We start from the raw sequence: 42570 nt of genomic DNA on the forward strand, positions 1-42570 counted from the left end.
CGACATGCCCGTCGTACCAAAAATAGCCCTTCGGATAAAATCCGAGGGGCTAGAAACGTTGTTAAATCAACGGCCGAACTTTTGAATTTCAAGGTTCGGGATAAAATAGTTTACTGAACTACTTTATTTTTTCAAGTTGTAGAATGATTTCAATCCACGGTATTCTGCTACTTCACCAAGTTGGTCTTCGATGCGAAGCAATTGGTTGTATTTAGCGATACGGTCTGTACGTGAAAGTGAACCAGTCTTGATTTGTCCTGCGTTAGTTGCAACTGCGATGTCAGCGATTGTTGAATCTTCAGTTTCACCTGAACGGTGTGATACAACGGCAGTGTAACCAGCTTCTTTAGCCATTTCGATAGCTTCAAAAGTTTCAGTAAGAGTACCGATTTGGTTAACTTTGATAAGGATTGAGTTAGCAGCACCTTCTTGGATACCACGTGCAAGGTAGTCAGTGTTTGTTACGAAGAAGTCGTCACCAACAAGTTGTACTTTCTTACCAAGACGTTCAGTAAGAGCTTTCCAACCATCCCAGTCGTTTTCATCCATACCATCTTCAATAGTGATGATTGGGTATTTGTTAACCAATTCTTCAAGGTAGTCGATTTGTTCTGCAGATGTACGAACAGCAGCACCTTCACCTTCAAATTTAGTGTAGTCGTAAACTTTACGTTCTTTATCGTAGAATTCTGATGAAGCACAGTCAAATCCGATAAATACGTCTTTACCTGGTACATATCCAGCAGCTTCAATCGCAGCAAGGATAGTTTCAACACCATCTTCAGTTCCTTCGAAACGAGGAGCGAACCCACCTTCGTCACCTACGGCAGTTTCCAAACCACGTGATTTAAGGATTTTCTTAAGAGCGTGGAAGATTTCAGCACCGTAACGAAGGGCTTCTTTAAATGTTGGCGCACCAACTGGCAAGATCATGAACTCTTGGAAAGCGATTGGAGCGTCAGAGTGAGAACCACCGTTGATGATGTTCATCATTGGAGTTGGAAGAACTTTAGTGTTGAATCCACCAAGGTAGCTGTAAAGTGGGATTTCAAGGTAGTCAGCAGCAGCACGAGCTACAGCGATAGACACACCAAGGATTGCGTTTGCACCCAATTTACCTTTGTTAGGAGTACCGTCAAGAGCGATCATAGCACGGTCGATAGCTTGTTGATCACGTACATCGTAGCCAATGATAGCTTCAGCAATGATGTTGTTTACGTTGTCAACAGCTTTTTGTGTACCAAGACCACCGTAACGAGATTTGTCACCGTCGCGAAGTTCAACTGCTTCGTGTTCACCAGTAGAAGCTCCTGATGGAACCATACCACGTCCGAAAGCACCTGATTCAGTGTAAACTTCTACTTCAAGTGTTGGGTTACCGCGTGAGTCTAGGACTTCGCGAGCGTAAACATCAGTAATAATTGACATTTTTTACTCTCCTTATGAGTTAAATTTTTTACACCTCTATAATACCTTAAAACCCCTTCTTTTTCAAGAAAAAACGTTATCTTTGTGCAACTTTTCCTTAACTTTATAAAGTAATCGCTTTCTTTTGTCTGTTTTATTCTAACTTTTATGATATACTGTTTTCATGACAGATTTATCAAAACAATTACTTGAACAAGCTCATGGTGGAGCAAAATTAAATCCGGATGAGCAAAGACGCTATCTTGGTACTTTTGAGGAAAGAGTTCTTGGATATGCAGATATTGATACAGCAAATAGCCCTCAGTTAGAAAAAGGATTTTTATCTATTTTAGAAAACCTTCAGGAAAAAGCAGAGCCACTATTTGTGAAGATTTCACCAACTATCGAATTTGACAAGCAAGTTTTCTACTTAAAAGAAGCAAAAGAAACTGATAGTCAAGCTACCATAGTATCTGAAGAGCATATTACTTCTCCCTTCGGTCTGGTTATCCATAGCAATGCACCCGTTCAAGTAGAAGAAAAGGATCTTCGACTTGCTTTTCCAAAACTTTGGGAAGTTAAAAAGGAAGAACCTGCCAAAACATCCTTATGGAAAAAATGGTTTGGCTAAATATTGCGCATAGTTAATAAGTGCCCAATATTGGCAGCCGTGTGCTCCAGATAGAGACTGGCATTTTTCAAACTATCTTCCAAAGGTTCATTTTTCTCCAAAATAGAAAAGGTGGCTTGGATATTTTCAAATGGTAAGGGAGGTAAATCTTCAGCAAGACTACCGCAAATAGCAATAACAGGAACTCCGACAGGGGTTCTTTTTGCAACACCTATAGGCGCTTTCCCAGCAAAGCTTTGACTGTCCAGTCTACCTTCTCCAACAATCACCAAGTCAGCATCTGAAACTTTCTTATCAAAGTTGATTAAGTTCAAGCAGGTATCAATTCCCGACACGATATTTTCCTGAGCAAAGGCACACAAACCACCAGCAAGGCCTCCACCAGCTCCTGATCCTTTAATTTGCAATATTGCAGGTGAGACTTTTTCATAAAAGTCTTGGATTGCTTGATCTAGGACTGGAAACATAGTAAGATTTAGGCCTTTTTGCTTGCCAAAAGTGTAAGTCGCACCTTGATGACCACATAAGGGACTCACGACATCTGATAAAATATGAATTTGAACACCTTCAGGAATTTTATAGCGATTTTCTGTTGAAACAGAAGCTAAGTTTAATAAGGATTGACCGGAAGCAGGCAAGACATTTCCGTCCCTATCATAAAATTGATAACCTAAACCAGCAGCAATCCCCAGTCCTCCATCATTACTGGCCGTACCACCAACGCCAATATAGATTTCTTTAATCCCTTGATCGATGAGGTGGCGAATCAACTCTCCAATACCACAAGTTTGGATTTGCAGTGGCTTTCGTTGCTCTAGCGGAATTTTTCCAAGGCCAACCAAATCAGCAACTTCGAATAGGGCTAGTTGTTCGTTTTGAAAATAGCGCATGGCTTCTTTTTGACCAAAAGGTCCTGTCACTTTGATCCATTTTTCTTCAAGGTCAAGAGAATGTCTAATAGCATTTACAGTACCTTCCCCACCATCACCAACAGGGCAGAGGAGACACTCTACATCTGCTATCGATTGTTGGAAGCCTCTTTTTATTGTTTCAGCTACCTGTTGAGCTGTCAAGCTTTCCTTAAATGAATCTGGTGCAATTACAATCTTCATATTTTCCCTCATTCTAAACAGTCAATCAAAGGAAGAACTTCTAAAAAATCCCTCTTGTCAACATGATGTGGTATTTCCTGTTTCAGCACTTCTTTGGCACAAAAGGCGATTCCCAGTCCTGATGACTTCAACATTAATAGGTCATTGGCCCCATCACCGATTGCAACTGTTCTTTCTCTAGGAAGTTTGAGTTCCTCTCTCCATTTTTCCAGAATCTCTTTTTTGACCTCAGGACTTATAATTTGTCCAACTAATTTTCCTGTTAGAAGACCATCTTTGACTTCAAGCTGGTTGGCAGTGAAATAGGCAATACCAAGGGATTTTGCTAATCTCTCCAACTATTGGTGTAAATCCACCAGACACCAGAGCAACTAGGATGCCATTCTTTTGGAGAATAGAGATGAACTCTGGGACATTTAGCGATAGATGATTTGAGTTGAAGACGTTATCAAAGACCAAAATAGGAAGACCTTCCAACAAGGACACTCTTTTTCTTAAACTGCTTTCAAAGACCAACTCTCCTCGCATTGCCCGACTTGTAAGCTGCGCAATTTCCGCCTCACGATCTGCCTCTCTTCCCAACAAATCAATCACTTCTTCTAGGATTAAGGTTCCATCTACATCCATAACACACAAGCCTTTTACTTGAGACATTAGTTCTCCTCTCTAAACAGCCCAAAAATCGTATGAAGTCATCATACGATTTTATCTATTAATTAACTAAACTATGGTACAAGTCAAGGTATGACTTGCAGGCTGTATCCCATGAGAAATCACACTCCATAGCTTGTTTTTGTAGGTTTCTCCAAACGTCAGGATGATTTCTATACAAGTCCAAAGCTGTTTGGAAAGTCCAATTTAACCAATAAGGTGATAGATTGTCAAAGCTAAAGCCAGTACCGCTTCCTTCGATTGGATTAAATGCTTTAACGGTATCTCGCAAGCCTCCAACTTCATGGACCAATGGCAAGGTTCCGTAACGCATAGCCATCATTTGAGACAAGCCACATGGTTCAAAACGACTTGGCATGAGGAAGAGGTCACAAGCAGCGTAGATTTCTTGAGCAAGTTTGACATCAAAAGTGATATTTGCTGATAGCTTGTCTGGGTATATCTGAGCAAACCATGAGAAAGCTCCTTCAAAGCCTGGATCTCCAGTTCCCAAAAGAACAATCTGAACATCATTTTGCAAGATATGGTGAAGACTTTCGACCACCACATCAAAACCTTTTTGACGTGTCAAACGAGAAACAATTCCCACCAGTGGAACGTCAGCTCTAACTGGCAAGCCAACTCTTTCTTGCAATTTTGCCTTGTTTTTGGCTTTCCCAGACAAATCTTCCTGATTGAAATGATAGTCTAAAAGAGCATCCGTCTGAGGATTATAAAGATCAGCATCAATCCCATTCACGATACCAGATACTTTACCAGACTCCATTCTAAGAATCTGATCCAAGTTACATCCGAATTTACTGGTCATAATTTCCTGAGCATAACTAGGTGAGACGGTTGAAACACGATCCGCATAGAGAATACCTGCCTTCATCCAGTTCAGACAGTTGTTCCAGCGAAGGGTACCGTCAGCATAACGTTCAAAGCCAACTCCAAACAAGTCCCATAACATTCCTTCTGAAAATTGTCCTTGGAATTCCAAATTATGAATGGTTAAAACAGTTTTTATTCCTTGATAGGCTTGAATCCAACGGTATTTTTCCTTTAACAAGAAAGGAATCATGGCTGTATGGTAATCATGAACATGGAGAAGGTCAGGAATAAAGTCAATCCTTTCCATAGCCTCAATGGCAGCAAGTTGGAAAAAGGCAAAGCGCTCTCCGTCGTCAAAATCACCGTAAACATGACCACGGAAGAAATAATATTGGCTGTCAACAAAGTAGAAGGTTACACCATTTAATACTGTTTTCTTAATTCCACAATACTGTCTGCGCCAACCGACGCTCACCTCAAAATGAAGAACATCTTCAATCTGATTTCCAAATTTAGCCTCTACCATGTCATAGTAGGGTAAAATCACTGCAACTTCATGTCCCGCTTTTACAAGTGATTTAGGAAGAGCGCCAATGACGTCTCCCAAACCACCTGTTTTTGAAAAGGGTGCACCCTCTGCTGCTACAAATAAAATTTTCATGAATGAATATCCTCTGTTACTTTGCTACCTTTCTTAACGACAACTGGATGTTCTGCAGTTCCTCGAATCACAACACCAGGCTCAACTTCAACACCCTTGTCCAAGATAGCATATTCTACCTGAGCTCCTTCTCCAATCACAACACGAGGGAAGAGTAGGCTATCTTTAACCAGGCTATCCTTATGGATATGAATATTACGTGATAGAACAGAATTAGCCACTTGACCTTCAATGATACTACCAGACGCAAACTGAGAAGTACTTACCTTAGATGTATTAGCATAGTAAGTTGGTTCTTCGTTCTTAACCTTTGTATAAATCTTTTGGTTTGGTGAGAAGAGAGAATAGAATTTCTGTGATTCAAGCATATCTTTATTAGCTTGGTAATAAGACTCTACAGAGTGAATATTGGCTAGGTAGCCTGTGTACTCGTAGGCGAAAGCTCCCTCTTTTGCAGCCAAATCACGTAAAACATAACGCAATTTCTCTGGATGTTCTTTTTTAGCTTCTTCTTCCAAGCGTTCAATCAACCACGGTGTATCAACGACAAAGATATCTGTAGACATATTGAACGTTTCAGCTGTTGACTTGCTATCAAAGAGTTTATGAGAAAGAACATGGTCTGTTTCATCCACTTCTAAGATTGCATTTACTTCTGAAATATCTTTCTTAGCTAGTTTTTTATAAACTACAGTGATAGGCCCTTTTGTTGTACTATGTAGATGGAAAACTTGGTTCAAATCAATGTTAATCAAGACATCGCAGTTGAGGGCAACCGTTTGGTTTGATCCAGAGCGTTTTAAATAAGTAAGAAGCTGTTGGTAGTATTCTTTTCCTACTGTGCTACTCTCCACACGAGTATTGTAAATACCTAGATAATAGTGACTGAGAAGGGTTGATAAGCCCCACTCGCGTCCTGAACGGATATGGTCAAAGACTGAGCTGATATTATCCTGCTGGAAAATACCAAAGACACTACGAACACCTGCATTAGCAAGACTAGAAAGCGGGAAGTCAATCAAACGATATTTCCCACCAAATGGCAAACTTGCTACTGGACGGTGGTCCGTCAATGTCGACATATCATGAAAACCAACTGTATTTCCTAAAATGGCAGAATATTTATCAATCTTCATCTGTTGCTACCCCCACTACTTCATTATATCCTACAACTTGTACTTCATCTGTTCCATCAATTTCGACACCGTCAGAAATAATCGCACCTTCACCAATAATGGCACGTTTAATCTTAGCTCCTTGACCAATGATAGCTCCACTCATGATAACTGAATCAACAACTTCCGCTCCTTCGCGAACTTGCGCGCCTGTTGAAAGGATAGAATGTTTAACAGTTCCATCAACGAAACATCCGTCTACAACTAATGAGTCTTCCACATCAGCATTTGCTCCGAGGAAGTTTGGTGGTGAAATCAAGTTTCTTGAGTAAATCTTCCATTGACGGTTACGACTATCCAAGGCATTCTCTGGAGAAATGTACTCCATGTTCGCTTCCCAAAGAGACTCAATCGTACCAACATCTTTCCAGTAACCGCTAAATTCGTAAGCATAAACACTTTCACCTGACTCAAGGTAATTTGGAATGACATTTTTACCAAAATCTGACATATCTACATTGCTCTTTTCAGCAGCAACGAGCATATTGCGGAGACGTTGCCAATCAAAGATGTAAATACCCATAGAAGCCTTTGTAGATTTAGGTTGAGCTGGTTTTTCTTCAAATTCAACAATGCGATTATTGGCATCTGTGTTCATAATACCAAAACGGCTAGCTTCCTTTAGGGGAACATCAAGAACTGCGACTGTCAAACTAGCATTATTATCCTTGTGAGACTGGAGCATATCATCATAATCCATTTTGTAGATATGGTCCCCAGACAGAATCAAGACATACTCAGGATTGACACTGTCGATATAGTCGATATTTTGGTAAATAGCATGACTAGTCCCTTCGAACCAACGATTTCCTTCACTTGCAGAATAAGGTTGAAGAATAGAGACACCAGAATTGATACCGTCTAGTCCCCAGCTTGAACCATTCCCAATATGGTTATTGAGAGCAAGAGGTTGGTACTGTGTAATGACTCCAACATTGTGAATCCCTGAGTTGGCACAGTTTGAAAGAGCAAAGTCAATGATACGGTAGCGCCCACCAAATTGCACAGCTGGTTTTGCGATGCTTTGAGTGAGTTTACCGAGACGAGTTCCTTGCCCACCAGCAAGAATCAAAGCTAACATTTCATTCTTCATTTTCTACTCCTTTTTGGTTTTTACTTGTGACGGTTTTTGCAGATTTCAAGCGGCGTTTGATTTTCCAAACACTTGCTCCCATAGCCGGTAGGGTAAAGGTCAAGGTCTGCTCATAATCTTTCCATAGTCCTTCTTGCGTTTGAACAGTTTGATTATGTTCTTTCCAAACGCCTCCCCACTCTTCTAACTCAGTATTCCAGACTTCTTCATAAATCCCTGCAACAGGCAGACCGATTGTAAAATCTTTTCGTTCAACAGGTGCCATATTAAAGACGCAGACTAGCATGTCGCCCTTCTTACCCTTACGGATGAAGGAAAGAACACTCTGGTCTCGATTATCCGCATCAATGATTTCAATACCATCATAGCTGGTATCGATTTCCCACAGACAGCGATGATCTTTGTAAAACTGGTTTAGCTGAGAAGTGAAATACTTCATCTTAGCATTCATAGGGTCTTCTAGATTAGACCATTCCAACTGCTCTTCAGATCTCCATTCTAGGAATTGGCCGTATTCACTACCCATGAAGAGCAATTTCTTACCAGGGTGACAAATTTGGTACGTATAGAGATTGCGCAAGCCTGCGAATTGATTATAGCGATCTCCCCACATCTTGTGCATCATACTCTTCTTGCCATGAACAACTTCATCGTGTGAGAATGGTAGGAGATAATTCTCCTTGAAGACATACATAAAGCTGAAAGTCACTAGGTTAAAGTCGTATGTACGATAAATCGGATCTTCTTCATAGAAACGGAGAATATCATTCATCCAGCCCATATTCCATTTGTAGTCAAAGCCAAGACCATCTGAATCCTTTGTATCAGTAATCTGAGTAGCTGATGAACTTTCCTCAGCTATCATCATCACATCTGGATGAGCTAGTTTAATGACATCATTCAAGCGTTGAAGGAAATAATATCCTTCATAGTTGAGATTACCGCCATCTTTATTCGGTGTCCATGGGGCATCATCGTAATCTAGATAGAGCATGTTGCTAACCGCATCCACACGAATACCGTCCAAATGGTAAAAGTCAATCCAAAACTTAATGCTAGAAATCAAGAAGGACTGGACTTCATTCTTCCCAAGGTCGAAATTGAGTGCTCCCCAACCATAGTTATGAGCCTTATTATGGTCCTGATACTCAAAAGTCGGTGTCCCATCGTAATAGGCTAAGGCATCATCATTAATAGTGAAGTGACCAGGTACCCAGTCCACAATAATCCCAATATTGTTTAAGTGACATTCCTCAACAAAATCTTGAAACTCTTCAGGACGACCATAGGCATGCTCTAAAGCAAAGTAACCCATAAGCTGATAGCCCCAACTCAAACCGAGAGGGTGAGACATCAAGGGCATAAACTCAATGTGAGTATAGTTCATCTCAACTAGGTAAGGAATGAGTTCATCTTTCAATTGAGCAAAACTATAGGGACTACCGTCTGGATTTCTCTTCCAAGAGCCAGCATGAACCTCGTAAATATTGACAGGACGCTCTTCAAAGCTTAAGCGTTTTCTACGGGCTAGCCAGAGTCTATCCTTCCATTTTTTCTCTGGAATCTCTGTTAAAATCGCTCCAGTACCAGGTCGTGCCTCATACCGTACAGCCAAAGGATCAATCTTCATAAGCTGATGACCATTTGCACGTGTGATATGGTACTTGTAAATTTGGCCTTCTTGAGCAAAACTGGTAAAGACTTCCCAGACTCCAAATTCATTCCGTTCCATCGGAATTTGATTTTCAACCCAATTGGTGAAATCCCCTACCAAGTGAACTGCCTGAGCATTGGGTGCCCAAACTCGGAAAGTATAGCCAGACTCACCATCTTTTTCTTCCCTATGCGCTCCCAGATAATGCTGGAGGTGAAAATTCTCACCTGTCATAAAGGTGCGCAATGCTTCTCTTCTATCCATATACTCCCTTTCTGCTGTAAGCGTTTTCTGTGTTTTTATTATACTACTTTTTTAGAGAAGATTCAAGTAAATTACTATACTTCTTTAAAATTATTTTGAAAATCTACAAAAAGTTCACTTAGTTGTTCAATTGTAAATTAATATTTTTTCAAAAAAATTGCGAAAATGCATTTCTTTTTCTACTACAATACCAAAAAGTTCGTATTTTTTCTATGATTATTATTATTTTATAGCAAAAAAATAAAACCAGGAAAACAATTTCCTGATTTTACACGTTTGATGAAAATATATATCAAATTTTCTATACGAGTGAGTTATCAACTAAGTTCTTTCTATTCGTTCACTTCCAATGATCTGTTAGAATAGCGAGATAGATGGTCTTTATAAAACACTCAAGACAGCTAGACTAATATCATCTAACACATTGTCTTCTTTTGAGCGACTGTTGGTTACCAACATAGCTAAATTTCCTGCATTTTCAAATGGATAGGGTTCTGATTTAGCATTCACAACAACCAAGAGGTGTTCTTTCCCATGAACTTCATAGATAAGGCAGCCGCTATGTTCAATCGCAGAATGCACAAAGACATGATGGTAAATTTCATCATAGCTAGAGTAAGAAAAGGCATCAGTTTTTGTCTTCAATCGGATGACTTGACGAATAAATTCAATACTGTCTTGACGCTCATTAATCGAGTCCCAGTTCACTTGGTTCACACTGTCTGGAGCATTATAGCTATTCATAGCACGCTCTCTATCATCATGGGTCAACTCACCATTTTCACCAGTCGCAACTAGTTTGGTCCGACCAAATTCTTGACCGATTTCCATAAAGGCCATCCCTTGCATGAGTAGGTTCATAGCTGTGGCTGTCTCAACCTTACGCATGATTTGTTCTGAACTTTGGTCTGGATGAAGAGTTGCCAATAAATCGTGAAGATTGTAATTGTCATGGGCTTCCACATAGTTAAGTACTTGATTTGGATGTGTATAGGTTCCTAATTCACGACTGCCTAGGATTGCTTTAGCAAGAATTGGCTCTGTCGCAGCACCGCTGACAAAACCTGACTTGATAGCACCATAAACTTCTCCACCTTTGACAGCATCACGCTGATTGTCATTAAAGAAACCAATATTTGGCATTTCGTAGGCGTTGTCTTTCTTAGCCTTATCATAAGGTGCAAGACCTGTTCCCATGTCCCAACCTTCTCCATAGAGGATAATGTTAGGGTCGATTTCATCTAAGCTTTGACGAATCATCTGCATAGTCTTGACATCATGAATCCCCATTAAGTCAAAACGGAAGCCGTCAATATTGTATTCCTGAACCCAGTATAGAAGAGAATCAATCATATACTTGCGGAACATTTCGTGTTCACTGGCTGTTTCATTTCCAACGCCTGTTCCATTCTGGAAGGTACCGTCTGGATTCATACGATAATAGTAATCAGGGACAGTTGTTTGGAAAGGTGCATCAACAACTGAGAAGGTATGGTTATAGACCACATCCATAATAACACCAATACCCGCATCGTGGTAAGCTTGAACCATGGTCTTCAAATCACGAATAACCTGAGCTGGGTCGTCTGGATTAGTTGAAAAACTAGTTTCTGGCGCGTTATAGTTTTGTGGGTCATAACCCCAGTTGTAGGTTACATTCCCATCCTCATCGTATTCTTTGTGACGGTCTGCAATTGGTTGCAACTGAACATAATTGTAGCCCAGCTTCTTGATGTAATCAAAAGCAGTTGCTTGGCCGTACTGGTTAACTGTTCCAGTCTGTGCAGCACCTAAGAAAGTTCCTCGAAGATGTTCATCCACACCTGAGGTCGGTGATTTGGTCAAATCACGAATGTGCATTTCACAAATAACTGCCTTACATGGATTTGCCAAGCGCCAAGTAGCCTCTGAACCGTGCTTGACCTCGAAGTTTGCAACTTGCTTTTCTTCATGGCTCAGGATAGCTGAACGTTTGCCATCAGGACTGGTCGCGATGGTATAGGGATCGCGTGTCACTGTTTGGTGGTGAGGGAATTGGACTTGATACTGATAAGCCTTACCAGTCAAATCTTCCTCAACATCCAAACTCCAGACACCGATTGTATTGTCCTTGTGATTATAAGAGTAGCTATTGCCTCTCTCCATCTCAAAGGTCTTCCAAACAGGAGCATCATTAGCAGCTGATTCATAAACGACAACCTGCACTTCTGTCGCTGTTGGAGCCCAGAGAGCAAAACGAGCCTGATTGTCCTCTACACGGCAACCCAATTCCCCTTGGTAGCCCCAGTGGTGGTCGAAACTAGCGCTATTGATAGCCTTGTCAAAAGCAAAAGGATTTTGATTTTTATAGAAAGGACTTGCAATTGCAGGATTTTCAGAATAATAAATTCTATCATCGCCTTCCAAAATCCAGACCTCTGTTAAGAGGGGATAGTGATTAAAACGGATAGCATATTCTTTACTAGTTTGGCCTGTGTGAACCACAAAATTCAAGCTTTCTAAGGGATGAGCACTTGGGTGTTCAAAGCTAAATAAGGCTCCAAAATAATCTTCTTGGTAAGTTAGTAAATCAATTCGTTGATCCTTACTCTTTACAAAAGAGCAAGTGTCGTATTCACCATTCTTGCGATGGTAATGAATGCGCATAGGGTAGTTATACATTTTTATTTTTCCTTTTTACTTTTTAATTCGTTTCTATTTCACTAATAAATTCTTGACTAATCTCGTCTCGATTGACAAAAAATTCGATGTGATGATGGCAGACTTGAAGTTCAACTGGGGTATCTCCTCCATATTCCCCATCTAGGTTCAGCATAAATCGTTCTTGGTCATCTAAAACTTCTAAACGTAGTTTGCTAGTTTTAAGGTATTCGATATTGACGTCTGAGACATGCTGACCACCATTAATGGCCTGTATCAATAAGCCCAACATATCAAATAGCTTGTCTGTCTTGACCAAAATCAGAGTAAAATTACCATCGTCTAACTTGGTATCAGGCGCTAACTGCTCAAACCCTCCAATGGAATTGGTCAAGGCAACAAAAATCAAGGACACCTCTCCTTCAAAGACCCCCTGATCGTGTGTGATTCTCACTGGACGAACCTTGGTCTTAGGAAACATTTCAATGCCTTTAGCAACATAGGCAAAATAACCAAGACGCGTCTTGACTTCACTTGGAACACTGTAAGTCAATTCGGTTAAGGTTCCAGCAGCGGCAATATTAATAAAATATTTGTCGCCAAAAGCTCGTCCAATATCCATATGAATGGTCTCATTTTTAGCAATAATCTGAGCAGCCGCAACAGGATCACCCATTGGAATTTTTAGGGCACGCGCATAATCATTAGTCGTACCTGTTGGGATGATAGCAAGCCGAGGTCTCTTATCGAGCGAGGCAACCCCATTGACTACCTCATTAATTGTTCCATCACCACCTGCAGCAATAATCAAATCAAAACCAGCTTTGGCTGCTCTCTCAGCTTCTTTTTGTGCCGAAAGAGGTTCTGGAGTCGTTTGAAAGGCACTGGTTTCATAGCCAATATTTTCCAAAACATCCAGCACTTCTGCTATATTTTTCTTGATAATTTCCTGCCCTGAGGTTGGGTTATAAATTAAACGCGCACGTTTTCTTTCTTCTGTCATTGTTACAAACTTTCTAGCCAAGTTTCATCTCGAACTTCGATGCCAAGTTCTTGTGCTTTTTGCAGTTTACTTCCAGCATCTGCTCCTGCAACGACGAGGTCGGTCTTTTTAGAAACACTGCCTGTCACTTTGGCACCTAGACTTTCGAGTTTACTTTTAGCTTCTGAGCGCTTGAGTCGTTCCAATTTTCCGGTCAATACCACTGTCAAACCTGACAAGGCTGCGTCTGCTACTACAGTCTGACCTTTATAGTCCAGATTAACCCCAGCTTCTTTCAATTCTCTGAGGAGAATTTCAGAGCCTTCTGTCGCAAAGTAAGTCTGAAGACTCTTGGAAATCACGCCACCTAAACTTTCAATACTAGCCACTTCCTCTGGATCTGCCTGAGCCAGATTTTCAATCGAGAGAAAATGTTGAAGTAAAAGCTGACTGGCCTTACTGCCGACATGGCGAATTCCCAAACCAAACAAGAGTTTCTCAGCTGAGTTTTCCTTAGATGCTTGGATGGCCTGATACAGTTTAGTAGCAGACTTTTCCTTAACCCCCTCTAAAAGGAGAAAATCTTCCTCTTTCAAACGATAAATATCCGCCACGTCCTTAACCAAATTGGCAGCAAAGAGTTTTTCAACTACTGATGGACCAAGGCCTGTAATATTCATGGCATCTCGAGAGGCAAAGTGGATCAAACCTTCCATGATTTGGGCAGGGCAACGTGGATTGATACAACGGAGAGCCACTTCATCTTCAAAATGCAACAAATCAGAGTCACAACTTGGGCAGTTTGTAGGGATATCTAGTTTCTCTTCAGAAATCCGTTTGGACTCTACCACACGTAAAACGGCAGGAATGATATCTCCAGCCTTATAAACGATAACCGTATCGTCTTTGCGGATCTCTTTTTCAGCAATATAATCCACATTGTGTAGGGTAGCACGACTAACAGTTGTACCAGCAAGCTGAACAGGTGTCAGATTGGCAGTCGGAGTTACAACACCCGTACGGCCAACTGTCCAATCAACTGATAAGAGTTGAGCTTCTTTTTCTTCAGCTGGGAACTTGTAAGCCACTGCCCACTTTGGAGCCTTAACAGTAAAGCCGAGTTCTTCTTGGCTTGCTAGGTCATTGATCTTGATTACAACTCCATCAATATCATAAAGCAGATTTTCCCGTTCCTGTCCTACTTCTTGAATAAAATCCCAGATTTCATCTATGTTTTCAGCCAAGATTCGCTTAGGATTGACCACAAAACCTAGTTGTTCTAGGTGCTTCAAAACCTTTTCTTGACTATCACGAGTTGAAGGGCTGGCTTCTTGATAAAGGAAAGTGGCAAGATTACGCTTGGCAACTACTGCTGTATCCAGCTGACGCAGTGTTCCTGCCGCTGCATTACGAGGATTAGCAAATTCGGGCTCTCCATTTTCTTGGCGAGCTTGGTTAACCTGGTCAAAAGAAGCGCGTGGCATATAACATTCCCCACGAACTGTGATATCTAGTTCTTCTGGCAAGGTCAAAGGAATGTCCTTAACACGTTTGAGATTTTCTGTTATATTTTCACCAATAGAACCATCTCCACGCGTTGCCCCAGCAACTAAAATCCCCTTTTCATAAGTCAGCGAGATAGACAAGCCATCGATTTTCAGCTCACAAATATAGGTTGGGTGGGCCACTTCCTTACGAACACGCACATCAAAAGCTTCAAGCTCCTCACGTGAAAAAGCATCCTGCAAACTATAAAGAGGATACTGATGACTGTATTTTTCAAAACCATCTAAGACTTTGCCACCAACACGATGGGTCGGACTGTCTGCTAGCACTTGATCTGGATAGGCAGTTTCTAACTCAACCAACTCTCGGTAAAGGCGATCATACTCACTGTCTGAAACCGAGGGATTATCGCTGGTATAGTACTCAGCCGCATAGCGATTGAGCAAGGCGACTAACTCATTCATTCTTTTATTCATAAAACCATTTTACCATAAAACAAGCCCTCCTCACAAACGAGAAGGGCGGAAAAAACACTTAGATTGGAATTATTTTTAAAACTCAAGCAACCTTATATAAATTTTTCAAAATGAGTTCGAACATAAATAAACGATATACAAGACAAGATGATAACACCACTTCCAATTATCAGGAAAGAAGAGAGATGTACACTTGGCAGGACTGTCATAAATCCTTTTGCAATAGGCATAAATAGAATAGCTAAGGTAAAAATTGTACTTAGTACTCTCCCAAGAAATTCGCTCTCAACCTTGGTTTGTACTTGAGTAAAAAAGTGAATATTAAAAATCGTCATAAACAATTCACAAACTAAATTTCCAGAAAAGGAAAGAAAAGTTGGCAGTGGTAATCCCATCATAAAAACTCCGACACCTGTCAAAGCCAGTAAAATCAAAAGATTATAAACATTAGCTTTAATTTTACTAGCTAGAAGAGCCCCAATGATGGAACCAATAGCCCCCATAGTTAAAATACTTGCATAGGCTCCTTCTGACCCGTAAAGCTGATTCGAAAAGGGGAGGAGAAATTCAAAAGCTGCAAAAAAGAAATTAACGCTGGAAGCTACCAGCAAAAGGAAGAAAATTTCTTGCTGATGCCAGATATAGTGTAACCCATCCTTGATATCTACAAACATATCTCTCCCAGTAAAAGCCTTTTTCTCTCGAACTTTTGCTTCCTCTTTTGGAAGGAAAGCCACTAGAACAAAAGCAATGAAAAAAGTCAGCGAGTCTAGCAGTAGCGTCATATGGAGACTTGCAAACTGTAAAACAAGGAAGGAAAGAACAGGAGAGCTAACACCTACAACCTGCAAAACTAATTCTAGGCGAGAGTTATAGATCACAATCTCATCTTTCTCCACCACTTCAGTTATGATAGCTTTATTGGCTGTACGAGAAAATGCAAAAGCAATAGCCTGAACAATATTGGCAATAATCAAAGCTCCAATCATCCAGCTGTCATTTCTTATAAAAGAAATAGCCAGACAAAGAATCCCACAAACAAGGTCTGCCACCATTAAAATCTTACGACGAGAAAAACGGTCTGAAATGACTCCACCAAAGGGATTGACTAGAATAGATGTGACGAGTTCAGAAATCTGATACATTCCTAAAACTGTCTGTCCGATAGTTCCCATGGAAGCCAACCAGACACTATTGCCATAATCATAGAGCATATTCCCTATCCTGTTAACAGCTCCACGGCTAATCAACTGTACTGCATAGCGATTCATATAAAAACTCCTCTCAAATTTTGAAACTATTGTATCAAAACCGAAAGGAGCTTTTTATTTTTTCCCTTATTTGGGAAAATTAATCTTTGACAAATTTTTCGTAGTGTTCCTGATAGTAGGCTACTTGCTCTGGAAGACCTAGCACGTCAAAAATATGCATGGCCTCTTGCATTTGGCTACAACCTTCTTTACACTTTCCTTTTTGATATAAGGCAAAACCTTTTAAATAATGGAAAACATTACGCTCATAAAGCTTAATACCTTTACCAATAATCTTCTCTGTATAAGTCTCGAAATAGCTTGCATTGTCAAAAGAAAGATGCTCTAAACAATGCTGGTAACAATTGAGGGCCAAAATCAACACTAATCTCTTATGGCGACCAATCTCTTGGTAAAATTCCTCCCTCTCCATGACTTCTCTACCAATCCGAGTGACATAGTCCACATCGTAGAAACTATAGAGGTTCCCGAAAAGAATCAACTCATACATGGTCCATTCTTCTGTTTTGAAGAGATAATCTGCTACCTTATCCAAATCATCCTGCTTCATATCATAACTCGAATCTCTTTGACAAATCAGACCCTGTAACAAAATCCAGTTCAGCTCAAAATAAAGGGGAGTCGTCGAACTCTTAGCCTTTTCAAGTTGTTCTTCTTGAAGCTTTTGAAAACCTGCAATATCATTTGAGTAGTAAAGTGGGACAATCTGTGCCATCATAGCAACATGTTCATGATTTTGAAAATCCCTAGCCTTGTCCATGAAATTTTCAATGGTCACATGAATATTATCCAAAATTTCAAAAAAACGTGAGACTGCTAGGTCAGATTCCCCAAGCTCAAAGCGAGATAACTGAGAGGTTGAACAGGACTCGCCTGCTGCTTCCTTTAAAGAATAATTTCCACTTGTTCGAAATTCACGAAATACTTTTCCAAGATGTTCCATCTTTACACCTGCTCTGATAATTCTTCCCACTCAAGCATAGCTTCTTCCTGACGGTGGCTGATTTTGTCCAGCTCAGCCTGCAATTCCATCAGTTTGTCGGCATCGTTTGTTTCCAACATTTGTTCAGAAATGGCTTGGCTTTGACTTTCTAGCTCTTCAATTTCAGCTTCTAGACTTTCGATTTGTCGCATGAGCTTACGAACCTCTTTTTGACTTTCTTTCTGAGCTTGATAGTCATTAACTGGGCTTGCTTCTTTTGCTTGATTGCTGGTTGAAGCTTCCTCTGTCAGACCGACTTCCATTTCAGCCTTCTTATCGACATAATAATCGTAATCTCCCAAGTAAAGAGTCGAGCCATTCTCAGACAATTCCAGTACATGAGTTGCCACACGATTGATAAAGTAACGGTCGTGGCTGACGAAGAGAAGAGTTCCATCGAAGTCAATCAAGGCATTTTCCAACACTTCCTTGCTATCAATATCCAAGTGGTTGGTTGGCTCGTCCAGAATCAAGAAGTTGTTGTTTTCCAAAGACAATTTAGCCAAAAGCAAACGTGCTTTCTCGCCACCAGACAGCATGCCAACTGATTTTTTGACATCATCTCCTGAGAAAAGGAAGGCACCTAGACGGTTACGGATTTCAACTTCTGGTGTCAACTTAAAATCATTCCAGAGTTCATCCAGTACAGTATTACTTGGTGTCAGCTTGCTTTGGGTCTGGTCATAGTAACCAACCTCAACATTAGCGCCAAAGCGCTTTTCCCCCTTGATAAAAGGAATCTGGTCCACAATAGACTTGATAAAGGTTGACTTGCCGATACCATTTGGACCAACGATAGCGACAGCATTCATCTTACGAAGATCTAGGTTGATAGGTTGTGACAAGACTTCCCCGTCATAACCAATAGCCGCATTTTCAACAGTCAATACAACATTACCAGAGTTTTTTTCCGACTGGAAGGTCATATTGGCTGCTTTCTTGCCAGCTTCAGGTTTATCCAAACGTTCCATTTTTTCCAGTTGTTTACGTCGAGATCGGGCACGTTTGGTCGTTGAAGCTCGGACTAGATTGCGATTGACAAAGTCTTCCAGAGCCGCAATCTCCTTCTGTTGCTTTTCATAATTTTTTGCCTCAGTAGCTAGCTTTTGCTCCTTCAACTCGACAAAACGAGAGTAATTCCCCACATAGCGATCCAAAGAATGCTTGGTCAAATCCAGCGTAATCGTCGCAACCTTGTCCAAGAAATAACGGTCGTGGCTGACAATAATGAGGGCACCGCTATAGTTTACCAAGTAATTCTCTAGCCAGGCAATGGTTTCAATATCTAAGTGGTTGGTTGGCTCGTCCAAGACCAAGAGATTAGGCTTTTCAAGAAGCATTTTAGCTAGAGCCAAACGAGTATTTTGACCACCCGAAAGCTCGGCAATTTTCATCTGCCACATAGACTCGTCAAACTTGAATCCATTCAAAATCGCTCGAATATCAGCTTCATAAGTGAAACCACCTGCTTGGTGAAAATTTTCAGATAAGCGGTCGTAATCTGACATCAGTTTATCCAAATCCTCACCAGACTTTTCACCCATCTCCAGCTCCATCTGACGCAGTTGTTTCTCAGTCCGACGCAAATCATCAAAGACATGAAGCATTTCATCGTAGATAGTGTTTTCAGATTCAAAACGGCTATCTTGGGCTAGGTAAGACAGAGAAATATCTTTTTTCTTATTGATTTCTCCGCTAGTTAGCTCCTCTTCTCCAACTAAAATCTTCAAAAGAGTAGACTTACCTGCACCATTTTTCCCAACAAGGGCAATCCGATCTCGTTCATCAACTTGCAGGTTGATATTATCGAAAAGAACCTCTCCTGCAAAAGAACGTTCAATTTTATTAGCTTGTAAAATAATCATACAAGTAGTATAGCATGTTTCCCTAAGGCATTCAAGATAATGGTAAGTATTTTAGCGAAGGGTTTGTAACATAAAGTAAATTATGTAAAATTTATGTTAGATTCCTTCGCTATCTTGTTGGACTTTCTAACCAGCTAATCTTGCTTCAAATAGTTATCGCACAAGTCTATTATTTAATTCTTTTCATTATATACGTACGTATAGCAAATTGAAATAAGATGAGAACAAATCGATTGGGAAAGTAAAATTAATTTCTATAAATGTTTTAGCAATTGTTTCGTACTATTTTAGATTCAGTCTACTATATATACAATATTTTCGGAACATTCAACTTTTTAACTCTATTTATTACTAGATTTCATAATTAAAAAGCCTACCGACCAAGCTAGAAAGCTTGATACAATAGGCTTTTTAAAGACTGATTATTTAACAGCGTCTTTAAGAGCTTTACCAGCTTTGAATGCTGGAACTTTAGAAGCTGCAATTGTCATTTCTTTACCAGTTTGTGGGTTGCGACCTTTACGTTCTGCACGCTCACGAACTTCAAAGTTACCAAAACCGATCAATTGAACTTTTTCACCAGCTGCAAGATAGTCAGCTACTGCTGCAAATACAGCTTCAACTGCTGCTGCTGAGTCTTTCTTAGTCAATTCTGTAGCTTCTGCTACTTTAGCGATCAAATCTTGTTTGTTTGCCATGTTAACGATTCCTCCAAATAATTTCTAATTAACAAATATAATCATATCCTAAAATCCCTTTTAGGTCAAGTTAAAAACGCTATTTCTTCCCATTTTATTTATTTTTTAGGAATGGTAACGTACCAAAATAGCCCACGCATTCTCACCCGTGTGAGTTTGAATAATGGAACCTGTTTCTAAAACAGAAATTGGCTTTTCAACATAAGCTTGTAAGCTTTCTTTCATCTCTTTTGCCCAATCAGCACTACCAGAATATGAAATTCCAATCTCTGCTACAGAACGTTCAGAGAGAGATGTTGTCAACTCATCTAACCATTTTTTAAAGGTTTTAGTTCCACGACCTTTAACCATTGGCTGCAATTCATGGTCTTTCATTTGCATGACAACACGGATATTGAGAAGGGAGCTCAACAATCCAGTTACACGGCCAATTCGTCCACCTTTGACAAGATTTTCCAAAGTTGAAACGCCAATATAAAGTTCTGTGTTGTTTTTAACCTCTTCTACATGAGATAAAATTGTCTCCATGTCTTTGCCTTCTTGTGCTAATTTAGCAGCTTCGACAACTTGGAATTTCAAGGCTTGGTCAGTGAAGGAACTATCGATAACTGTCACATCGGCAGTAGATAAACTAGCACCTTGGCGCGCTGCTTCTACAGTCCCCGAAAGAGCATGGGACATATGAATAGCAAGAATCTGGCTACCATCCTTGCATAGGTTTTCAAACACTTCAGCAAAGACACCTACAGGCGGCTGGCTTGTTTTCGGAAGATTCTTAGCTTCTTGCATCAAGTGAAGAAATTTACCTTCTTCTTTCAAATCAGCATCAGAATAAACAACATTATCAATCATTACAGATAATGGAACAATTGTAATATCTAATTGCTTTACTAGTTCAGGTTCAATAGTAACAGATGAATCGGTTACAATCTTAATTTTTGTCATAGTATCAATCTTTCTATTTTAGGATTCAGATTGGTTTCCTTGCTTCTAATTATATCAAAAAAAAGATTAAAAATCCTAATGGAGTCAATCAAATTTTCTGTAAAATTTGATATAATCAACTTATAAGAAAAGAGGTGTCCTATGATTAAAAAAATTTACCCCATTTTTACCATTTTACTAGGTGCTGCTATTTATGCTTTTGGACTGACTTATTTTGTAGTTCCCCATCATCTCTTTGAAGGAGGGGCGACAGGCATTACCCTCATCACCTTTTATCTTTTTAAAATCCCTGTTTCCCTCATGAACCTGCTGATTAATATTCCCCTTTTCATCCTAGCTTGGAAGATTTTTGGAGCCAAATCCCTCTATTCTAGTTTACTAGGAACCTTAGCTTTGTCCGCCTGGTTAGCTTTTTTTGAGCATATTCCCCTTCATATTGATCTTCAAGGTGATTTACTAATCACAGCCCTTATAGCGGGAATCCTATTAGGAATTGGCCTTGGAATTATTTTTAATGCTGGAGGTACAACTGGCGGAACTGATATTCTAGCTCGTATTCTCAACAAATACACTCATATATCCATAGGAAAACTGCTCTTTATCTTAGATTTTTGTATTCTCATGTTGATTCTCCTAATCTTCAAGGATTTGAGATTGGTTTCCTACACGCTTTTGTTTGATTTTATTGTTTCTCGTGTTATTGATTTGATTGGTGAAGGAGGATATGCCGGCAAAGGCTTTATGATTATCACAAAACGTCCTGACCAACTTGCTAAGGCAATTAATGATGACCTCGGAAGAGGTGTTACTTTTATTTCTGGTCACGGCTACTATAGTAAAGAAAATTTGAAAATCATCTACTGTATTGTCGGTAGAAATGAGATTGTGAAAATGAAAGAAATGATTCATCGAATCGATCCTCAAGCCTTTATAACCATTACAGAAGCCCATGAAATCCTAGGAGAAGGATTCACCTTTGAAAAAGAATAAAAAGAGGTAGTGTAGTGATCTCAAAAGTTAGACTAAATCATCTATCTTTTGGGTTACAGACAACCTCTTTTTTGTTTTATTTACTCAAGCTCTTAAGACCAATTCCGAGTTACTTCTTCATCAGCCTTTAACTGATCCACTAATTGGTCAACTGAGTCAAATTTGGTCATATCTCGAATGCGATCAAGCCAATAAACCATGACGGTTTCCCCATAAATATCTTGATTAAAATCAAAAATATTGACTTCAAAACGTGCTTCTTCTCCATCAAAGGTCACATTTTTCCCGACACTAGCCATAGCACGATACTTCTGTCTTTGAATCTCAACATCAACGACATAAACGCCATCTGCTGGCATATAAGTACGGTCTAAAAGCACTAAATTCGCTGTCGGATAACCAATCGTACGACCACGAGCATTACCATGAACCACCATCCCTCTTGATGGAAGCGGTGCCCCCAAAAGTTCTCCTGCTTCTTTCACATTTCCATCTAAAATAGCTTGACGGATACGAGTTGAACTAATCTTTCCTTTCTCATCTTCTACAGGTGGAACAATGATAACTTCTCCATCAAAGTAATCCTTTAAATCTTCTGCCTTTTTTTGGTCAGAACCAAATGTATAATCAAAACCTGCAACAATAATTTTGGCATTCATAGCCTTGATATAAGTTGCAAAAAATTCTTCTGCAGTAAGACTAGCGAATTGACTACTAAAATCAAGGAGATATAATTCTTCTACACCTTCGCGCTTTAATTTCCTCTCACGTTCAGCAGGATTTAAAATATGTAAAAACAGATCAGGATGATAAGGCTCTAAAGCAATCTTTGGAGATTCATTAAAGGTCATAACGACGATAGGTAATAAATCTTTTCTCGCAGCCTTGTTGGCAACACGAAATAATTCTTGATGCCCCTTATGTATGCCATCAAAATAGCCGAGAACAACGACTGAATCAGATGGTGTGCCAATATCTTTTTGGTTTTTTATAGGAATAGTAATAATCATAAAATAATTATATCATAGCGATAGCTATTTCTGGAACAGAAAATCTGAAATGTCGTTTTTTTCACCTGAAGTGTACCTGTTTTCAAAAAGTACTTCACTCTATCGTTGCTTAACTATGAACTTTGCAATATTCTTCTCAAAAACTTGTAGGACATCTTCAAAAGTTTGAAAGGAGTGATTAGACTTGTTCGGTAACCTTAAAGTGTCATACTATCCTTATGTATGAAAAAGCAATGCAACTAACTCCTGAGAACTTTAAATTACTAATTGGTGCCGAAAAGGTAGAATTTAGAATCGAGGTACACCTATGGCTGTAAAATTTACAAAACGAGACAACTTAGGCAAGATATTTGAAGAGTTTCCTAAACTCCCTGATTTGAAGCAAGTCACTTTCCCTGATGACAAAGAAAAAAAGCCAAAGTAGAAAAGAAAAACTAGATGACTGCTTTTCAACAACTCCCATCTAGTATGTTTCAGACTGGCGCTATTTTTCTCTCCATCTGTTAGCTTGTATTCTCAGACAGTTTCAGCTAAAGAATATCTTTTCCCTTATCAGAAGGAACGGCTCAAGCCATTCAGACAAGTGAAGGGACGACAAGCCAATATTTGAAACCAGATACCAGTTCTTATAGTCAATTGAAATAAAATCTGAAGAAATCGAGTAGGAAACTCAAATCAATTTTTAACAGTATTCTATTCCAGATTCAATCCACTATACATATTAAAAAGTATGGGTACCAAAACAAAAAAACAGGCTCTCCGAAAACTCGGAAAGCCTTAGTTTATGCTACTTCTAGCTTCCTAGCCTTTATATTTCAAGGCTCGGGATAAAAAGGTTCACTGGACCTTTTTATTTAGCGATTGGGTAAACAGAAACTTGTTTTTTATCGCGTCCTTTACGTTCAAAGCGTACTACGCCTTCAACTTTAGCGAACAAAGTATCGTCTCCACCACGTCCAACGTTTACACCTGGGTAGATGTGTGTACCACGTTGACGGTAAAGGATTGATCCACCTGTTACAGTTTGTCCGTCAGCTGCTTTAGCTCCAAGACGTTTCGCTTGTGAATCACGTCCGTTTGATGTAGAACCTCCACCTTTTTTGTGGGCGAAAAGTTGCAAGTTGTTAAGAGTCATTTTTAACATAATGTTTTCCTCCGTGTTAGTTTTCTGTGATAACTCTGGTTTGGACGAACTCTGAAGAGTTCTCCGATAAGTTTGCCATACCTAAGAAAAATGATTCAAAGAATAACTGGGTCATTTCTCTCTGGTGTGAAGGAAGATCTTTTGGAATTTCAACCATCAGATAGCCACCTTCATCTTCGTTTAATTCTAAGATTGGTTCATAGCCTGCAAATTTCTCAATAGAATTGATAAAGTTAATGGCAAGCGTAGAAACCGATGCACACACGACATCTAAGCCGTATTCGCCACTCTCGGCGTGTCCAGTAATTTCCGCATTCCTCAGCTCGCCATCTTCGGCTCTCTCAAAGACTGCTTGTATCATGTGTTCTCCTTAAAATTAAGCATTGATTGCGTTGATGACAACTTTTGTATATGGTTGACGGTGACCTTGTTTACGGTGGCTACCTTTTTTAGGTTTGTACTTGTAAGTAACAACTTTCTTTTGTTTTCCTTGTTTTTCAACAGTTCCAACTACAGTAGCTCCAGCAACAAGTGGAGTTCCGACAACAGTGTTTTCACCACCAACAAGAACAACTTCGTTAAAAGTAACTTCTTGACCAGCTTCAACGTTCAATTTTTCAACGTAAACTGCTTGACCAACTTCAACTTTAACTTGTTTTCCGCCAGTTTTGATAATTGCGTATGTGCTCATTATGCACCTCCTATGATTTTTATGGGTTTCCCCGATTTTTTTGTGAAGACTCGCCTAGCATCGTGGGACAAACCACTTAAACTTGAATAATCAAGCAACGATGTTCGTGCGGTTGCACAGGATCGTGCATAGTCAACTCTTCAAGTATAGCATATCTCCTATTTTCTTACAAGTAATAACACCTAAAATGAAGCTTTTTCTTTTACTTTTTTCCGCCACGAGGCAAAAAGCATGCTGAGGTAAAAAATACTCATCATAATAGGAACACCAAGAATGGTCTTTTCATGATAGAAAATCGTCAAATAGGCTGAAAAAACAACGCCAAGGACAAAACTACTAAGCAGGCTAACAAATATGAACCCTTCACGCAAAAAAGGAGTGTGCTTGGTTCGGAAATAATCTCCAAAAGCCAACATGGTCCGTTTGATATTCCCTGTCATAAAGGCATTATTGTAAGCAATACCCGATACTTCTCCAAAAGCAGTTGTAACCAGTCCCATACAGAAGGCCAAGGGCGGTACTAGATAGATATTATCCACAGTCTGAGGCACAAAACCAATAACTATTGATAAGATTGCCAAAGGAATCAGTGACAGAATTGGTTTTTTCACAATTCTCAATTTTTCCTTATAAACAGTTAATAAAAAGACCCCCATCATAAAAGCTAGCAAGGTGAGAACCTTGTCCCTAACATCCGAAACATTATTTTGTATTAGCTCTACCGAAAGAAAGACGACATTCCCAGTTTGTCCAGCTACAAGGGTATTTCCTCGTACAATAAAAGTATAGGCATCTACATAACCTGCACAAAAGGTCAAAAAAAGTGCTAACCTTTTAGACTGACGTGATATTTTTCTTATAGGTAATAACCTCATTTTCCCTCCCATTGTATTTTCTCTTTAGAAATATTGTACCATTTTCTTTCTAAAAAATCGTAGACTACCATTTAGATTTTACTATTAGCATAAAAATAATAATAGACAACTATTTATCCAAAAATAGATAGAGGTAACATGTTGATAAACAAAGCATATAAACCTTTAGTAAAATCATTTCCATGAAACTAGAATAGAGCCCCTCTTAGCAAAAATCATTATTTTAATTTATTTCCAATCACTCCTTGACATAAATAACTCTCACCAATAAAAGACTATGTCTTAAAAAAATGGTATAATAAAATCAATACTTGGGCTTGATGGCTATGCTACTAATAACAATTAGGAGAGAAAATCAGGCACTTGTTAACAACAAGGATTATCCCCTTGAGATGAAAGGAACTTTAGAAATCTTATGATGAACATGCAAAACATGATGCGTCAAGCACAAAAACTTCAAAAACAAATGGAACAAAGCCAGACCGAACTTGCTGCCATGCAATTTGTTGGCAAATCTGCTCAAGACCTTGTCCAAGCGACCTTAACTGGAGATAAGAAAGTTGTCAGCATTGATTTCAATCCAGCTATCGTTGACCCAGAGGACCTTGAAACTCTTTCTGATATGACCGTTCAAGCCATCAACTATGCTCTTGAACAAATCGATAAAACTACCAAGAAAAAACTGGGTGCTTTCGCTGGGAAATTGCCATTCTAAAAACAAGGAGCTAGAACAATACTTGTCGATAACAAAGGCTAAGAAAGGTGCAAAAATTATAAAAAACGCATAATAGCAGGTGTCAAAACACTCAATATTATGCGTTTTCTCATGAAAAAATTCTCTTTTCATACTCATTTAAAATCAAAAAGGGAATTTATCGTTTTACAGATATGTATATTACAGATTTCCATAGGTCGTATATAGACAGGATATTATCGCTTGGAAGTTGTCCTTTTTGACACCAATCAGTAATTTAGTTCTCAGGAGTTAATGGCAGTGCTTTTCGTACATAGTTTCATAACTACAGTATAGCATAGTATATCGCTTTATAGTTTTCACTATTGATGAACAGCTTGAGCTGCTGTGATAAGGGTCAACTTGTACACATCATCAGCATTACATCCACGAGAGAGGTCGTTAACAGGCTTGTTCAAACCTTGTAAAACAGGTCCTACAGCCGCAAAGCCACCAAGACGTTCTGCCATCTTGTAGCCGATATTTCCTGCCTCGATACCTGGGAAGATGAAGACGTTTGCTTGACCAGCTACTGTACTTCCCGGAGCTTTCAGAGCAGCAGTTTCTGGAACAAAGGCCGCATCAAATTGTAACTCACCATCGATTTCAAGATCAGGACGCAAGTCGTGAGCAATTTTAGTTGCTTCTACGACCTTATCAACGCTTTCGCCAAAACCTGAACCCTTAGTAGAATAGCTTAGCATAGCAATTTTAGGCTCGATGCCAAACATCTTAGCTGTGATTGCTGAGTTGATGGCAATTTCAGCCAAGGCTTCTGCATCAGGATTGATATTGATAGCACAGTCTCCAAATAGGTAACGTTCCGTACCACGAACCATGAGGAAGGCACCTGAAGTACGAGTCACATTTGGACGAGTTTTGATGATTTGTAGGGCTGGGCGGACTGTTGAAGCTGTTGAGTGAATAGCTCCAGATACCATTCCATCAACCAAGCCCAAGTAAACCAACATAACACCAAAATAGTTGACATCTTCAACCAAAACCTTGCGTGCATCTTCTTCAGACATTTTGCCCTTGCGACGCTCCACCAAGGCAACAACCATTTCTTCAAATTGAGGATAATGTTGAGGGTCAATAACTTCATAACCATCCATGATCCCTTCGATTTCAAGATAAATTTTAATTTTTTCAGGATTTCCAAGCAAAACAGGAATCACTTCTGTTTCTTTTACCAAGCGTTTAGTTGCTTGCAGAATACGAGGCTCTTCCCCTTCAGGGAGAACAATACGAGCATTTTTACCAACAAGGTTGGCTTTGAGACTTTCAAAAACTTCCATGAGTTTTCTCCTTTTAGATAATAATTATACTCTGAATCAGTTTTTATAGAGTATTAGTTGATAACTGGGTAATAAGGTTGCTAAAATCATCCGGCAAGGGACTTTCTAACTGCAAGTCTTGCTCTAAAAATGGATGATAAAAAGATAGGAAATGGCAATGCAGAGCCTGACGTTGAATGCCGTCATCCAAGCTACCACCGTACAAATCATCGCCCAACAAAGGAAAACCAATATGAGAAAAATGGACTCGGATTTGGTGGGTTCGTCCAGTATGCAGACGAATATCAACCAAGTGGATATTTCCATAAGAAGCGACAATCTTGTAAGAAGTATGGGCATACTTTCCACCTTTAGCCACCCGTCTGGTGATAATAGAGTCTTCGTCACGCGCAATCGGAGCAATAATTTCCCCCTCTGACTCCAAGTGACCATCACCTTTAACCAAAGCAAAGTAGCGTTTTTCAATGGACTTCTTCTGCAACTGCTTGTCTAATCGTGCATGGGCATAGCCGTGCTTGGCAAAGAGCATCAAGCCAGAAGTATCCCTATCAAGCCTGGTTACAATATGAACCTGCTGATTTTCGTAATTTTGCTTGACGTAGTAACCCTTGATAAAATTGGCAATGGTATTAGAGTGATTGACACTAGGAATAGAAGCCACTCCATAGGGTTTGTTTAAAACTAGAAAATGATCATCCTCATAGAGAATGTCTAATGGTCTCTCGATAGCTTCTAGAGTTTCAAAGCCTTCCTCAGCGGGAATATCGATAGTAACGCGGTCTCCAAGATCCAATAGATAGGTTGCATTTTGCGGTTGGTCATTGACCAGAATAGCTCCACCTCGAAACTTAATCTTGGCCAGAAGCCCCTTAGAAACCTCATGCTTTTTCAAAAAGGTTTTAACCTTGACATGCTCATCTGCGATAAATTCAAACCTCATTCGTCCACCTCGCCGATAAAGGCATCCTTAACGCGGTTCCAGAAACTGGTATGGCTAGGAGTCGCGACAAAGTGAATCTTATGATGATCAATTTGATACTCGATTCGCTCGATACTACGAAAAGAATAGACACTATTGTCAACCGAAATGGTGTGGTAATCATTTCTTGTTGGAATGAGTTCAATCTTATCCTTCTTAGGAACGATAATGGAAGAGCCCAGCGTTCGATAGACACGATTATTGAGGCTGGCAATTTCCGTTAATTGCAAAGCTTCAATGGTAGGGTGTAAAACAGCACCGCCAAGAGACTTGTTATAAGCCGTACTACCAGTCGGCGTTGAAACTGTTAGCCCGTCTCCACGAAAACGTTCAAAGGGAACACCATTGATGACAATATCTGCCACCATGGTTCGATCAGACCTGCGGATGCTAGCTTCATTGAGGGCACGAAAAATCTTGACCTCTCCATTTCCAAGAAAAACCTTCACATTTAGAACAGGGTAAGAAACCCTTGCTCCGGTATCTAGCTGCAAATTGGTCATTAACTTATCCAACTCAAAATCACGATAATCGGTATAAAAGCCCAGATGTCCTGTATGAAGACCGATAAAGCGTACCTTATCAAGTTGGTCTTCGTACTTATGAAAGGCCGACAAGAGCATGCCATCTCCACCAATGGAAATGACAATGTCCGGACTGCTATCATTGAGTATAAACTGATTTCTCTTCAAACGATCTCGCAATTCATACAAAACCCTTTGACTCTGCGGTTTTCTATTGGCTATCAGATCAATTCGTTTACCTGTATTCTTCATCTGTATCGTCACTGTTTCCTACACCGTCATTTAATTTTCTACTCAAGGGATCAAAAAGAGCCTGGGCTTCCTGGATATCATCACGAATTTCACCCATTTCTTCATCCAACTGATGGGCGATTCTAGCTGTAATTTCCAGTCGCTTCTTAATCTCATCTGGGAAATCCCCTTGGTACTTGTAGTTGAGAGAATGTTCTATCGTTGCCCAGAAATTCATGGCCAAGGTACGAATTTGAATTTCTGCCAAAATGGTCTTGGCTCCATTGATGGTATCAACCGTATATTCTACTACCACATGATAGGAACGGTAGCCTGAAGCCTTTCGATGAGTAATGTAATCTCGCTCCTGTATGATTCGCATATCCTGACGCTTATGCAAAATCTCCACTACTTCCTTGACGTCATCTACAAACTGAACCATCACACGTAAGCCAGCAATATCCTGCAAATCGTGCTCTAAGGTCGCATAAGTAATGCCACGACGAGCCATTTTTTCTTTGATGCTCTCAATTGGCTTGACCCGACCCGTCACAAACTCAATCGGAGAATGCTTATTTTGCTTACGATATTGCTTGCGAATACCACGAAGTTTAATCTTTAACTCACCAACAGCTTGAATGTAAGGATCTAGAAATTCTTCCCATTCTAAGGTCATATATTCTCCCTTGTTCTCATATTATCCGTCAAAAATATCTTTGATTTTTTCTCCAGATTCATATACAATAAATACAATGCTTATTATACCATAAATCCGCTTTCAACGATAAAGAAAAGGTAAGAAAAATGAAACATTTAGAAATTGAATTGAAAACACTCTTGAAAAAAGATGAGTATGATCGTCTAAAAGACCAGTTCACAGGTGTCACTCCTGTTCTTCAAAAAAATTACTACATCGACACACCTGATTTTGAGCTGCGAGAAAAGAAAGTTGCTATGCGCATTCGAACCTTTGAAGACTGGGCAGAATTGACACTCAAAGTCCCGCAGAGTGTTGGAAACATGGAATACAACCAAAAATTGCAACTAAAAGATGCTGAAAACTATCTGAGCAAGAAAGAATTTCCTCAAGGGATAGTATTGGATGAATTGGCGAAACATGGTATCCAAACTAGTGAATGGCAGGTTCTTGGTTGTCTAACAACGCTTCGCTATGAAATGCAAACAGCTATTGGCCTCATGGCACTGGATGAAAGTCAGTACTTTGATATGACAGATTATGAATTAGAGCTTGAAGTGGAAAATCATGAGCAAGGCAAACAGGATTTCCAGCAATTTTTAGAGGAAAATCAGATTTCCTACCAAAAAGCTCCTTCAAAATTGGTTCGATTTGTCAAAAGCATGAAAAATAGCTGAAATAATCTCCATTTTTTGGTAAAATAGAAAAGATAAAAATACACAGGTTCTAGTTCATATATGTAAGATAAATATCACTAGGATTTAAAAAGTTTACAGAGGACGGTCTATAATGTCAGATAGAAAAAACATGAAACTTTTCGCACTCAACTCTAACCAAGAGATTGCACAGAAAATTGCTGAAGCTGTTGGTGTCCCACTTGGAAAACTATCATCACGTCAATTTTCAGACGGAGAAATCCAAGTGAATATCGAAGAAAGTGTCCGTGGTTATGATGTTTACATCATCCAATCAACAAGTTTCCCTGTCAACAACCACCTAATGGAATTGTTGATCATGGTCGACGCTTGTGTGCGTGCAAGTGCCCACAGTATCAACGTTGTCCTTCCATATTTTGGCTATGCACGTCAAGACCGCATTGCTTGTCCTCGTGAGCCACTTACAGCAAAACTAGTTGCCAATATGCTGGTTAAGGCTGGGGTTGATCGTATCCTGACTCTTGATTTGCATGCCGTTCAGGTTCAAGGATTCTTTGATATTCCTGTTGATAACCTCTTCACAGTGCCCCTATTTGCAAAACATTACTGCGATAAGGGTCTACTTGGGTCAGATGTTGTTGTCGTCAGCCCTAAAAATTCAGGTGTAAAGCGTGCTCGTAGCTTGGCTGAATATCTTGATGCTCCTATCGCCATTATCGACTACCCTCAAGACGATGCAACTCGTAACGAAGGTTATATTATTGGTGATGTTGAAGGTAAGAAAGCCATCTTAATTGACGATATTCTGAATACAGGACGTACCTTCTCTGAAGCTGCTAAAATCGTTGAACGTGAAGGGGCTACAGAAATTTATGCTGTTTCTAGCCACGGCCTCTTCGTCGAGGGAGCTGCTGAACTTCTTGACAATACTAAGATTAAAGAAATTCTTGTGACTGATTCAGTAGCAACAAAAGAAAAAACTCCTAAAAATGTATGCTACATCACTGCTAGTGAGTTAATTGGTGATGCTATCGTCCGTATCCACGAAAGAAAACCAGTCAGCCCACTCTTTGCCTACAACAAAAAGAAATAAGGTGATTCTTTGATTTATTTGGACAATGCTGCAACGACTCCTATGTCAGCAGTTGCTATTTCAGCTATGACCAAGGTGATGCAAGAAACCTATGGAAATCCTTCTAGTATTCATGGGCATGGTCGTCAAGCTGGCAAACTCTTGCGAGAAGCCCGTCAGGAACTAGCCCAGTTACTAGGGACAAAACCTCAACATATCTTTTTCACTTCTGGTGGGACTGAAGGCAACAATACTGCCATCATTGGCTACTGCCTTCGTCATCAAGAACAAGGAAAACATATTATCACAACTGCCATTGAGCACCATGCCGTCCTTGAAACCATTGATTACTTGGTTCAACACTTTGGGTTTGAAGCAACCATTATCCAACCAGAAAATCAAGAAATCACAGCCCAACAAATTCAAAAGGCCTTACGTGATGATACGATTTTGGTTTCTACCATGTTCGCCAATAATGAAACTGGAAACCTACTGCCCATTGCTGAAATTGGCCAAATACTCAAGCAACACCCTGCTACCTATCATGTCGATGCAGTTCAGGCTATTGGTAAAATACCAATTCATCCCGAAGAATTGGGCATTGATTTTCTCACTGCTTCTGCCCACAAGTTCCATGGTCCTAAGGGAATCGGTTTTCTCTACGCATCTAGCATGGATTTTGATTCCTATCTTCATGGCGGAGACCAAGAACAGAAAAAACGAGCCGGAACTGAAAATCTAGCTGCCATCGTGGGTATGGTTGCAGCCCTAAAAGAAGACCTAGAAAAACAGGAAGAACATTTCCAACATGTACAAAATCTAGAAACTGCCTTTCTTGCAGAGCTAGAAGGAATTCAGTATTACGTGAATAGAGGAGACCATCATCTCCCTTATGTTCTCAATATTGGATTTCCTGATCAGAAAAATGACCTTTTACTCCTTCGGCTAGATTTGGCTGGAATTTCTATCTCTACTGGCTCAGCCTGTACGGCAGGCATTGTCCAATCCAGCCATGTTCTTGAAGCCATGTACGGGGCAAATTCAGAACGCTTGAAGGAATCCGTTCGTATCAGTTTGTCGCCACAAAATACTGTTGAAGACCTACAAACCCTCGCAAAAACCTTAAAAGAAATTATCGGAGGTTAGCCATATGGCATTTGAAAAAACCATTCAGTTAAAAAATTGTCGTTACGACTACACTCTTAGCCCTTCTGTTAAAAAATTCACCCTCAAAGATAACACCTTTTTTGAGACTAAGGTTGGTAACTATGAATTGACTCGCCTTTTGGAAAAAGTGCCAAACAGCGGTGAAGGCTTCCAACTCAAAATCATCATTAACAAGGAACTTACAGGGGCTAAAATCAATATCACTGACAAGTTTGGTCTTCGTCTAGTTGATATTTTCAAATCAGAAGACCACCACATTCATCAGGAAAAATTCTACTTCCTCATGGATAGCTTGGTAGAACGTGGTGTCTTTACAAAATCAGAAAGATAGGTCCCATATGTTTGAATTGACCTATAAGGACAGCTATCATGTAGAGCGTACACTCAAGTATGAGGATTATGAAGCTCTCATGCTGGCTTTGTCAGGATGTGTGACCCTGCCAGATACACTTTATGTAACTTCTCTGACTTTTAATAGCCAGAAAATTTATCAGGGTCTGGTCGGAGACCTCTACCGTTTTCTATCACATACAGATTTTTTACATCAAAACTAAGATTTTTCTTAGTTTTTTCTTGTTTTTGTTGATTTTTTCACAATGTTTCTATAAAATAGAAGAATAGAAAGGTTGTGATTTTGTGAAAGATAAACAGTTTGCTATTCCAAAAGCTACAGCAAAAAGACTCTCTCTCTACTATCGAATTTTTAAGAGATTTCATGCAGAAAAGATTGAACGTGCCAACTCTAAACAAATTGCAGAGGCTATCGGTATTGATTCAGCGACCGTACGTCGTGATTTTTCCTATTTTGGTGAACTTGGTCGTCGTGGTTTTGGCTATGATGTCAAAAAACTGATGACATTTTTTGCCGATTTGCTCAATGATAACTCTATTACCAATGTCATGCTGGTTGGTATTGGAAATATGGGCCATGCCCTTCTCCACTACCGCTTTCATGAGCGTAACAAGATGAAGATTATCATGGCATTTGACCTGGATGACCATCCTGAAGTCGGTACCCAAACTCCTGACGGGATTCCCATTTACGGAATTTCTCAAATCAAGGATAAAATCAAGGATGCCGATGTCAAGACTGCTATCCTGACCGTTCCCAGTGTTAAGTCACAAGAGGTTGCTAATCTCTTGGTAGATGCTGGTGTGAAAGGAATTCTTAGTTTTTCACCAGTCCATCTGCATTTACCAAAAGATGTGGTCGTTCAGTATGTCGATTTGACAAGTGAACTCCAAACCCTCCTCTACTTCATGCGAAAAGAGGATTAGAAAGCGAAAATCATTTTATGAAAAAACCAGTTATTGGGATAACAGGAAACGAAAAAACTCATCCAGATGATGACATCATGATGAGCTACGCAGCAAAAGGCTTTGTGGAAGGCGTTAAAGACGCTGGAGGGATTCCCATCATCCTACCGATTGGTGATCAAGAAATGGCCTGCCACTATATCAGTATGATTGACAAGCTCATCTTGACAGGTGGGCAAAATGTTGATCCAAAATTCTATGGTGAACCAAAAACCATTGATAGCGATGACTACCACCTTCAAAGAGATATATTCGAACTAGCCCTCATCAAAGAAGCTATCAAACAGAAAAAGCCTATTTTCTCCGTCTGCCGTGGTACCCAACTCTTTAACGTTGCCATGGGCGGAACTCTGTACCAAGATATCGAAGATCATTGGCAGAATTGTTCTGCCGAGTACACAACTCAACGCTTGGTGACAGAACCTGATACTGTTCTCCGAGAAATCTATGGAGAAATCTCCCATATCAACTCCTTCCATCACCAGAGTATCAAGGATTTAGCACCAAATTTAAAGATTGCGGCTCATGATCCTAAAGATGGTATTATTGAAGCTGTCATGAGTACGGATGATGTTGCCTTTCTCGGTGTCCAATGGCACCCAGAATTTCTATTTGAAAATCGCCCCAAAGATAAAAACCTCTTTGACTATGTTGTTAATGAACTTTAGATTAAATCTGTCTTTTCACGGTAACTAAAGTAACTAGATTGTGAGACAATCAAATGGTCCAAGAGGACAATCCCCATCAGGTCGCAGGCTTCTTTAACAATTTTAGTGACATGATCATCATTTCGGCTAGGGGCTACCGCTCCCGAAGGGTGATTGTGGACCAAGATGAGTGAAGTCGCCATATGCTTGATAGCATAGTGAAGAATCTCTCGCGGCTCAGCGATACTACGAGTTGCAGAACCGATAAAAATGGTCTGTTGATGAATGATTTGATTTTGAGTATTGAGATAGAGCGCCACCAGGTGCTCTTGTTTTTTGTCCCCTAATTCCTGTTGCATCTTCTTGGCCAATTTTTGGCTGCTGAGAATACTTTCCATCTCAAGGGTCTCGTATTTGTGAATACGATGCCCCAATTCAATCATAGCTTGCAACTCTATAGCCTTAACACGGCCGATACCAGACAGACTCTGCAATTCCTGCAGGGTCATTTTTTTCAAATCCGTTAGGCTTGAAAGATTGCTCAAGACTTTCTGGGCAATTTCAAAAACGCTGGCTTGACGTGTTCCTGTCCTGAGTAAAATAGCTAGTAACTCTTGATTACTGAGCGCTTCAACTCCTTCCTTGGCCAGTCTTTCTCTTGGTAATAGTGAATCTTCTTGGAATGAAATACTGTACATAAAAATCCTCCTCACTTTATTATTCGTGAGAAGGATGAAAAATTAGATTTTTTTCTCAATTGGGGCCACACTAGCCAAAAGTTTTTTCAAACCTACTTCTGGGAAATTGATTTTCAATTCCTGCGTAGCACCGCTACCTGAAACTTCCACAACAGTTCCCTCTCCCCACTTCTTGTGGAGGGCAATGTCACCAATGGACCAATTTGCCTCGCTAGAAGCTGATTTTGCTCCAGCTGTAAATTGACCAAATGGGAGACCGCTTGACTGGATAGATTTTGGGGCAGCACTGCGTTTACGGTCTTGAAGAGCCTGAGCAAGACTCATACCTTGACCGAAGGCAACCCCACCACTGCTATAAGATGCCTTAAAGCTTGTATTTGCTGGACGAGCCAGACCTTGATACTCAAGTAAGTCCGAGCTGATTTCGTTAATAAAACGAGTGGGACGGTTGTAGTTGGTACGACCAAAAAGCAGGCGCGAGTTGGCATTTGTTAGATAGAGAATTTTCTCTGCACGCGTAATTCCTACATAGGCCAGACGGCGTTCTTCTTCTAATTCATCTGGATCCTCGGCTGCACGACTAAGTGGAAAGACATTTTCTTCCATCCCAATCAAAAAGACAACTGGAAACTCGAGACCTTTGGCAGCATGCAGGGTCATCAAGGTCACTTCTGATGTCTCCTGACTACCTGAATCTGTGTCCGCAATCAAAGCCAAGTCATTTAAGAAACGACTCAGTTTGTCCAGACCAGTTTCCTCTTCTGACTCATCAGAGGTGTCATCAAAGTTTTTCGTCACAGAGAGGAACTCCTCGATGTTTTCTACACGAGCCTTGCTTTCTAAGGTCGCTTGGGCGTTAAGAATATCGACGTAACCTGTTTTTTCTAGGACGGCCTCAACCAACTCAGTAATGCTTAAGTGGTCCAGTTGCTCTCGCAAATCTAACATCATATTTGCAAAATCCCAGATAGACTGGGCTACTTTACCCTTGATACCAGACAACATGATATTGGCTGAAGCATCTAGCATAGACATGTTTTGCATATTTGCAAAGTCACGAATTTTCTCAACAGTACCTGGCCCAATTCCACGTTTTGGTTCGTTGATAATACGCTCAAAACTGATATTGTCACTCAAATTAGCAATAAGATTAAGATAAGCGATAATATCGCGGATTTCCTTACGGCTGTAGAACTTGGTTCCACCAACCATGGTATAAGGAATGTTTGACTTGAGCAGGGCTTCCTCAATAGTACGAGACTGGGCGTTAGTACGATAGAGAACTGCAAAATCCTTGTGAAGGAAGTTTTGACTCCGACCAAGTTCATCGATAGTTCTGGCTACAAATACAGCCTCATCTAGCTCATCATTGGCACGATAGTAAACGATTTGCTCCCCATCAGCATTCTGGGTCCAGAGATTCTTAGGACGGCGGTTTTTGTTGTTTTTAATGACCTCGTTGGCCGCTTGGAGAATTGTTTTAGTGGAACGGTAATTCTCTTCCAACAAAACAACCTTGGCTTGGGGATAATCTTTCTCGAAATCCAAAATATTCTGCATATCAGCACCACGCCAACCGTAGATGGACTGATCCGCATCCCCAACCACACAGATATTTTTAAAGCGTGAAGCCAAGAGTTTGACCAATTGATACTGAGCGTGGTTGGTATCTTGGTACTCATCAACATGGATGTACTGAAACTTCTGCTGATAGTAGGTCAAGACATCAGGATTTTGATCAAAGAGACGCAGGGTCAGCATAATCAAATCATCAAAGTCAACCGACTCCGACTGACGCAGTTCTTTCTGATAAGCTGTATAACACTGGGACACGATTTGCGTATACATATCGCCAGCTTGGGCAGCATAAGCTACATCATCAATCAGATCATTCTTAGCATTGGAAATGGTTCCCAAAATAGTTCGTTCATTCCATTTTTTAGGATCCAAGTTCAACTGCTTGAGAATGCGTTTCATGAGAGTTCGCTGCTCCCCTGGATCTACAATAGTAAAATTGCGATTGTAACCAATATGGTCCGCATCGCGACGCAGAATACGCACACACATGGAGTGGAAAGTCGCAATCAGACAGTCCTGAGTAGCTGGATTAAGGCTATAAGCACGCTCCTTCATCTCACGCGCAGCCTTGTTGGTAAAGGTAATAGCCAAGATATTCCAAGGATTGACAAGCTTTTCATCAATCAAATAAGCGATACGGTGGGTCAAAACACGGGTCTTTCCAGAACCAGCCCCTGCCATGATCAACAAGGGACCTTCTGTCGCTTGCACCGCCTCAGCCTGACGGTCATTCATTCCATTTAATAATGCGTTCATCTTCTCTTCCTTACTCTTAAAGTCAATATTTCTATTATATCAGAATTCAGGGAAAATAGAAACTTTACGGGGAGTAGCAAAATATAGTGGATTGAAACTAGAATACTACACTGTGGGTTTCTAAAACACTCGACTTTTTCACTTAATTTTTTCATGAACTAGCTCAATACATCAATATAAAAAAGGTAAATTTAAGATTGGCAATACGAACGTTAAACAGAATTCCATTTCTCTTTTTAGAATCAAAACGACAATATTGTGGAACCTCTACAGAAACAATAGATTGCGACACTAAAATATTCTCCCCTAGTTTTGCTTTACTAATAGTATATAGGAGGAGAGCCCTGAATCCTAGACCCTCTGTTATGATGTGGTTACAAACAGAGTTGGAAAAAATCTTAAAGCCAGAAAAACGCATGATATCAGCCCCTAACACTTGATACAATGCGTTTTATTATGAAAAGATCTACTGGATTTTTTATCAAAATAAACTTCCAGTAGTCTTTTCAATTTTTATTAATAAGTTCCTTCTTCACCTTGGCTAGTCAAGATAACAGGTCCATCTTTCGTAATGACAAATTGGTGTTCATACTGACATGACAATCCACCGTCAATGGTCTTATGCGCCCAACCGGTTTTCATATCTGTATCGATTTCCCAGTCACCTGTATTAATCATTGGTTCAATAGTCAAGACCATTCCTTCACGGAGACGAAGTCCACGACCAGCAATACCATAGTTAGGAACCATTGGTTCTTCGTGCATGGTTGGGCCAACACCATGACCAACCAAATCACGCACTACACCGTAACCACGACTTTCAGCGTATTCTTGAATGGCTGCACCAATATCACCAATACGGTTCCCAATAACAGCTTGCTCAATCCCCTTATACATTGCTTCTTTAGTTACATCCATCAAGTTTTTCACTTCTTCGGACGGTGTACCTACAGCATAAGCCCAACAAGAGTCTGCTAAACCACCAGAATAGCTCTGAGTGTATTTCTTCATTTGCTCAACATTGTTGAAGTTTAATTTTGAGACATTCAAATCAGACTTAGCAATTGGACCTCCCAAAACCATGTCAACCTTGAGCAAATCACCATCTTTCAAGATATAGTGACGAGGGAAAGCATGAGCTACTTCATCATTAAGAGAGCAACAGGTAGCATAAGGATAGTCCATCATGGCACCGTCAACCCCAATCTGAAGTGGAAGGAAATTTTCTTCCTTACAACGACGGCGGACATACTCTTCTACTTCCCACATATCTACGCCTGGCTTAATCAAATCACGTAAGCCGATATGAATGCTTGCTAGAAAATCACCAGCCTTATCCATAGCTTCGATTTCACGAGCTGATTTTAATGTTATCATTTTTTCTCCTAGTTTCTAATTAATTTTAACGGTTACATTTGCTTTTGAAACAATCTGATGACCATGATAAATATCGTAATCAATAATAGCTGACCGTCTAGTATGGTGGATAATGCGTGCTTGAATGCGCAGTGTATCATCTATCTGAACAGCCTGCAAAAAGTAGATGAGCATCTGCTCGATAATGAGATTGCGACCACTATTCACAACTAAATCTTGGGTCATGTGAGTCAGTATCTCCGCTAATACACCATTAGCCAAAACACCGTTTTTCTCAAGCATAAAGGGTTCCACTGTAATGACGACTTCATCATGGTGATAAGCGAGTTTTTGACCAATCTGCTCAGAAAAAGTTGGTAGAGCAGAAACTTGGGAACGACTCATCTTCTCCATGACATCTCGTCGTGTCACAACTCCAAGCAAGGTTTGATTATTCCGAACAACCGGTACCATTTCAAAGTCTTCAGCAATCATCCGTTGACTCACATTGGCAATATTTGTCGATAATCCAACTAAAAATAAACTACGAGACATGACCTTGTCAATTGTGGTACTTGGTGACTTATCACCAGCATCTCTCATGGTTACAATGCCAACAACAACCTGATGTTGATTGATAACAGGAAAACGACTGCTACGATTCTTGCGTACCAAGTACAAATAATCTTTAACGGTGTCTGTCTCTCTCAGAAAACCATACTCATGACTTGGACGATAAAGCTTCTCAACTGTCAAAATATCAGTCTTGATTTGGACATTTGACAAGGCTTTATTGATCATAGTCGCAACAGTGAAAGTGTCATGCTTGCTTCTTAGAACAGGAATCCCTTTTTGATTTGCCAGTTTAAGCACATCATCATGAACATGAAAACCACCTGTAACCAAAACGGCATTTTCATTTTCCAGCGCTAGTAATTGGATACGGGTCCGGTCTCCGACAATCAAGAGTCCCCCATCATGAAGGTAGGATAGGATGTTTTGTTCAGTCATGGCACCGATAGAGAACTTACTAAATTCTCTCTCTAAACCTTCTTTCCCAGCCAGAACCTCAGAAGAAGTCACCTCTGCAATTTCAGCAAACGCTAATCTCTCTATAGCAACTTTCTGGGATTTAACACGAATTGTTCCACTTCTAGGACGGGTCTCCACAATTCCACGGTTTTCAGCTTCTTTAATAGCCCGATAGGCTGTTCCATCACTAACTCCTAGATGATTGGAAATACTACGAACACTGACTCTTTTACCTACTGGTAATTCCTCCAAATAGCTTAGAATTTCCTGATGCTTACTCATTGAACTCTCCTTTTACATACCGAAATTCAAGATAATCCCGCATTTTTCTTGTGTAACGATCACTTCCTTTAAACTGACGAATCAATCGAAATCCAGACTTAAGGGCAACCCGTTGACTTGCTTCATTTTCGAGATGGGTAATAATAGATAATTGTTTTAAATCAAATTCTTCAAAAGAAAGCTGACAAATTTTTCTAACAACCTCTGTCATAAATCCTTGCGACCAAGCATCTTTTCTCAAAAAATAGCCAAGCTCAGCTTCTTTTTTGATTTCATCTAACTTCTCAAATTTAATAGAACCAATCATTTGTTGATTTTTCTGGTCACAAATTGCCCACACTCCCAAAGGGGACTTCATAAAGTAATTGGCAAGTGCATACTGACTTTCTTCCAGACTTGCCTGCGTTGGGAAAATAAATTGAAGATTTTCTGGATTTGAAGCTACCTCGTGGAAGTCCTGATTATCACTAAAAAAGAAAGGACGCAAATACAAGCGATCCGTTTCAAAAAAAGAAAACATTGCTAATTTGGTCCAAATATTCATAAACACCTCTACGGTTTAATACTCAACAAGTCTAATATCCGCTCCTAGATTACGTAATTTTTCGATAATATCAGAATAACCACGTAAGATAAACTCGACATTGATAATTTCAGTTTGTCCCTCGGCCATCAAACCAGCAATAACTAAAGCTGCACCTGCTCTCAGGTCAGTTGCTTTAACACTGGCTCCACGTAAACTACGTCCACCCGTGTACAAAATATGACCATTTGTTGTCGAAATGTTCGCATCCATCTTTACTAGTTCAAAAACATGATTTACACGTTTTTCGTAAATCGTATCGACAATTGTACCACGACCATTCGCTCTTAGTAAAAGTGGGGTAATCGGTTGTTGCAAATCAGTTGCAAAGCTTGGGTAAGGAGCCGTCTTAATATTGATTGCTTTCAAATTAGACTGTTCCTCGACAAAAATGCTGTCTTCAGATACAGTCATTCTCACTCCCATTTCTTCCAACTTAGCAATAAATCCTTCTAGGTGTTCGTAAAGAACATTATTGATACGAATTCCTTTACCAACTGCAGCAGCTAAGGAAATATATGTTCCAGCTTCAATGCGGTCTGGAATCACCTGATGACGTGTCCCATGTAATCTTTCGACACCATCAATAATGATGATATTGGTTCCTGCCCCACGGATATGGGCACCCATATTATTCAAGAGGGTAGCTACATCAATAATTTCAGGTTCACGGGCTGCATTTTCAATAATAGTACGACCATTTGCTTTAACCGCAGCAATCATCGTATTAATCGTTGCTCCTACACTAACCGTATCCATGTAAATACTTGTACCATGAAGTCCTGTATCTTTAGCAGATAACTTCATGTTATCTCCCTCGTAGCTAACAGTGGCACCCATAGCTTCAAAAGCCTTAAGGTGTAGGTCAATCGGACGAGGACCAAGGTCACATCCTCCAGGCAAGCCAACTGTGGCTTCACCAAAGCGACCTAAAAGACTTCCATAAAAATAATAAGATGCACGAAGACTATTGATTTTCCCATAAGGCATTGGAATATTTTGAACACCTCTTGGATCAATCTCCAAGACATCGTCATAACGCTTAACAGTAGCTCCCATCAATTCCATAATTTCGACAAGACTGGCTACATCCGAAATATCTGGAACGCAATCCAAAGTCACCACATCATCAGCCAAGATAATAGCCGGAATTAAGGCCACAACACTATTTTTAGCACCACTAATAGTGATTTCACCTTGTAGTGGTAATCCACCATTGATAACAATTTTTCTCATTCTAAGTTTTCAATACTCTCTCAAGATTTCTAATAAGGTCTTTAAAATAAATTATATCATAAATGCAACCTTTTTTCCATCCTTTTCAATTTTATTGGATAAATCAGAGTTGATGAGTTAGTCACTGATACTCAATGAAAACCAAAGAGCAGATTAGGAAGCTAGCCGCAG

The 42570-nt window shown here is 40.0% G+C and carries 42 protein-coding genes, 1 pseudogene and 1 other annotated feature; of the genes and pseudogenes, 12 read left to right on the forward strand and 31 right to left on the reverse strand.

What is annotated here, in order from left to right:
• Nucleotides 1–123: 123 nt before the first annotated feature.
• Nucleotides 124–1428, reverse strand: coding sequence for a surface-displayed alpha-enolase (eno, locus tag HT719_RS00100; protein ID WP_000022813.1), 1305 nt, complete (start codon nucleotides 1426–1428; stop codon nucleotides 124–126).
• A gap of 163 nt (nucleotides 1429–1591) precedes the next feature.
• On the opposite strand from eno, the gene HT719_RS00105 reads away from it, so the two are divergent.
• The gene (locus HT719_RS00105) at nucleotides 1592–2038 is read left to right on the forward strand and encodes a DUF1694 domain-containing protein (protein WP_172927843.1); all 447 of its coding nucleotides are present in this window, start codon (nucleotides 1592–1594) and stop codon (nucleotides 2036–2038) included.
• On the opposite strand, the gene HT719_RS00110 is transcribed toward HT719_RS00105, so the two are convergent.
• From HT719_RS00110 to HT719_RS00175, 15 genes are all read right to left on the reverse strand, one after another.
• On the reverse strand, nucleotides 2035–3150 hold the full coding sequence (locus tag HT719_RS00110; protein WP_172927844.1) for a glycerate kinase: 1116 nt from the start codon (nucleotides 3148–3150) through the stop codon (nucleotides 2035–2037). The genes HT719_RS00105 and HT719_RS00110 overlap by 4 nt on opposite strands.
• A gap of 8 nt (nucleotides 3151–3158) precedes the next feature.
• Nucleotides 3159–3488, reverse strand: coding sequence for an HAD-IB family phosphatase (locus HT719_RS11365; protein ID WP_240156534.1), 330 nt, complete (start codon nucleotides 3486–3488; stop codon nucleotides 3159–3161).
• Nucleotides 3433–3804, reverse strand: a complete 372-nt coding sequence (locus HT719_RS11370) for an HAD-IB family phosphatase (protein WP_171039143.1) — start codon at nucleotides 3802–3804, stop codon at nucleotides 3433–3435. Before HT719_RS11370 ends, HT719_RS11365 begins: the two co-directional genes overlap by 56 nt.
• Nucleotides 3805–3862: 58 nt before the next feature.
• Nucleotides 3863–5296: a glycogen synthase GlgA gene (glgA, locus tag HT719_RS00120; protein WP_172927846.1), complete on the reverse strand. Its 1434-nt coding sequence runs from the start codon at nucleotides 5294–5296 to the stop codon at nucleotides 3863–3865.
• Nucleotides 5293–6432: a glucose-1-phosphate adenylyltransferase subunit GlgD gene (glgD, locus tag HT719_RS00125; protein ID WP_000687036.1), complete on the reverse strand. Its 1140-nt coding sequence runs from the start codon at nucleotides 6430–6432 to the stop codon at nucleotides 5293–5295. The genes glgA and glgD overlap by 4 nt, the downstream gene beginning before the upstream one ends.
• Entirely contained in the window at nucleotides 6422–7564 is a 1143-nt protein-coding gene (locus HT719_RS00130) for a glucose-1-phosphate adenylyltransferase (RefSeq protein ID WP_000787253.1), read from the reverse strand. The genes glgD and HT719_RS00130 overlap by 11 nt, the downstream gene beginning before the upstream one ends.
• Nucleotides 7554–9482 carry a 1,4-alpha-glucan branching protein GlgB gene (gene glgB / locus HT719_RS00135; RefSeq protein WP_050261564.1) on the reverse strand — a complete coding sequence of 643 codons (1929 nt, stop codon included), beginning with the start codon at nucleotides 9480–9482 and terminating at the stop codon, nucleotides 7554–7556. The genes HT719_RS00130 and glgB overlap by 11 nt, the downstream gene beginning before the upstream one ends.
• A gap of 381 nt (nucleotides 9483–9863) precedes the next feature.
• On the reverse strand, nucleotides 9864–12143 hold the full coding sequence (gene pulA, locus HT719_RS00140; protein WP_138703537.1) for a type I pullulanase: 2280 nt from the start codon (nucleotides 12141–12143) through the stop codon (nucleotides 9864–9866).
• 22 nt (nucleotides 12144–12165) lie between these two features.
• Nucleotides 12166–13125, reverse strand: coding sequence for a diacylglycerol kinase family lipid kinase (locus HT719_RS00145; protein WP_138703536.1), 960 nt, complete (start codon nucleotides 13123–13125; stop codon nucleotides 12166–12168).
• A gap of 2 nt (nucleotides 13126–13127) precedes the next feature.
• A complete protein-coding gene (ligA, locus tag HT719_RS00150; protein WP_172927847.1) occupies nucleotides 13128–15086 on the reverse strand; it encodes an NAD-dependent DNA ligase LigA in 1959 nt (652 codons plus the stop codon).
• A gap of 92 nt (nucleotides 15087–15178) precedes the next feature.
• Nucleotides 15179–16357 (reverse strand): MFS transporter, encoded by a 1179-nt coding sequence (locus HT719_RS00155; protein WP_172927849.1) that lies wholly within the window; start codon nucleotides 16355–16357, stop codon nucleotides 15179–15181.
• A gap of 79 nt (nucleotides 16358–16436) precedes the next feature.
• Nucleotides 16437–17300, reverse strand: a complete 864-nt coding sequence (locus tag HT719_RS00160) for a MutR family transcriptional regulator (RefSeq protein WP_172927850.1) — start codon at nucleotides 17298–17300, stop codon at nucleotides 16437–16439.
• A 2-nt stretch (nucleotides 17301–17302) separates the two neighbouring features.
• Complete coding sequence (locus HT719_RS00165; protein ID WP_172927852.1) at nucleotides 17303–19204, reverse strand: ABC-F family ATP-binding cassette domain-containing protein; 1902 nt, start codon at nucleotides 19202–19204, stop codon at nucleotides 17303–17305.
• 422 nt (nucleotides 19205–19626) lie between these two features.
• Entirely contained in the window at nucleotides 19627–19902 is a 276-nt protein-coding gene (locus HT719_RS00170) for an HU family DNA-binding protein (protein WP_001284639.1), read from the reverse strand.
• Between the two features lie 105 nt (nucleotides 19903–20007).
• Entirely contained in the window at nucleotides 20008–20847 is an 840-nt protein-coding gene (locus tag HT719_RS00175) for a DegV family protein (RefSeq protein WP_000161383.1), read from the reverse strand.
• Between the two features lie 141 nt (nucleotides 20848–20988).
• Between HT719_RS00175 and HT719_RS00180 the strand changes: the two genes are divergently transcribed.
• Nucleotides 20989–21837, forward strand: a complete 849-nt coding sequence (locus HT719_RS00180; RefSeq protein WP_000592055.1) for a YitT family protein — start codon at nucleotides 20989–20991, stop codon at nucleotides 21835–21837.
• A gap of 92 nt (nucleotides 21838–21929) precedes the next feature.
• On the opposite strand, the gene HT719_RS00185 is transcribed toward HT719_RS00180, so the two are convergent.
• Nucleotides 21930–22847 (reverse strand): bifunctional riboflavin kinase/FAD synthetase, encoded by a 918-nt coding sequence (locus HT719_RS00185; RefSeq protein WP_172927854.1) that lies wholly within the window; start codon nucleotides 22845–22847, stop codon nucleotides 21930–21932.
• A 307-nt stretch (nucleotides 22848–23154) separates the two neighbouring features.
• Between HT719_RS00185 and HT719_RS11855 the strand changes: the two genes are divergently transcribed.
• Together HT719_RS11855 and HT719_RS00190 are read left to right on the forward strand one after the other, a co-directional pair.
• The gene (locus HT719_RS11855; protein WP_275690609.1) at nucleotides 23155–23271 is read left to right on the forward strand and encodes an SPJ_0845 family protein; all 117 of its coding nucleotides are present in this window, start codon (nucleotides 23155–23157) and stop codon (nucleotides 23269–23271) included.
• Between the two features lie 69 nt (nucleotides 23272–23340).
• A pseudogene (locus HT719_RS00190) lies at nucleotides 23341–23477 on the forward strand (TIGR03943 family protein); the annotation flags it as partial.
• Between the two features lie 220 nt (nucleotides 23478–23697).
• On the opposite strand, the gene rpmA reads toward HT719_RS00190, so the two are convergent.
• The 4 genes from rpmA to HT719_RS00210 all read right to left on the reverse strand — a co-directional run bounded on the left by rpmA (nucleotide 23698) and on the right by HT719_RS00210 (nucleotide 25557).
• The gene (gene rpmA / locus HT719_RS00195; protein ID WP_000916509.1) at nucleotides 23698–23991 is read right to left on the reverse strand and encodes a 50S ribosomal protein L27; all 294 of its coding nucleotides are present in this window, start codon (nucleotides 23989–23991) and stop codon (nucleotides 23698–23700) included.
• A 16-nt stretch (nucleotides 23992–24007) separates the two neighbouring features.
• Nucleotides 24008–24352: a ribosomal-processing cysteine protease Prp gene (locus HT719_RS00200; RefSeq protein ID WP_049512999.1), complete on the reverse strand. Its 345-nt coding sequence runs from the start codon at nucleotides 24350–24352 to the stop codon at nucleotides 24008–24010.
• Nucleotides 24353–24367: 15 nt separating this feature from the next.
• Nucleotides 24368–24682 (reverse strand): 50S ribosomal protein L21, encoded by a 315-nt coding sequence (gene rplU / locus HT719_RS00205; RefSeq protein WP_000109141.1) that lies wholly within the window; start codon nucleotides 24680–24682, stop codon nucleotides 24368–24370.
• A gap of 36 nt (nucleotides 24683–24718) precedes the next feature.
• Nucleotides 24719–24806: a sequence feature (ribosomal protein L21 leader region), on the reverse strand.
• 58 nt (nucleotides 24807–24864) lie between these two features.
• Nucleotides 24865–25557, reverse strand: coding sequence for a YoaK family protein (locus tag HT719_RS00210; RefSeq protein ID WP_240156535.1), 693 nt, complete (start codon nucleotides 25555–25557; stop codon nucleotides 24865–24867).
• Between the two features lie 415 nt (nucleotides 25558–25972).
• Here HT719_RS00210 and HT719_RS00215 point away from each other — a divergent pair, with 415 nt between their 5' ends.
• The gene (locus HT719_RS00215) at nucleotides 25973–26272 is read left to right on the forward strand and encodes a YbaB/EbfC family nucleoid-associated protein (RefSeq protein WP_172927857.1); all 300 of its coding nucleotides are present in this window, start codon (nucleotides 25973–25975) and stop codon (nucleotides 26270–26272) included.
• Nucleotides 26273–26613: 341 nt separating this feature from the next.
• Here the strand turns inward: HT719_RS00215 and pta are convergent, their stop codons facing one another.
• From pta to HT719_RS00235, 4 genes are read right to left on the reverse strand one after another with little or no spacing between them, the layout of a single operon-like run.
• Nucleotides 26614–27588, reverse strand: coding sequence for a phosphate acetyltransferase (pta, locus tag HT719_RS00220; protein ID WP_061439064.1), 975 nt, complete (start codon nucleotides 27586–27588; stop codon nucleotides 26614–26616).
• Between the two features lie 43 nt (nucleotides 27589–27631).
• Nucleotides 27632–28528 carry an RluA family pseudouridine synthase gene (locus HT719_RS00225; RefSeq protein WP_172927859.1) on the reverse strand — a complete coding sequence of 299 codons (897 nt, stop codon included), beginning with the start codon at nucleotides 28526–28528 and terminating at the stop codon, nucleotides 27632–27634.
• The gene (locus tag HT719_RS00230) at nucleotides 28525–29343 is read right to left on the reverse strand and encodes an NAD kinase (RefSeq protein ID WP_000799049.1); all 819 of its coding nucleotides are present in this window, start codon (nucleotides 29341–29343) and stop codon (nucleotides 28525–28527) included. Before HT719_RS00230 ends, HT719_RS00225 begins: the two co-directional genes overlap by 4 nt.
• Nucleotides 29327–29998 (reverse strand): GTP pyrophosphokinase family protein, encoded by a 672-nt coding sequence (locus tag HT719_RS00235; protein WP_000171681.1) that lies wholly within the window; start codon nucleotides 29996–29998, stop codon nucleotides 29327–29329. The genes HT719_RS00230 and HT719_RS00235 overlap by 17 nt, the downstream gene beginning before the upstream one ends.
• A 128-nt stretch (nucleotides 29999–30126) precedes the next feature.
• On the opposite strand from HT719_RS00235, the gene HT719_RS00240 reads away from it, so the two are divergent.
• From HT719_RS00240 to HT719_RS00270, 7 genes are all read left to right on the forward strand, one after another.
• A complete protein-coding gene (locus tag HT719_RS00240) occupies nucleotides 30127–30696 on the forward strand; it encodes a CYTH domain-containing protein (RefSeq protein ID WP_000681273.1) in 570 nt (189 codons plus the stop codon).
• A gap of 112 nt (nucleotides 30697–30808) precedes the next feature.
• Nucleotides 30809–31768, forward strand: coding sequence for a ribose-phosphate diphosphokinase (locus tag HT719_RS00245; RefSeq protein WP_001283809.1), 960 nt, complete (start codon nucleotides 30809–30811; stop codon nucleotides 31766–31768).
• 9 nt (nucleotides 31769–31777) lie between these two features.
• Nucleotides 31778–32893 (forward strand): cysteine desulfurase family protein, encoded by a 1116-nt coding sequence (locus HT719_RS00250; RefSeq protein WP_138705283.1) that lies wholly within the window; start codon nucleotides 31778–31780, stop codon nucleotides 32891–32893.
• 4 nt (nucleotides 32894–32897) lie between these two features.
• Nucleotides 32898–33245 carry a DUF1831 domain-containing protein gene (locus HT719_RS00255; RefSeq protein WP_000863540.1) on the forward strand — a complete coding sequence of 116 codons (348 nt, stop codon included), beginning with the start codon at nucleotides 32898–32900 and terminating at the stop codon, nucleotides 33243–33245.
• 7 nt (nucleotides 33246–33252) lie between these two features.
• The gene (locus HT719_RS00260; protein WP_000462493.1) at nucleotides 33253–33468 is read left to right on the forward strand and encodes a DUF4649 family protein; all 216 of its coding nucleotides are present in this window, start codon (nucleotides 33253–33255) and stop codon (nucleotides 33466–33468) included.
• A gap of 82 nt (nucleotides 33469–33550) precedes the next feature.
• The gene (locus tag HT719_RS00265; protein WP_000653403.1) at nucleotides 33551–34192 is read left to right on the forward strand and encodes a redox-sensing transcriptional repressor Rex; all 642 of its coding nucleotides are present in this window, start codon (nucleotides 33551–33553) and stop codon (nucleotides 34190–34192) included.
• Nucleotides 34193–34209: 17 nt separating this feature from the next.
• The gene (locus HT719_RS00270) at nucleotides 34210–34899 is read left to right on the forward strand and encodes a gamma-glutamyl-gamma-aminobutyrate hydrolase family protein (protein ID WP_000743339.1); all 690 of its coding nucleotides are present in this window, start codon (nucleotides 34210–34212) and stop codon (nucleotides 34897–34899) included.
• On the opposite strand, the gene radC is transcribed toward HT719_RS00270, so the two are convergent.
• The 6 genes from radC to HT719_RS00300 all read right to left on the reverse strand — a co-directional run bounded on the left by radC (nucleotide 34896) and on the right by HT719_RS00300 (nucleotide 42399).
• Nucleotides 34896–35576 (reverse strand): DNA repair protein RadC, encoded by a 681-nt coding sequence (radC, locus tag HT719_RS00275; protein WP_138704919.1) that lies wholly within the window; start codon nucleotides 35574–35576, stop codon nucleotides 34896–34898. The two genes, HT719_RS00270 and radC, sit on opposite strands and share 4 nt — an antisense overlap.
• 42 nt (nucleotides 35577–35618) lie before the next feature.
• The gene (gene pcrA / locus HT719_RS00280) at nucleotides 35619–37910 is read right to left on the reverse strand and encodes a DNA helicase PcrA (RefSeq protein WP_172927861.1); all 2292 of its coding nucleotides are present in this window, start codon (nucleotides 37908–37910) and stop codon (nucleotides 35619–35621) included.
• Nucleotides 37911–38426: 516 nt separating this feature from the next.
• Nucleotides 38427–39287, reverse strand: coding sequence for a methionyl aminopeptidase (locus tag HT719_RS00285; protein ID WP_000631540.1), 861 nt, complete (start codon nucleotides 39285–39287; stop codon nucleotides 38427–38429).
• 15 nt (nucleotides 39288–39302) lie between these two features.
• Nucleotides 39303–40580, reverse strand: a complete 1278-nt coding sequence (gene spxR / locus HT719_RS00290) for a CBS-HotDog domain-containing transcription factor SpxR (protein ID WP_000033818.1) — start codon at nucleotides 40578–40580, stop codon at nucleotides 39303–39305.
• Nucleotides 40573–41124 carry a GNAT family N-acetyltransferase gene (locus HT719_RS00295; RefSeq protein ID WP_001028719.1) on the reverse strand — a complete coding sequence of 184 codons (552 nt, stop codon included), beginning with the start codon at nucleotides 41122–41124 and terminating at the stop codon, nucleotides 40573–40575. Before HT719_RS00295 ends, spxR begins: the two co-directional genes overlap by 8 nt.
• A gap of 15 nt (nucleotides 41125–41139) precedes the next feature.
• A complete protein-coding gene (locus tag HT719_RS00300; RefSeq protein ID WP_023940713.1) occupies nucleotides 41140–42399 on the reverse strand; it encodes a UDP-N-acetylglucosamine 1-carboxyvinyltransferase in 1260 nt (419 codons plus the stop codon).
• Nucleotides 42400–42570 lie beyond the last annotated feature (171 nt).

Origin of the sequence: Streptococcus sp. k-378 (genome assembly GCF_013277505.1) — a bacterium.
In the GTDB taxonomy this organism is placed as follows: domain Bacteria; phylum Bacillota; class Bacilli; order Lactobacillales; family Streptococcaceae; genus Streptococcus; species Streptococcus pseudopneumoniae.

Coding starts and splice junctions, on each gene's coding strand:
- spxR (WP_000033818.1), bottom strand. CDS start 40,580: ATGAGTAAGCATCAGGAAATTCTAAGCTATTTGGAGGAATTACCAGTA.
- glgB (WP_050261564.1), bottom strand. CDS start 9,482: ATGGATAGAAGAGAAGCATTGCGCACCTTTATGACAGGTGAGAATTTT.
- HT719_RS00230 (WP_000799049.1), bottom strand. CDS start 29,343: ATGAAGAATACAGGTAAACGAATTGATCTGATAGCCAATAGAAAACCG.
- HT719_RS00200 (WP_049512999.1), bottom strand. CDS start 24,352: ATGATACAAGCAGTCTTTGAGAGAGCCGAAGATGGCGAGCTGAGGAAT.
- HT719_RS00210 (WP_240156535.1), bottom strand. CDS start 25,557: ATGAGGTTATTACCTATAAGAAAAATATCACGTCAGTCTAAAAGGTTA.
- HT719_RS00175 (WP_000161383.1), bottom strand. CDS start 20,847: ATGACAAAAATTAAGATTGTAACCGATTCATCTGTTACTATTGAACCT.
- glgA (WP_172927846.1), bottom strand. CDS start 5,296: ATGAAAATTTTATTTGTAGCAGCAGAGGGTGCACCCTTTTCAAAAACA.
- HT719_RS00185 (WP_172927854.1), bottom strand. CDS start 22,847: ATGATTATTACTATTCCTATAAAAAACCAAAAAGATATTGGCACACCA.
- HT719_RS11855 (WP_275690609.1), top strand. CDS start 23,155: ATGGCTGTAAAATTTACAAAACGAGACAACTTAGGCAAGATATTTGAA.
- HT719_RS00240 (WP_000681273.1), top strand. CDS start 30,127: ATGAAACATTTAGAAATTGAATTGAAAACACTCTTGAAAAAAGATGAG.
- HT719_RS00165 (WP_172927852.1), bottom strand. CDS start 19,204: ATGATTATTTTACAAGCTAATAAAATTGAACGTTCTTTTGCAGGAGAG.
- glgD (WP_000687036.1), bottom strand. CDS start 6,432: ATGAAGATTGATAAATATTCTGCCATTTTAGGAAATACAGTTGGTTTT.
- HT719_RS00255 (WP_000863540.1), top strand. CDS start 32,898: ATGGCATTTGAAAAAACCATTCAGTTAAAAAATTGTCGTTACGACTAC.
- HT719_RS00245 (WP_001283809.1), top strand. CDS start 30,809: ATGTCAGATAGAAAAAACATGAAACTTTTCGCACTCAACTCTAACCAA.
- HT719_RS00105 (WP_172927843.1), top strand. CDS start 1,592: ATGACAGATTTATCAAAACAATTACTTGAACAAGCTCATGGTGGAGCA.
- HT719_RS00215 (WP_172927857.1), top strand. CDS start 25,973: ATGATGAACATGCAAAACATGATGCGTCAAGCACAAAAACTTCAAAAA.
- HT719_RS11370 (WP_171039143.1), bottom strand. CDS start 3,804: ATGTCTCAAGTAAAAGGCTTGTGTGTTATGGATGTAGATGGAACCTTA.
- HT719_RS00300 (WP_023940713.1), bottom strand. CDS start 42,399: ATGAGAAAAATTGTTATCAATGGTGGATTACCACTACAAGGTGAAATC.
- eno (WP_000022813.1), bottom strand. CDS start 1,428: ATGTCAATTATTACTGATGTTTACGCTCGCGAAGTCCTAGACTCACGC.
- rpmA (WP_000916509.1), bottom strand. CDS start 23,991: ATGTTAAAAATGACTCTTAACAACTTGCAACTTTTCGCCCACAAAAAA.
- HT719_RS00170 (WP_001284639.1), bottom strand. CDS start 19,902: ATGGCAAACAAACAAGATTTGATCGCTAAAGTAGCAGAAGCTACAGAA.
- rplU (WP_000109141.1), bottom strand. CDS start 24,682: ATGAGCACATACGCAATTATCAAAACTGGCGGAAAACAAGTTAAAGTT.
- pulA (WP_138703537.1), bottom strand. CDS start 12,143: ATGTATAACTACCCTATGCGCATTCATTACCATCGCAAGAATGGTGAA.
- ligA (WP_172927847.1), bottom strand. CDS start 15,086: ATGAATAAAAGAATGAATGAGTTAGTCGCCTTGCTCAATCGCTATGCG.
- HT719_RS00180 (WP_000592055.1), top strand. CDS start 20,989: ATGATTAAAAAAATTTACCCCATTTTTACCATTTTACTAGGTGCTGCT.
- HT719_RS00225 (WP_172927859.1), bottom strand. CDS start 28,528: ATGAGGTTTGAATTTATCGCAGATGAGCATGTCAAGGTTAAAACCTTT.
- HT719_RS00110 (WP_172927844.1), bottom strand. CDS start 3,150: ATGAAGATTGTAATTGCACCAGATTCATTTAAGGAAAGCTTGACAGCT.
- HT719_RS00130 (WP_000787253.1), bottom strand. CDS start 7,564: ATGAAGAATGAAATGTTAGCTTTGATTCTTGCTGGTGGGCAAGGAACT.
- HT719_RS00260 (WP_000462493.1), top strand. CDS start 33,253: ATGTTTGAATTGACCTATAAGGACAGCTATCATGTAGAGCGTACACTC.
- HT719_RS00155 (WP_172927849.1), bottom strand. CDS start 16,357: ATGAATCGCTATGCAGTACAGTTGATTAGCCGTGGAGCTGTTAACAGG.
- HT719_RS00145 (WP_138703536.1), bottom strand. CDS start 13,125: ATGACAGAAGAAAGAAAACGTGCGCGTTTAATTTATAACCCAACCTCA.
- radC (WP_138704919.1), bottom strand. CDS start 35,576: ATGTACAGTATTTCATTCCAAGAAGATTCACTATTACCAAGAGAAAGA.
- HT719_RS00270 (WP_000743339.1), top strand. CDS start 34,210: ATGAAAAAACCAGTTATTGGGATAACAGGAAACGAAAAAACTCATCCA.
- HT719_RS00235 (WP_000171681.1), bottom strand. CDS start 29,998: ATGACCTTAGAATGGGAAGAATTTCTAGATCCTTACATTCAAGCTGTT.
- HT719_RS00160 (WP_172927850.1), bottom strand. CDS start 17,300: ATGGAACATCTTGGAAAAGTATTTCGTGAATTTCGAACAAGTGGAAAT.
- HT719_RS00295 (WP_001028719.1), bottom strand. CDS start 41,124: ATGAATATTTGGACCAAATTAGCAATGTTTTCTTTTTTTGAAACGGAT.
- pta (WP_061439064.1), bottom strand. CDS start 27,588: ATGGAAGTTTTTGAAAGTCTCAAAGCCAACCTTGTTGGTAAAAATGCT.
- HT719_RS00285 (WP_000631540.1), bottom strand. CDS start 39,287: ATGATAACATTAAAATCAGCTCGTGAAATCGAAGCTATGGATAAGGCT.
- pcrA (WP_172927861.1), bottom strand. CDS start 37,910: ATGAACGCATTATTAAATGGAATGAATGACCGTCAGGCTGAGGCGGTG.